At 72.7% G+C, this 56,955-nt stretch carries 49 protein-coding genes, 1 tRNA gene and 1 pseudogene (1 of these 51 only partly in view); 18 read left to right on the top strand and 33 right to left on the bottom strand.

Translation table 11 applies throughout. The features are described 5' to 3' along the window. Both SCA03_RS26870 and SCA03_RS26865 read left to right on the top strand, forming a co-directional pair. Positions 1-374: the end of an MFS transporter gene (locus tag SCA03_RS26870; protein WP_030877732.1), read on the top strand. 1,129 nt of this gene lie to the left of the window's left edge; 374 of the gene's 1,503 nt are visible here — the last part of the coding sequence; its start codon lies off the left edge, out of view; the stop codon is at positions 372-374. A 103-nt stretch (positions 375-477) separates the two neighbouring features. Further along, positions 478-559: transfer RNA gene (locus SCA03_RS26865), tRNA-Leu, on the top strand. Positions 560-715: 156 nt separating this feature from the next. Here SCA03_RS26865 and SCA03_RS26860 read toward each other — a convergent pair. The 4 genes from SCA03_RS26860 to SCA03_RS26845 form a co-directional block, all read right to left on the bottom strand. After that, positions 716-3,856 (bottom strand): non-ribosomal peptide synthetase, encoded by a 3,141-nt coding sequence (locus SCA03_RS26860; protein ID WP_141275709.1) that lies wholly within the window; start codon positions 3,854-3,856, stop codon positions 716-718. Positions 3,857-3,962: 106 nt separating this feature from the next. After that, positions 3,963-4,406: a pyridoxamine 5'-phosphate oxidase family protein gene (locus SCA03_RS26855; RefSeq protein WP_030877728.1), complete on the bottom strand. Its 444-nt coding sequence runs from the start codon at positions 4,404-4,406 to the stop codon at positions 3,963-3,965. Positions 4,407-4,763: 357 nt separating this feature from the next. Then, positions 4,764-5,522 carry an LOG family protein gene (locus tag SCA03_RS26850; RefSeq protein WP_086817582.1) on the bottom strand — a complete coding sequence of 253 codons (759 nt, stop codon included), beginning with the start codon at positions 5,520-5,522 and terminating at the stop codon, positions 4,764-4,766. A gap of 60 nt (positions 5,523-5,582) precedes the next feature. Continuing rightward, on the bottom strand, positions 5,583-7,169 hold the full coding sequence (locus SCA03_RS26845; RefSeq protein ID WP_086817580.1) for an adenylosuccinate synthase: 1,587 nt from the start codon (positions 7,167-7,169) through the stop codon (positions 5,583-5,585). Positions 7,170-7,572: 403 nt separating this feature from the next. On the opposite strand from SCA03_RS26845, the gene SCA03_RS26835 reads away from it, so the two are divergent. Beyond that, on the top strand, positions 7,573-8,658 hold the full coding sequence (locus tag SCA03_RS26835) for a lyase family protein (protein WP_230988931.1): 1,086 nt from the start codon (positions 7,573-7,575) through the stop codon (positions 8,656-8,658). 171 nt (positions 8,659-8,829) lie between these two features. Continuing rightward, positions 8,830-9,666, top strand: a complete 837-nt coding sequence (locus tag SCA03_RS26830; protein ID WP_051846282.1) for a methyltransferase domain-containing protein — start codon at positions 8,830-8,832, stop codon at positions 9,664-9,666. 127 nt (positions 9,667-9,793) lie between these two features. Here SCA03_RS26830 and SCA03_RS26825 read toward each other — a convergent pair whose 3' ends face one another. Then, the gene (locus SCA03_RS26825) at positions 9,794-11,014 is read right to left on the bottom strand and encodes a cytochrome P450 (RefSeq protein WP_051846281.1); all 1,221 of its coding nucleotides are present in this window, start codon (positions 11,012-11,014) and stop codon (positions 9,794-9,796) included. A gap of 290 nt (positions 11,015-11,304) precedes the next feature. Here SCA03_RS26825 and SCA03_RS26820 point away from each other — a divergent pair, with 290 nt between their 5' ends. Continuing rightward, complete coding sequence (locus SCA03_RS26820; protein ID WP_030889511.1) at positions 11,305-12,150, top strand: class I SAM-dependent methyltransferase; 846 nt, start codon at positions 11,305-11,307, stop codon at positions 12,148-12,150. 53 nt (positions 12,151-12,203) lie between these two features. On the opposite strand, the gene SCA03_RS26815 is transcribed toward SCA03_RS26820, so the two are convergent. The 5 genes from SCA03_RS26815 to SCA03_RS26795 all read right to left on the bottom strand — a co-directional run bounded on the left by SCA03_RS26815 (position 12,204) and on the right by SCA03_RS26795 (position 16,348). Beyond that, on the bottom strand, positions 12,204-13,733 hold the full coding sequence (locus SCA03_RS26815; protein WP_086817474.1) for a tyrosinase family protein: 1,530 nt from the start codon (positions 13,731-13,733) through the stop codon (positions 12,204-12,206). A 178-nt stretch (positions 13,734-13,911) separates the two neighbouring features. Beyond that, positions 13,912-14,526, bottom strand: coding sequence for an RdgB/HAM1 family non-canonical purine NTP pyrophosphatase (gene rdgB, locus SCA03_RS26810; protein ID WP_030889508.1), 615 nt, complete (start codon positions 14,524-14,526; stop codon positions 13,912-13,914). A 49-nt stretch (positions 14,527-14,575) separates the two neighbouring features. After that, a complete protein-coding gene (locus tag SCA03_RS26805) occupies positions 14,576-14,974 on the bottom strand; it encodes a hypothetical protein (protein WP_030877704.1) in 399 nt (132 codons plus the stop codon). A 204-nt stretch (positions 14,975-15,178) separates the two neighbouring features. Continuing rightward, positions 15,179-15,901 carry a ribonuclease PH gene (gene rph, locus SCA03_RS26800; RefSeq protein ID WP_030877699.1) on the bottom strand — a complete coding sequence of 241 codons (723 nt, stop codon included), beginning with the start codon at positions 15,899-15,901 and terminating at the stop codon, positions 15,179-15,181. Positions 15,902-16,066: 165 nt separating this feature from the next. Continuing rightward, entirely contained in the window at positions 16,067-16,348 is a 282-nt protein-coding gene (locus SCA03_RS26795) for a PTS sugar transporter subunit IIB (protein WP_078872884.1), read from the bottom strand. Positions 16,349-16,556: 208 nt separating this feature from the next. Here SCA03_RS26795 and SCA03_RS26790 point away from each other — a divergent pair, with 208 nt between their 5' ends. After that, positions 16,557-17,861 (top strand): PTS transporter subunit EIIC, encoded by a 1,305-nt coding sequence (locus SCA03_RS26790; RefSeq protein ID WP_030877694.1) that lies wholly within the window; start codon positions 16,557-16,559, stop codon positions 17,859-17,861. Between the two features lie 273 nt (positions 17,862-18,134). Continuing rightward, positions 18,135-19,376, top strand: coding sequence for a PTS transporter subunit EIIC (locus tag SCA03_RS26785; protein WP_030889505.1), 1,242 nt, complete (start codon positions 18,135-18,137; stop codon positions 19,374-19,376). Positions 19,377-19,523: 147 nt separating this feature from the next. Here SCA03_RS26785 and SCA03_RS26780 read toward each other — a convergent pair whose 3' ends face one another. After that, on the bottom strand, positions 19,524-20,285 hold the full coding sequence (locus tag SCA03_RS26780) for an MBL fold metallo-hydrolase (RefSeq protein ID WP_030877688.1): 762 nt from the start codon (positions 20,283-20,285) through the stop codon (positions 19,524-19,526). 301 nt (positions 20,286-20,586) lie between these two features. Between SCA03_RS26780 and SCA03_RS36510 the strand changes: the two genes are divergently transcribed. Further along, positions 20,587-21,042 (top strand): hypothetical protein, encoded by a 456-nt coding sequence (locus SCA03_RS36510; protein WP_051846279.1) that lies wholly within the window; start codon positions 20,587-20,589, stop codon positions 21,040-21,042. A 125-nt stretch (positions 21,043-21,167) separates the two neighbouring features. Here SCA03_RS36510 and SCA03_RS26770 read toward each other — a convergent pair whose 3' ends face one another. The 7 genes from SCA03_RS26770 to clpS all read right to left on the bottom strand — a co-directional run bounded on the left by SCA03_RS26770 (position 21,168) and on the right by clpS (position 26,046). Continuing rightward, entirely contained in the window at positions 21,168-22,118 is a 951-nt protein-coding gene (locus SCA03_RS26770) for a PLP-dependent cysteine synthase family protein (RefSeq protein WP_030877683.1), read from the bottom strand. Then, positions 22,118-22,420: a MoaD/ThiS family protein gene (locus SCA03_RS26765; protein ID WP_030877680.1), complete on the bottom strand. Its 303-nt coding sequence runs from the start codon at positions 22,418-22,420 to the stop codon at positions 22,118-22,120. The genes SCA03_RS26770 and SCA03_RS26765 overlap by 1 nt, the downstream gene beginning before the upstream one ends. 208 nt (positions 22,421-22,628) lie before the next feature. Beyond that, positions 22,629-22,760 carry a putative leader peptide gene (locus tag SCA03_RS35580; protein ID WP_312001031.1) on the bottom strand — a complete coding sequence of 44 codons (132 nt, stop codon included), beginning with the start codon at positions 22,758-22,760 and terminating at the stop codon, positions 22,629-22,631. Positions 22,761-22,864: 104 nt separating this feature from the next. Next, a complete protein-coding gene (locus SCA03_RS26755) occupies positions 22,865-23,290 on the bottom strand; it encodes a M67 family metallopeptidase (RefSeq protein ID WP_030877670.1) in 426 nt (141 codons plus the stop codon). Positions 23,291-23,391: 101 nt separating this feature from the next. Then, complete coding sequence (locus SCA03_RS26750) at positions 23,392-24,822, bottom strand: amino acid permease (protein ID WP_037850415.1); 1,431 nt, start codon at positions 24,820-24,822, stop codon at positions 23,392-23,394. A gap of 271 nt (positions 24,823-25,093) precedes the next feature. Beyond that, positions 25,094-25,744, bottom strand: coding sequence for a DUF2017 domain-containing protein (locus SCA03_RS26745; RefSeq protein ID WP_030877664.1), 651 nt, complete (start codon positions 25,742-25,744; stop codon positions 25,094-25,096). Beyond that, entirely contained in the window at positions 25,744-26,046 is a 303-nt protein-coding gene (gene clpS, locus SCA03_RS26740; protein ID WP_030877662.1) for an ATP-dependent Clp protease adapter ClpS, read from the bottom strand. Before clpS ends, SCA03_RS26745 begins: the two co-directional genes overlap by 1 nt. 123 nt (positions 26,047-26,169) lie before the next feature. Between clpS and SCA03_RS26735 the strand changes: the two genes are divergently transcribed. Further along, a complete protein-coding gene (locus SCA03_RS26735; RefSeq protein WP_230988930.1) occupies positions 26,170-27,534 on the top strand; it encodes a nicotinate phosphoribosyltransferase in 1,365 nt (454 codons plus the stop codon). 154 nt (positions 27,535-27,688) lie between these two features. Next, the gene (locus SCA03_RS26730) at positions 27,689-28,282 is read left to right on the top strand and encodes an isochorismatase family protein (RefSeq protein ID WP_030877657.1); all 594 of its coding nucleotides are present in this window, start codon (positions 27,689-27,691) and stop codon (positions 28,280-28,282) included. Between the two features lie 179 nt (positions 28,283-28,461). Here the strand turns inward: SCA03_RS26730 and SCA03_RS36505 are convergent, their stop codons facing one another. Continuing rightward, positions 28,462-28,728, bottom strand: a complete 267-nt coding sequence (locus tag SCA03_RS36505; protein ID WP_230988933.1) for a hypothetical protein — start codon at positions 28,726-28,728, stop codon at positions 28,462-28,464. Positions 28,729-29,547: 819 nt separating this feature from the next. Here SCA03_RS36505 and SCA03_RS26720 point away from each other — a divergent pair. Further along, positions 29,548-29,970 carry a hypothetical protein gene (locus SCA03_RS26720; RefSeq protein ID WP_308698331.1) on the top strand — a complete coding sequence of 141 codons (423 nt, stop codon included), beginning with the start codon at positions 29,548-29,550 and terminating at the stop codon, positions 29,968-29,970. A gap of 140 nt (positions 29,971-30,110) precedes the next feature. Here SCA03_RS26720 and SCA03_RS26715 read toward each other — a convergent pair whose 3' ends face one another. Both SCA03_RS26715 and SCA03_RS36870 read right to left on the bottom strand, forming a co-directional pair. Continuing rightward, positions 30,111-30,758, bottom strand: a complete 648-nt coding sequence (locus tag SCA03_RS26715) for an RDD family protein (RefSeq protein WP_086817865.1) — start codon at positions 30,756-30,758, stop codon at positions 30,111-30,113. A gap of 104 nt (positions 30,759-30,862) precedes the next feature. Further along, a complete protein-coding gene (locus SCA03_RS36870) occupies positions 30,863-32,806 on the bottom strand; it encodes an RDD family protein (protein WP_141275707.1) in 1,944 nt (647 codons plus the stop codon). A 472-nt stretch (positions 32,807-33,278) separates the two neighbouring features. Here SCA03_RS36870 and SCA03_RS26705 point away from each other — a divergent pair, with 472 nt between their 5' ends. Together SCA03_RS26705 and SCA03_RS26700 are read left to right on the top strand one after the other, a co-directional pair. Continuing rightward, positions 33,279-33,824 carry an SsgA family sporulation/cell division regulator gene (locus SCA03_RS26705; protein WP_078874159.1) on the top strand — a complete coding sequence of 182 codons (546 nt, stop codon included), beginning with the start codon at positions 33,279-33,281 and terminating at the stop codon, positions 33,822-33,824. A gap of 93 nt (positions 33,825-33,917) precedes the next feature. Beyond that, positions 33,918-34,316: a hypothetical protein gene (locus SCA03_RS26700; RefSeq protein ID WP_051846277.1), complete on the top strand. Its 399-nt coding sequence runs from the start codon at positions 33,918-33,920 to the stop codon at positions 34,314-34,316. A gap of 131 nt (positions 34,317-34,447) precedes the next feature. Here SCA03_RS26700 and SCA03_RS26695 read toward each other — a convergent pair whose 3' ends face one another. Beyond that, positions 34,448-35,815 (bottom strand): FAD-binding oxidoreductase, encoded by a 1,368-nt coding sequence (locus SCA03_RS26695; protein ID WP_086815133.1) that lies wholly within the window; start codon positions 35,813-35,815, stop codon positions 34,448-34,450. Positions 35,816-36,005: 190 nt separating this feature from the next. After that, on the bottom strand, positions 36,006-37,151 hold the full coding sequence (gene hppD / locus SCA03_RS26690; protein ID WP_030889477.1) for a 4-hydroxyphenylpyruvate dioxygenase: 1,146 nt from the start codon (positions 37,149-37,151) through the stop codon (positions 36,006-36,008). A 155-nt stretch (positions 37,152-37,306) separates the two neighbouring features. Here hppD and SCA03_RS26685 point away from each other — a divergent pair, with 155 nt between their 5' ends. Further along, positions 37,307-37,783, top strand: coding sequence for an Lrp/AsnC family transcriptional regulator (locus SCA03_RS26685; RefSeq protein WP_030889474.1), 477 nt, complete (start codon positions 37,307-37,309; stop codon positions 37,781-37,783). A gap of 448 nt (positions 37,784-38,231) precedes the next feature. Here the strand turns inward: SCA03_RS26685 and SCA03_RS26680 are convergent, their stop codons facing one another. The 7 genes from SCA03_RS26680 to SCA03_RS26650 form a co-directional block, all read right to left on the bottom strand. Continuing rightward, entirely contained in the window at positions 38,232-39,032 is an 801-nt protein-coding gene (locus SCA03_RS26680) for a S16 family serine protease (protein ID WP_030889471.1), read from the bottom strand. A 117-nt stretch (positions 39,033-39,149) separates the two neighbouring features. Beyond that, the gene (locus SCA03_RS26675) at positions 39,150-39,800 is read right to left on the bottom strand and encodes an IclR family transcriptional regulator (protein ID WP_030889468.1); all 651 of its coding nucleotides are present in this window, start codon (positions 39,798-39,800) and stop codon (positions 39,150-39,152) included. Between the two features lie 320 nt (positions 39,801-40,120). Next, positions 40,121-41,923 carry a DEAD/DEAH box helicase gene (locus SCA03_RS26670; RefSeq protein WP_030889465.1) on the bottom strand — a complete coding sequence of 601 codons (1,803 nt, stop codon included), beginning with the start codon at positions 41,921-41,923 and terminating at the stop codon, positions 40,121-40,123. 209 nt (positions 41,924-42,132) lie between these two features. Beyond that, positions 42,133-43,323: a YeiH family protein gene (locus SCA03_RS26665; protein WP_086814619.1), complete on the bottom strand. Its 1,191-nt coding sequence runs from the start codon at positions 43,321-43,323 to the stop codon at positions 42,133-42,135. After that, on the bottom strand, positions 43,323-43,892 hold the full coding sequence (locus SCA03_RS26660; RefSeq protein WP_030889459.1) for a cysteine dioxygenase family protein: 570 nt from the start codon (positions 43,890-43,892) through the stop codon (positions 43,323-43,325). Before SCA03_RS26660 ends, SCA03_RS26665 begins: the two co-directional genes overlap by 1 nt. Before the next feature lie 121 nt (positions 43,893-44,013). Further along, the gene (locus tag SCA03_RS26655; protein WP_030889456.1) at positions 44,014-44,919 is read right to left on the bottom strand and encodes a LysR family transcriptional regulator; all 906 of its coding nucleotides are present in this window, start codon (positions 44,917-44,919) and stop codon (positions 44,014-44,016) included. Between the two features lie 95 nt (positions 44,920-45,014). Then, a complete protein-coding gene (locus SCA03_RS26650) occupies positions 45,015-46,586 on the bottom strand; it encodes an MFS transporter (protein WP_086814618.1) in 1,572 nt (523 codons plus the stop codon). A 197-nt stretch (positions 46,587-46,783) separates the two neighbouring features. Here SCA03_RS26650 and SCA03_RS26645 point away from each other — a divergent pair, with 197 nt between their 5' ends. Genes SCA03_RS26645 through SCA03_RS26630 form a run of 4 tightly spaced genes read left to right on the top strand, consistent with a single transcriptional unit; the run spans position 46,784 to position 52,582 of the window. Then, the gene (locus SCA03_RS26645) at positions 46,784-47,155 is read left to right on the top strand and encodes an SseB family protein (RefSeq protein WP_051846276.1); all 372 of its coding nucleotides are present in this window, start codon (positions 46,784-46,786) and stop codon (positions 47,153-47,155) included. Then, on the top strand, positions 47,152-47,736 hold the full coding sequence (locus SCA03_RS26640; protein ID WP_030889447.1) for a hypothetical protein: 585 nt from the start codon (positions 47,152-47,154) through the stop codon (positions 47,734-47,736). The genes SCA03_RS26645 and SCA03_RS26640 overlap by 4 nt, the downstream gene beginning before the upstream one ends. Next, a complete protein-coding gene (locus SCA03_RS26635) occupies positions 47,733-52,217 on the top strand; it encodes a DUF6531 domain-containing protein (protein WP_086814617.1) in 4,485 nt (1,494 codons plus the stop codon). Before SCA03_RS26640 ends, SCA03_RS26635 begins: the two co-directional genes overlap by 4 nt. Next, a complete protein-coding gene (locus tag SCA03_RS26630; RefSeq protein WP_086814616.1) occupies positions 52,214-52,582 on the top strand; it encodes a DUF6086 family protein in 369 nt (122 codons plus the stop codon). The genes SCA03_RS26635 and SCA03_RS26630 overlap by 4 nt, the downstream gene beginning before the upstream one ends. Positions 52,583-52,659: 77 nt before the next feature. On the opposite strand, the gene SCA03_RS26625 is transcribed toward SCA03_RS26630, so the two are convergent. The 3 genes and pseudogenes from SCA03_RS26625 to SCA03_RS26615 all read right to left on the bottom strand — a co-directional run. Further along, positions 52,660-53,409 carry a sulfite exporter TauE/SafE family protein gene (locus SCA03_RS26625; protein ID WP_030891499.1) on the bottom strand — a complete coding sequence of 250 codons (750 nt, stop codon included), beginning with the start codon at positions 53,407-53,409 and terminating at the stop codon, positions 52,660-52,662. 106 nt (positions 53,410-53,515) lie between these two features. Beyond that, positions 53,516-55,258 (bottom strand): SpoIIE family protein phosphatase, encoded by a 1,743-nt coding sequence (locus SCA03_RS26620; RefSeq protein ID WP_230988929.1) that lies wholly within the window; start codon positions 55,256-55,258, stop codon positions 53,516-53,518. A 292-nt stretch (positions 55,259-55,550) separates the two neighbouring features. Next, positions 55,551-56,678 (bottom strand): annotated as a pseudogene (locus SCA03_RS26615) (N-acetylmuramoyl-L-alanine amidase); the annotation flags it as partial. Positions 56,679-56,955 lie beyond the last annotated feature (277 nt).

Raw genomic sequence — 56,955 nt, 5'->3', positions numbered from 1 at the left:
GCTTCGTCGCCGTCCTGATCGGGCTGCTGGTGCTGGGCGCCTGCCTGGTCTGTCTGCTGGGCACCATGTCCGCGACGCTTCCCGCGCTGTTCCCGACGGATGTGCGCTACGGCTCGCTGTCCATCGGCTACAACGTCGCCACCGCGCTCTTCGGCGGGACGGCGCCCGGGGTGATGACGTACCTGGTCGACAGCACCGGCGACAAGCTGGCACCGGCGTACTACGCGTCCGGCGCCGCGGTGCTCGGCATCGTCGCCGTGCTGTGCATGAAGGAGACGGCGCAGCAGCCGCTGGAGGGGTCGCCGCCGTCGGTCGCCACCGACGAGGAGGCCCGCGCGCTCGCCCGCGCACAGACGAACGAACCGACCTTCTGACCCCCGCCGACCTGCCCCGGCCCCGCCCCGGCGCGGCGGGAACGTCCGCGGATACCGCACCTCGCCCCTGCCGGGCGCCGGACGCGCAGTACGATACGACCGCGCGCGAGTGCCGGAATTGGTAGACGGGACGGCTTTAGGTGCCGGTGTCTTCGGACGTGGGGGTTCGAGTCCCCCCTCGCGCACCGTCGTTCCGCCCTTCCCGGCCGGCGCCCGTACCGCCAGCCGCCCCGCACGTCGACGCGCACTGCCGTGGCGGCCGGGCGCCCGGTCCGTCCGGACCGCCCCCACGGGGCCGGCGGGCCGGGCGCGGCTCGTCTCAGCAGTGCCTCTCCCTCATCTCAGCAGTCCTTCTCCTTCGGCTCGGTGGTGGATTCCGGGGGCGGGAGGTAGCCGGAGGTGACCAGGTGGTGGAGGTAGCGGTCGAGGAGCGGGGTGTCGACGGGCGGGCAGTGCAGTCCGCTGTCGAGCAGGGCGGCCTCCGTGTTGTGCCGGGTGAGCTGCGGGAAGACGTCCTGGAGGTACATCTCCTTGACCGAGATGTCCGTCTTGCGGCCGCGGTCGACGCACAGCGAGACGAAGGGCGCGGTGGCGCTGGTGGGGTTGCGGGACACGTGCCGGACCAGCTCGTCCACCCACTCCCCGTACGGCAGCCGCTGGAACCGGTACCCGGCGGCCTCCATCCGGTCCAGGACGTCGCCGAACAGGGCCGGGCGGGGATTGGTGAGGTGGTAGGTGCGTCCGTCGGCGGGGTGCCGGGTGGCGATGTGGACGATGGCGGCGGCGAGATGGTCGACGGGGACGAAGTCCATGGGCAGCGCGATGTCGGGGGCCACGCCCGTCTCGGCGACCATCTTGAACAGCGAGCAGATGGCGGTCTCGGTGTTGCAGGCGCCGGTGCGGCTGTCGCCGGTGATCTCGTAGGGCCGGTGGACGACGGTCGGCAGGCCCGCCCGGGAGGCGTTGGCCAGGAGTTGTTCGGCGACCCACTTGCTCTCGGCGTACCCCATGGTGAGCCGGTCGGCGTGGGCGAGCGGCTCGTCCTCCTGCACGGTGCGCACCCCGGCGGTGCCGAAGCCGGCGAGGACGGCGACGGTCGACAGGAAGTGCACCGGCACCCGCCGGGGCGCGGCCAGGTCGATGATCTCGCGGGTGCCGCGGACGTTCGCGTCGCGCAGGGCGCCGTACGGGTAGAGGAAGTTGACCTGGGCCGCGCTGTGCAGGATGAGGTCGAGGCTGCGGCCGAGCCGGTGCGCGTGGTCCGGTGAGAGGCCCAGCCCGGGCGCGGTGAGGTCGTAGGGGAAGGGGACGACGCGGCCGGGCGCGGCCAGTTCGGGGTCGAGCCCGTAGCGGTCGAGGGCGCCCCGGATGCGGCGGCGGGCGTGCTCGGTGTCGCGGGCGCGCACGGGGCAGTGGACGCGGGCCCGGGTGGTGCGCAGCAGCCGCTCCAGCAGGAAGGCGCCGACGAAGCCGCTGGCGCCGGTGACCAGGACCTCGCGCGGGTCGTGCGGGCAGGGCTCAGGGCCGGTGCGGGCGGGCAGGGTGAGGCCGGGGTCGGCTTCCAGCGCGAAGTCGACGTCCGTCGCGGGGCTTCCGGCGACGGCGCCCTCGCGGGCCTCGCGGACCGCCCGGGTGAAGGCGGTGAGGGTGGGTTCGGCCATCAGCGCGCGGATGAATCCGGTGCCGTGCGCCGCGTCCAGACCGAGGACGGCGAGGGTGCGGTTGACGGTCTCGGCGGCGAGGAGCGAGTCGCCGCCCAGTTCGAAGAAGTCGTCGCCGGAGGCCGGCCGCACCCGCAGCACCGTCTCCCACACCTGGGCCAGCAGCCGGACGAGTTCGTCCTCCGGCTCGTCCGGCTGCGCGTGCGCCGGGTCGGCGGGGGCGCGGGCGGCGGGGACGGCGGCCGACTGCTGTGCGGCGCGGGCGCGCAGCGCGGCCCGGTCGATCTTGCCGCCGGCCGTCACGGGGAAGCTGTCCAGCACGGTCAGCCGGGGGACGGTCTGGGCGGGCAGCCACTGGGCGCAGTACCTGCGCACCTGTTCGGGGGCCGGGGGGCGGCCGGGTTTGGCCGGGGTGATGTAGCCGAGCAGCGCGCTGCCGTCCGGCGCGGGGTCGACGACGGCCTCGCCGACGTCCGGGTGGGCCCGCAGCCGGGCCTCGACCTCGTCGGGCTCGACCCGGTGGCCGCGGATCTTCGTCTGCCGGTCCATCCGGCCCAGGTACTCCAGCGTGCCGTCGTTCCGGCGTACCGCGCGGTCCCCGGTGCGGTAGACCCGGGCGCCGGGGGCCGCCGGTACCTGGACGAAGCGTTCGGCGGTGCGGCGGGCGTCGCCGAGGTAGCCGAGGGCCAGCCCGTCGCCGCCGACGGCCAGTTCGCCCGGCTCGTCGTCGGCGGCCTCGGTGCCGTCGGGCCGCAGGATGTGGCAGGTGGAGGCGCCGAACGGCCGTCCGATCGGCACACCGGCCGCCTCGGCGGGCAGCTCACGCACCCGGTGGAAGGTGGAGACGACGCTGTTCTCCGTGGGGCCGTAGAAGTTGACGACGGTGGTCGAGGGGCAGGACCGCATCACGACACGGGTCAGATCCGGGTCGAGGGCCTCGCCGCCGGAGGAGAGGAACCGCAGTCCGCTGAGCGCTCCCGGGGACGAGCGCGCCATGTGGTGGAAGACCCCGGCCGTCAGATAGGCGACGGTGACCCCGCGCAGACGCTGGGCGAGCGCGGGCGGCGAGAGCAGTTCCTCGCGGTCGGCGATCTCCAGCCGGGCGCCGCCCAGCAGGGCGTTCCAGATCTCGATGGTGGACGCGTCCGAGGAGAGCGCGTAGCCGTGCAGGACGACGTCCTGCGGTCCCGGCGGCGGGAGTTCGGGTTCGGAGAGCGCCAGCCGCACGATGCCGCGGTGCGGGATGGCGACGGGTTTGGGGCGTCCGCTGGAGCCGGAGGTGAACATGACGTAGGCGCGGTCCAGCGGCCCGCCGGGGACGGGCAGGGCGCCGGGGGCGGCGTCGGCTCCGGGCGGCTCGTCGGTACGGGCCGCCGGCACCGCCGCCTCCACCGGGGCCAGTTCGACGCGGGCCTTGAGCCCGCGGACGCGGCAGACGCTGCCGGGCAGGACGACCACGGTGCGGGCGTCGGCGTCCTCGGCCATCGCCCGCAGCCGGGCAGGCGGCAGATCGTCGTCCAGCGGTACGTAGCAGCCGCCGGCCTTGAGGACGCCGAGGAAGGCGACGAGCGCCTCCAGGGACCGCCGGCCGCACACCGCGACGGGTGTGCCGCGGACCACCCCGGCGCGCACCAGGCGGGCCGCCAACCGGTCGGATTCCAGGCGGAGTTGCGCATAGCTCAGCTCACGGTCGTGGTGTCGGGCTGCGGGGGCGGCTCCGAGGCGCGCGGCGCTCTCGTCGAAGAGCTCGTGCAGCCGCCGTTCACGGGCCGTCCCGTAGGCCGGGGCGACCGGTGCGAGGGGCACCGTTTCGGACGTCATGGACACTGGGCGGTCACCTTTCTGGCGCAACAGGGGTGCGGCTGTCTCGTACGGCCGCGGGCAGGCGCGTGAGTCGACCCGGGGCGGACGGCGGGACCGGGCGGGGTCAGGAGAACTCGGCTGCGAAGGAGGCGAAGTCGGCGGAGCGCCAGCGCTGCGGACGCATCCGGAAGGTGACGTCCTCGTGGAGCTGGTTCTCGGTGGCCTTGAGATAGGCCGCGGCCTCCTGCTCCGGTAGGTACCGGTGCGCGATCGCCGTCCTGCTCGCCTCGTCGAGGGGGTCGAGCGCGGCGGTCACGGGTCCTTCGACGCTGACGTACCGGTACGGCGGACGCTCGTCCTGCACACACAGGCTGAAGCGGCCGGCCGCGCGGATCAGCCGGCCCTTGAGCGATTCCCGGCCCGTCTGCACGACCACGTCGCCGCCGGGCTCGTAGGCGTACCAGACGGGCGCCAGCAGGGGAGCCGCGGCGGTGTCGCGGGCGTCCGTGACGCCCAGGACGCCGATGTGCACATCGGCGAGGAAACGTTCGCGCTCGGCGCGTGACATGACGGGGAGCACCAGCAACCTCCAGGGAACGCTGTTCTGTTGGACTTCACACGACGACATGCGAGGCGTCGGGGCCCGGCGCCGGATATCGGGGACAACACGGCATCGTTGCGAACATGTCAGGGCGTGCTGCCCGGTTCGGCGGGCTTCGATGCGGCCGCGGCGCCGATGCCACCCGTGCGGGGAGCCGCAGCGGGTCATTTCCTTCCTTCGGGTAAGCGCACACCGGTCCGCACACGACGCGTCACGGGGGCGCAGACCGCGCGCGGCCCGCCCGGACGGTGCGCCCGGCGCCTCGCGACAGCCCGGGCGCACGGGGCGGGCGGCCGTCCGGCGGCGCCCCGACTGACCTCCGCCTCAGCCCTGTTCGGGCGCGAGGACGGACGGACCGGCGGCGGCGGACGGGCCCGCCGGGGCGGACGGGGTCGGCGGTGCCGCCTGGGACGGCGGGTTCGTCGAGGCCGTCCGGCCCTGCGCCGTGGGGTCGCCGGACGCGGCGTGCAGGGCCTCCTCGACCGTGCGGGTACGCCGCACCAGGAGGCGCTCGGCCGGGGAGACGAAGCCCTCGTCGCGTGCGTGGTCGAGCATGCGCGCCAGCGGCTCGAAGAAGCCGTCGTCGTCCAGCAGCACAAGGGGCTTGGCGTGCATGCCCAGTTGGGCCCAGGCCGCCGCCTCGAACAGTTCCTCCAGGGTTCCGTAACCGCCGGGCAGCGCGAGGAAGGCGTCGCCGAGCGTGTGCATGAGCGCCTTGCGCTGGTGCATCGACTCGACGATCCGCAGCTCGGTCAGGTCCTTGCGGCCGAACTCCCGGTCCATCAGCTCCTGCGGGATGACGCCGACGACCTCGCCGCCCTCGGCGAGCGCCGCGTCCGACAGCGCCCCCATCACCCCGACGCCGCCCGCGCCGTAGACGATCCTGATGCCCTGCCGGGCGCAGGCGCGGCCCAGTTCGGACGCCAGCCGGACGGGCCCGGGCCGGACTCCCGGGCTGGCGCCGCAGAACACACACAGCGTGCGCACGGCCCCCGGCCGCGCTCCGGTTTTCCGCGCTGTTCTCTCCGTGCCCGGGTCGCCCCGGCCGTCGTGCGGCGGGCCGGCACTGTGCGGTACGGACATGTCGGTTCCTTTCGTCGTGGGTACGGTCGGGCGGCCGGGCGGGGCCGACGGCCGCGCGGATCAGCCGGCCGGGGTGCGGCCGGGCCGGGCCGGCAGCGCGCCGGCGGGGCCGCGGCGCCCGCCCGGGTGTGCCGGCCCGTCGGGCCGGTGCGGCGGGCTCATGAGGCGGGCGAGCCCGCTGCCGGGGGCGAGGACGAGGTCCCGCTGGGCCGGGCCGACGCCCGCCGCGGCCACCTCCACGCCCAGGTAGTCGGTGATGTACCGCAGGAAGTCGCGTGCCTGGGCGGGCAGTTCCTCCCAGCGGCGCACGTTCCGGGTCGGCCGCCGCCAGCCCGGCAGCCAGGCGTACACGGGTTCGCACTGCGCCAGGTAGGCGTTGTCCGGCCGGAACTCGCCGTGGCCGCCGCCCGCCGGCCGGTAGCTGACGCACACCCCGATGTGCTCGAAGTCGTCCAGCACATCGAGCTTGGTCACGACGACGCCGGTGTAGCGGTTGAGGCCGACGGCCCAGCGTGCGTGCACCAGATCCAGCCAGCCGCAGCGGCGGGAACGTCCGGTCGTGGTGCCGAACTCCTCGCCGGAGCTGCGCAGCCGCTCCCCCAGCGCGCTGCCGTCCTCGGTGACGAACGGGCCGTTGCCGACCATCGTCTGGTACGCCTTCAGCACCCCCACCCGGTGGCCGACGCGCGCCCCGTCCAGCCCGGAACCGCTGGTGACCGAGTAGAAGGCCGTCGGCGACGTCGTCACATACGGGTACACCCCGTGCTCGATGTCCAGCATCGGCCCCTGGGCACCCTCCAGCACCACGGAGTAGCCCGCGTCCACCGCGGCGTCCAGCAGCGCCACCGAATCGCCCGCCAGCGACAGGACCAGCTCGCGGTGCCGGTCCAGCCAGGCCAGCTCCGCCTCGGTGCGGTCCGCCGGCAGCCCGAAGAACCGCACGTTCTGCTCGATGCGGCGCCGCAGCAGATCCGGGTCGCGCAGATCGCCCACCCGGACGCCGATCCGGTTGGTCTTGCTGACGTTGGCCGGGCCGATGCCGCGCCGGGTGGTGCCGATGGCGTCGGCACTGCCCCGCTCCCGCTCCTGCCGCCCGTCGACCTCGCGGTGCAGCGGCAGCACCAGGTGCGCACGGTCGCTGACCACCAGCCGCCGCCGCAACGAGGGGATCACCGCGTCGAGTTCGGCCACCTCGCGGGCGAGCGTCTCGGGGTTCACCAGCACGCCGTTGCCGATGACGCCCAGCACGTGCGGATGCCGGACGCCGGAGGGCAGCAGATGGCTCTTGACCGTGCGGCTGCGCCCCTCGGCGTCGTCGAACACCGTCGTGTGCCCCGCGTTGTCGCCGCCCTGCACCCGCGCCGTGATCTGGTGGAAGGCCGCCAGCCGGTCCGCCATGGCGCCCTTGCCGCCGTCGCCCTGCTGGAGATCCCCGACCCAGGTGACGTGCCCCTGCTGCGGAGGCGGCCCCGCCACCGCCACCAGCGGCGCGAGCAGCCGCTCACGCCGCTCCCTGCGCGCCTCCCGCACGGCGGGCCACACCGCACGCGGGCCCGCGTCGGGCACGGCGGCGTCGGCCGGCGGTGAGCTGGGCGACGGGACGGACGCGGACGCGGCGGGCGTCGCGGACGTCTGCTGCTCGGGCATGGGGCCTCCACGGGTCCGGATGGATCTCCACGGGCACTGCGGACGCGCCGGGACGTGGACCCGTACCGGCGCGGGCCGCGGGCCGGCGGTGGGGGCACCGGCCTGCCGGATGACGGCTGCCGGACGGCAGCCGACGGCGACGGCGCGATCGGGGGCGCGCCAGCAGGAGTCTGTGCACCGGACGCAGCAACTACGCCCGGACGAGCGTTCATTCGCCCGTCCGAAGGGCGCGCGGGCCGTACACCAGGGCACGGGAGCCCCGGCCGGGCACACCGACCGCCGCGTGCCTCCGTCTCACCCGCGGGAGTGGATACCGCGCCGCCGCCACGGGGAAGGCACCTCGGCGCACGCGCAGCGCAACCAGGGCTCACGGACGCACGGACCCCCTCCGGAGGCGACGCCGATGACCGACTCCCCGCTCGCACAGCGCGGTTCACCCGTCCCCACGCCCCGCTCGGACGCACCACCGGAGAGCCCTGCCGGGCCGCACCGGCCCCGCACACCGCCGCCGGCGCCGCCACCGGGCGCACCCCTGCTGCCCCCGCCCGTCCCGGACGGTGAAGCCCCCGACGACGCCCCCGGCCTGCCGGGCCCGCCGGTCCTCCCCGACCTGCCGGCCTGCGAGTACGCCTCCCCGGAGCTGGCGCGGGTATGGCATCCGCGCACCCAGGTGGTGCTGGAGCGGCGGCTGTGGCTGGCGGTGCTGCGCGCCCAGCACGCCGAGGGGCTGCGGGTGCCGGCCGGGGTCCTCGCCGACTACGCCCGGGTCGTCGACCGGGTCGACCTCGATGCGATCCGCCGCAGGGAACACGGCACCCGGCACGATCTCAAGGCGCGCATCGAGGAGTTCAACGCGCTCGCGGGGCACGAGCACATCCACAAGGGGCTCACCTCCTGCGACATCACCGACAACATCGCGCAGACCCGGGTACGGATGTCCCTGGACCATCTGCGCGCCCGGGCCCGCCGGTTGGCCGGCCGGACGGACGACGCCGCTCGCGCCCGCGCGCTGCACACGGCGGCCGCCCGGCTGGACGCGCTGCTCGGCAGATATCCGCTGCGCGGCATCAAGGGCCCGGTCGGCACCGCCCAGGACATGCTCGATCTGCTCGGCGGCGACCACGAGGCGCTCGCCCGGGTCGAACAGCACGTCGCGGCGCACCTCGGCTTCGCCCGGGTCCTCACCGGCGTCGGCCAGCTTTATCCCCGTACGCTCGACCACGACGTCGCGGGCACGCTCGGGGAGTTCGCCCGGCTGGCCGCCCGGGGCGCCGCCGATACCGAGGTACCGCGGCTGCGCGCGCTCGGGGTGCTGCTGCGCGGTTACGCCGCCATGGCCGCGCAGTTGGCGGGCGAGCAGTGGAACGAGGGCGATGTGTCCTGCTCGGTGGTCCGCCGGATCGCCCTGCCCGGGGCGTGCTGTGCCGCGGACGCGGTTCTGGGCGTCCTCGACGGACCGTCCGCCGACGGCGAGGTCCCGCGCCCCTGAGCGGTGCCGCCCCTCCACGCTTCGCCGGAACGTGTGGTTTGAACGCCCGCACCGGCTTCCCCCTCGCCTGACAGGGCAGCGTCAAATCGACGAAGCTGACTGAACAGCATCAAGCCGGGCCCGACGGGACGGTGCACAGCCCGGATCCCGTGGTCGCCGGGGGAGGCAGACATGGCGAACAGGCAGGCGGGGGACGAGAAAGAGTGCCACCACGGCCCCACGGAACACACCGGAGACACCGGAGGCACCGGAGACACCGGGGTCGCGGGAGAGACGGGCGAGGCCGGGCACCCCGCCCCGGCGGAGCACGGCAGGCCACGCTTCGGTGTCCCCTACGACTCCGCGACCATGCAGGCCGTGGCCGCGGGCACCTTCTCGCTGCTGGGGGAGGTCTGGGACATCCTCCCCGGCGTCTTCCTGCCCTCACTCACCCACGCCACCGCCTTCTTCACCCGCCGGCTCCCCTACCCGGAGGGCGGCGCGTTCCTGGAGCTGGGCTGCGGCGCGGGCGTCACCGCCGTCCACGCGGCCAAGGCCGGCTGTGCGCGGGTGCTCGCGGCGGACGCCGACCCGCAGGCCACCGCCACCGCACGCCGCAACGCCGCACGCCACGGCGCGCACCGGCTCCGGACCGCCACGGGCGACGCGTTCGACGCCGTCGGCCCTCACGACGGCCCCTTCGACCTGATCTTCTGGAACCTGCCCTACTTCAGCGTTCCGGCCGGTTCCTCCTGGGCCCGGAAGGGCGCCCGGTCCCTGGTGGACGTGGACCTGCACTGCCTGCGTGCCTGCATCGGCGGAGCCCGGGACCATCTGGCCCCGCGCGGCCGGCTCTTCCTCGGCCTCGGCGACGTCTCGGACCTGACGGCCCTGACGACCCTCGCCGAGGCGCACGGCTTCCGCCCCCGGCTCGTCGCCCGCGGACAGGGCGCGCCGGGGACGAACCTCGACGCGTCACTCGAACACCTCCTGTACGAACTGGACGACCTCCGCACCGCCGCGCGCTAGCCGGGCCGCCCCCGGGGACATCCGCCCCGGGCGCTGCCGGGCCCACCGGGACGGCGCGGGCGGCGAGTCGGCCACCCGGCGGGGCACGGCCCGGTCCGCTCCCGGAAGGGGGCCGGGCCCGTCGCCGTCACGCCCTCGTCGCCGCGCCGCCGCCCGGGCCCGTCCCACGGGCGTACGCGGGCAGCGCACGCGGCATGGTGATGGCGTGGTCGGGATGCCATGCGACGGTGTCGAGCGGGATCGCCGGGCGCAGCTCCTCGATCTCCTCGGCGAGCGTCCGCAGGCCCACCACGGCCTGGAGGACGGCGAGTCCGCGGCCCGGGCAGCGGTGCCTGCCGTCGCCGAAGCGCAGATGCGCGCCGGTCGGCCGGTCGATGTCCAGCCGGTCCGGCTCGGGGAAGACGCGCGGATCGTGGTTGGCGCCGTCGGTGGACACCAGGACCAGCTCCCCGCGCCGCACCCGCACCCCGCCGACGGTGACGTCCTCGCGGGCGATGCGCGGCAGCCCGTCGCCGAGGAAGACGCCCCAGCGCAGCACCTCGTCCACGGCGCCCGGCACCGCGCCCGGCTCCTCGCGCAGACGCCGCAGCAGTCCGGGGCAGCGCATCAGCGCCAGCGCCGTGAGCGCCAGCGTGGTGGCGGGGTTCCCGTACTGGGAGATGAGCAGGAAGAAGAACAGCTCGGCGAGCTGTTCGTCGCTCGTGGCCCCCTTCTCGTCGGCGTGCGCGATCAGTTCGCCCAGCAGGCCGGTGCGCTCCTCGCGCAACCGCGGCAACTGCTCGTACACGTAACGGAATCCGGGCTCCCCGGCCTCGAACACCGCGGTGTCGCTGCCCGCCCCGATCCGGAAGGTGCCCAGCAGGGACGCGTCGTCCGGCGCCCCCTCGGCCGGCAGCCCCAGCAGTTCGAAGGTCAGGGCCCGGGTGAGCGGCAGCACGAGGCCCGTCATCAGATCGGCCGGCTGCTCCCGTGCGAGGAAGGAGCGCACGGCGTCCCGGGAGAGCTGCTCGATCCGCTTCTCGGGCAGATGCTGCTGCCCGGCGCCGATCCCCCGGTGCAGGGTCGCCAGCATCCCGGCGCGACGGAAGCAGTTGAGCGTGTCGGTGGCGAACTCCGGTGGTACGAGCGGGTCCTGCTGGGGCGAGGCCGGGTCGGAGGTCATGCCGAGGCTGAAGCGGCGGTCCCGCAGCACCGAGCGCACTTCCTCGTATCCGGCCACGAGCCAGGCCGGTGTGCCGGTGTTCGTCAGCACCTTGCGTACCGGGCAGTGCGCCACGGTCTCGGCCAGTTCCGGGGCGATCCGGTCGCCCCGGAAGGAGAAGGGATAGTGCGCCGGCTGCTGGGACACGGGCGGTTCCTTCCGTCGTGGGACTGGCAGCCGATCCCTGCCCGCGTCCGGGCCCGCACCTTCCGTAAACCACCGGTACGAGCGGGCGGTTCACACGGCGCGCGCGACCTCCGCGCACGCCGCACTCCCGCGTCACCTCTTCCGGTGATGCGTGCCCGGGGCGCCGTTTCCGCGTGCGGACGGCGAGCAGCCTGACGGTGTCCGGCCGCCGGGGCGCGGCACCCGAGCCGCGCCGGCTGTTCCGCCCGACAAAGCTCCGGAAGGCCCGAGAAAGCCCCGGAAAGGGTGCCATGCCTGAAGCAGACGACATGCTGGAGATCAACCGGACCTACTGGGACGCCGCAGCCGAGGTGCACGGCAACGGCGACGACAAGACCTACGACCTCGCCGGCCTGCTCGCCGGGCAGGACACGCTGACCGCCGTGGAGGACGCGGTCCTGCGCGAGGCCACGCCCTCGGTGGCCGGCCTCGACGTCCTCCATGTGCAGTGCCACATCGGCTTCGAGACGATCTCCCTGGCCCGCCGCGGTGCCACCGTCACCGGCGTCGACCTCTCCCCCGCCTCGCTGCGCAAGGCCGAGAAGCTCGCCACGCGCTGCGGGGTGCGCCCCTCCTTCGTGGAGGCCGACGCCAACGCCCTGCCCGAGGAGCTGTGGGGCCGCTTCGACCTGGCCTACGCCTCGATCGGCGTGCTGCACTTCGCCCCGGATCCGACGGTGTGGATGCGCTCGGTCGCCCGCTGTCTGCGCCCCGGCGGCCGGCTCGTGCTGGTCGAATACCACGCGCTGCCCAACATGTTCGAGGAGTTCGACCCGGCGCGGGCCTGGTGCGCCTACGACGACGCCGGGCCGCACGACTGGGACGGCCCCGAGACGGGATACGCCGATCCGGCGCAGGCCCCGGCGGCGACGCGCGTGGTCTTCTGCCGGCACGGCGTCGGCGCGGTGGCGACGGCGGCCTGCCGTGCCGGGCTGCGGCTGCTGTCCGTGGGCGAGCACACGGACAACGACCGGCCCGGCGAGTACGGCAGCTTCCAGGAGGCCGACGGCAGGTGGCGCAGCAGGATCGGCGGCCAGCCCGTCCCGCTCCTGTTCAGCATCGTGGCCCGCCGGGACCCGGACCCCGGGCCGGGCTGACGGCCCGGGGTCGCGGCGGTGCCGGACGACGGTGCCGCGCGACGGCGCGGCCGTCAGGTGACGGCGAACGTGACGCGGGAGAAGCGCGGCCGGGCGTCCCGGTGGAGCCGGCCCGGGCCGGGGACGATCCGCACGTCGGGTACGCCGCCGGCCCAGTCGCCCGCGTCACGGACGGCCCGCAGCGTCTCGGTGACATCGAAGCGGAGGGTGTGGCCGTCGCCGTGGTGCACACCGAGCTGCTCGCCGACGGCGCCGAAGAAGACCAGGTCCGCCACGAACGCGGGGCCCGACGGGTCGGTGGACTCGGCGCGCCCGGTGTCGTGCCCGACGAAGAGCCGGTAGACGCGGCAGGGCGGCTCCTCGGCGCGGACCCCGTGCACGGTGAGGACGACCGAGCCGCGCTCCAACGCCGACTCCAGCGCGTCCTCCCGGCCGCTCCGCGCGACGCAGCGGACGGTCGACGGGGCGTCGTCGAGGCGCAGCTCGCCGTCGGCCGAGGCGACCACGTCCGCGTCGGCGGGCCTGGCGGGCAGCGGAACGGCGCCGCCGGCGGCCTCGCCCGTGCCGGTGCCGTCGTCGAGGCTGTCGTAGGTGTAGGCGTCCCGCGGGAACGCGAACACCGGCCCGGTGAGGTCGTGTTGGACGCCCTTCTCGTCCCGGAAGCGGAACGGCAGGCCCGGGCCCTCGTAGCCCTTGTGCGGGGGACGGACCTCGGGCCACTCCCAGCCGGGCGGCAGGGTGTGCCCCCGGGAGAGCCACGCGTACCACATACGGTCGATGTTGGCGTGGTGCAGCCAGAACACCGGATCCTGCGCGGAGCGGGAGATCTTCCCCATGAGCCCGCCGACGCCGTCGTGCACCAGCCCGTGCGGCCACTTCTCCAGCGTCGGGGAGAAGCCGGGGCGCGGATCGGCGTCGGCCTCGTCCCAGCCGAAGTGGGGGAAGCGCATCGCCTTGTCGGGCGAGACCTGGTCCCAGGCCAGCGGCTCCTCGTCCCGGCAGCGGCCGGTCGGCACGCCCGGCGTGAGGTAGAGGGGGTTCTCCTCGTGCCCGCCGGGCAGCTGCTTCTGCCGGAAGGCCGCGGGCACCCGGCGCCAGGGGGCCGCCGCCTCCTCGCCGCCCGGCTCGACGTGTGCGTAATTCCAGTACGGCAGCGCCCAGTTCGCCTGCTCCGGCCGCCGCAGCTCGACGACGATGACGTGCCGGACGATCCGCTCGAACCAGTACAGGTACCAGCGGTGCCATGGCAGGAAGTAGGGGCTGTTGTGCGGGCACTGGCGCCACTCGGTCGGATCGCCGGAGGCGGGCTGGTCCTTGCCGTGCGTGTACGCCTGGAAGAGCCAGGAGTTCCACTCCTCGGGCTTGCGCTTCTTCATCCAGCCGACGGCCTTCGCGTACCAGTACAGGGCCGGGTCCCAGGCACCGGTCCGCGGGTCGACGAGCTTCGCCACGTCGCGCCGCACGAAGCCGGGGCCCTGACGGGTCCGGGTGCCGGACGCCGCGGCGACGGCCGGGAACGGGCCCGCGCCCAGCGCCGCCGCGCCGGCTCCCGCGAGCAGAACGGAACGTCTGGAGACGCTCATACGCTTCGGTCCTTCTGTGTGGGGGGGTCGGTGTGCGCCGCATCGCGCACCGGCCAGCCATAACCGGCCGGACGTTCCCCCACGGCCCGTGGGCCCGTGTTCACCCGGACGCCGCCACGCGGCGGGCGACGGGCCCACAGGTTCCGACGGGGCGAGCAGCCCGCCCCGGGCCCAACCCTCAGCCGTGGCCGAGGAGTTCGCGCACGGCGGGAACGAGCGCGCGGAACGCCTTGCCGCGGTGGCTGATGGCGTTCTTCTCCTCCGCGCTCAGCTCGGCGCAGGTACGGCTCTCCCCGTCGGGCTGGAGCACCGGGTCGTAGCCGAAGCCGCCGCTGCCGGCGGGCTCGTGCCGCAGCGTGCCGCGCAGCTGCCCGTTGACGACGCGCTCCGTGCCGTCCGGCAGGGCCAGCGCCGCGGCGCACTCGAAGTGCGCGGCGCGGTGCGCCGTGTCGATGTCGGACAGCTGGGCCAGCAGCAGATCGAGGTTGGCCGCGTCGTCGCCGTGCCGGCCGGCCCAGCGGGCGGAGAAGATGCCCGGCGCGCCACCGAGCACGTTGACGCACAGGCCCGAGTCGTCGGCCACGGCGGGCAGGCCCGTGGCGGAGGCCAGCGCGTGCGCCTTCAGCAGGGCGTTCTCGGCGAAGGTCACCCCCGTCTCCTTGACGTCGAGGATGTCCGGGTAGGCATCGGCCCCCACCAGGTCGAGGTCGAGCCCGGCGTCCGCGAGGATCGCCTTCAGCTCGGTGACCTTGTGGGCGTTACGGGTGGCGAGGATGAGGCGCTTGGTGGTCATGGGCACCGATTATCCCGCCGCGCTCCGCGCCGCTCGCGCCACCCGTGGCTCAGCCGGGTGTGCACACGGCGGTCAGCTCGTCGGCCGCCTTGCCGACCGGGGCCGTGCTCGGCACCCGGCCGTCCTCCACATCCGAGCGGACGCTCTCGACGGCGTCGCCGAGCCTGTTCACGGCCTTGCCGACATCCGCGTCGTCCGTCTCGTCCCGGATCTTGTCCAGGTTCTTGTCGATCGTGTTGAGCGACTCGCGCGCCTGCGCGGGGTCGTCCGCCGCCTCGGAGGCGGCCTGCTGGAGATCGTCGGCCGCCTCGGCGACCGTGGCGGCGGTACTGGCGCAGTCGAGCGCCTTGTTCGCCGCGTCCACGGCATCTCCCGCGCCGCAGCCGGCGAGGACGGGCACGGCGAGCGCGGCGGCGGCGAACGCGGCCACGGTGTTCCTGCGAAGCACGGCTCCCCCTCCCCCGGGGAATCCCCGGGCCCCCAAGCTGGTCGGGCCGCACGGTTCGACACGTGCGGCCCGCACCAGTGAAGACGCGTAAAGCACGCGCAAAGTTTCCCTCGCGCGGAGATTCCGCCCGAAAAGCCTGTGACCTGGGCGGATCGCCCCGGGCGAAACGGACTCCGCGGGACCGGAAGGACTCCGGGGCGGGGCTCAGCCCAGGGCCGCGCGCTGCGCCCCGTCGAGCTGGGCGCAGCCGGCGACGGCGAGATCGAGCAGGCCGTTCAGCTCGTCCCGGGCGAACGGCTCGCCCTCGGCGGTGCCCTGCACCTCGACGAAGCGGCCGTCGCCGGTGCACACGACGTTCATGTCGGTCTCGGCACGGACGTCCTCCTCGTAGCACAGGTCGAGCATCGGCGTCCCACCGACGATCCCGACGCTGACCGCCGCCACCGTTCCGGTCAGCGGCTGCGCCTTGGCCCTGACGAGCTTCTTGCTCTGCGCCCAGCCGACGGCGTCGGCGAGCGCGACGTACGCGCCGGTGATCGCCGCCGTGCGGGTGCCGCCGTCGGCCTGGAGGACGTCGCAGTCGAGGACGACGGTGTTCTCCCCCAGCGCCTTGGTGTCCACCACGGCACGCAGCGAGCGGCCGATGAGACGGGAGATCTCATGGGTGCGCCCGCCGATCCGGCCGCGGACGGACTCGCGGTCACCGCGCGTATTGGTCGAGCGCGGCAGCATCGCGTACTCGGCCGTCACCCAGCCCTCCCCGCTGCCCTTGCGCCACCGGGGCACCCCCTCGGTGAAGCTGGCCGTGCACAGCACCCGGGTGTCGCCGAAGGAGACCAGGACCGAGCCCTCCGCGTGCTTGCTCCAGCCACGTTCGATGGTCACGGGGCGCAGCTGATCGGCCGTTCGGCCGTCGATACGAGACATGGGCCCGAGCCTATCCGCGCCCCGCCGGGCAGCAGAACGCGGTGACCTCGGGGGCCCGCCCGGCCGGGCGGACGTACGAAAGCCGCCCGTACGGCACCCCGCTCGGGGCGGCGCGCGCAGGGCGGCTTCCTTCCGCGGGCCGGTGGCCCGGAGCGGCTCAGCCGCTCACATCATGTCTTCGATCTCGGCGGCGATCGGGTCGGCGTCGGTGCCGATGACGACCTGGATCGCGGAGCCCATCTTCACGACGCCGTGCGCGCCCGCGGCCTTGAGGGCTGCCTCGTCGACGAGAGAGGCATCGCTGACCTCGGTCCGCAGACGCGTGATGCAGCCCTCGACCTCCTCGATGTTGTCGAGCCCGCCGAGTCCGGCGACGATCTTCTCAGCCTTGCTGGCCATGTGCTTCTCCTGTGTTTCCGGCCCCGGTGGACGCTGGGCGCTTTTCACGTTAGCCCACGATCAGCCCACCTGTGCGGGCGTCGGTCCGCTGTCTGACGAATGATGGCGGTTACCTGGCGTCGCGGAGCCGTCACACGAACCCCGCCCCGCTACAGGTCTACACCAGTATGCGTCAACCGTTCGAAAACGGGGGTCGCAGGGGCCGACTGCGGCATGCAGGCAGCCGCGCAGGCGGAGAAGCGAACGGAGGGATGCTTTGAGCGCACACGCTGCGGCCGGTGGGGGGCGGAACCGGGCCTCCGCCTTCTTCCAGGGGCTCCAGAAGATGGGCCGCAGCCTCCAGCTGCCCATCGCCGTACTGCCGGCCGCCGGCATCCTCAACCGGCTCGGCCAGCCCGATGTGTTCGGCGACGAGGGGCTCGGCTGGACCGATGTCGCCAAGGTCTTCGAGGGTGCCGGCAGTGCCCTGCTGGACTCCGCGCTCGGGCTGCCCCTGCTGTTCTGCGTGGGCGTGGCCATCGGCATGGCCCGCAAGGCGGACGGCTCGACGGCGCTGGCGGCGCTGGCCGGTTTCCTCGTCTACTACAACATCCTCCAGCAGTTCCCGGACTGCCCCGCGGGCTCCTCCTTCGACCAGGAGATGGGTGCCTGCCTGGACCGGGACGGCAAGGCCCTGGGCCCGGCCACGTACCAGAATCCGGGGGTGTTCGGCGGCATCGTCATGGGCCTGCTGTCGGCCTGGTTCTGGCAGCGGTTCCACCGGGTGAAGCTGGTGGACTGGCTCGGCTTCTTCAACGGGCGCCGCCTGGTGCCGATCCTGATGGCCTTCGTCGCGCTGGTCTTCGCCGTCCTGTGCCAGTGGGTGTGGCCGCCGGTCGGTGACGCGCTCACCAGCTTCTCCAAGTGGATGACGGATCTGGGCGCCTGGGGCTCGGGCATCTTCGGCCTGGCGAACCGCGCGCTGATCCCGATCGGTATGCACCAGTTCCTGAACACCTTCATGTGGTTCCAGTTCGGGGACTTCAAGAAGCCGGGCGGCGAAGTCGTGCACGGCGACATCAACCGCTTCCTGGCGGGCGACCCGACCGCGGGCCAGTTCCTCTCCGGCTTCTTCCCGATCATGATGTTCGCGCTCCCGGCGGCGGCGCTGGCGATCACACACGCGGCCCGGCCGGAGAGACGCAAGGTCGTCGGCGGTCTGATGCTCTCGACGGCGCTGACGTCCTTCGTCACCGGCGTCACCGAACCCATCGAGTTCTCGTTCCTGTTCGTCGCCCCGCTGCTGTACGTGATCCATGTGGTCCTCACCGGTGTCTCCATGGCGGTGACCTGGGCGCTGGGTGTGCACGACGGTTTCAGCTTCTCCGCCGGTCTGATCGACTACGTCATCAACTGGAGCCTGGCGACCAAGCCCTGGATGATCATTCCGATCGGGCTCTGTTTCGCCGTCGTCTACTACGTGATCTTCCGCGTCGTGATCGCGAAATTCGATCTCAGGACCCCGGGACGCGAACCGGAGGAACTGGCCGAGGAGATCGAGGACGAGAACACCCGGGGCTGAGCCGTGCCGGGCCCGCGCCCGGCACGGCTTCCCGGACCGGATCCGAACGAAAGACCCTCGAACCGCCCCGGTTCGAGGGTCTTTTGATATCCGTTCGTGATACGACACGGCGGCTTCGATAACAGTCACGCACCGGTCGTACATGGGCTTGGAAGAAGCGATTCCGTGCATCGGTGCGCTCGTGCTACTAATGGTCTAAACCACTACAGGACTGGACCACTGAGCGGGCCGCCTCCTGCGTGCAGTGCCCGCTTCACCTGGAGGACTTTTCCCATGAGCACGGACACCGCTGCTCCCGCGAAGAAGCGGGGCTCCGGCCTGTTCCAAGGGCTGCAGAAGGTCGGCCGCAGCCTGCAGTTGCCGATCGCCGTCCTGCCCGCCGCGGGCATTCTCAACCGGCTCGGCCAGCCGGACGTCTTCGGCGACAAGGGCCTGAAGTGGCACGACGTCGCCGCGGCCTTCGCCGGCGCCGGCGGCGCCATCTTCGACAACCTGCCACTGCTGTTCTGCATCGGCGTCGCCATCGGATTCGCCAAGAAGTCCGACGGCTCGACCGCGCTCGCCGCGCTGGTCGGCTTCCTCGTCTACAAGAACGTCCTGGAGGCGTTCCCCGTCGAGGAGGCCGTGATCAAGGCGGGTGAGGACACACCCGCCGTCTACAACGACCCCGGCGTGCTGGGCGGCGTGATCATGGGCCTGCTCGCCGCGGTCGTCTGGCAACGCTTCCACCGCACGAAGCTCGTCGACTGGCTCGGCTTCTTCAACGGCCGTCGCCTGGTGCCGATCCTGATGGCCTTCGTCGGCCTCGTCGTCGGCGTCATCTTCACCCTCATATGGGGCCCCATCGGCGACGCCATCACCGCGTTCGGCGAGTGGATGACCGGGCTCGGCGCCGCCGGCGCCGGCATCTTCGGCGCCATCAACCGTGCGCTGATCCCCGTCGGCATGCACCAGTTCCTCAACACCGTCGCCTGGTTCCAGCTCGGTGACTTCACGGACGAGGCCGGCAAGGTCGTGCACGGCGACATCGCCCGGTTCTTCGCCGGCGACCCCAGCGCCGGCCAGTTCATGTCCGGCTTCTTCCCGATCATGATGTTCGGTCTGCCGGCCGCCGCCATCGCCATCGCGCACTGCGCACGGCCGGAGCGGCGCAAGGCCGTGATGGGCATGATGGTCTCGCTCGCGGCGACCTCCTTCGTCACCGGCGTCACCGAACCCATCGAGTTCTCCTTCATGTTCATCGCGCCGGTGCTGTACGTGGTGCACGCCGTCCTCACCGCGATCTCGATGGCGGTGACCTGGATGCTCGGCGTCCACGACGGATTCAGCTTCTCGGCGGGATTCATCGACTACGCGATCAACTGGAGCCTGGCGGAGAGGCCATGGATGATCATCCCGATCGGGCTCTGTTTCGCCGCGATCTACTACGTGCTGTTCCGCTTCCTGATCGTCAAGCTCGACATCAAGACCCCCGGCCGTGAGCCGGAGGAAGAGGTCGAGGACATCACGAAGTAAGAGCTCCGCCCGCCCGTCGCCCCACCCTCCGCCCCATGTGTGGAGGGTGGGGCTTCGTGCTGGTGCGCCGTGTCGGCGCTTCGTGTGCAGGGCGGGGCTCTGTGCCGGTCGGGCAGGCCGTAGCCGGGGCGGGCGCGGGGCCGGGGGTCAGATCTCGTGGACGGCGCCGGGGCGGGCCAGCTCCACCGGGCCGTCGAACACGGCTTTGGCGTCACGCAGGTTGATCTGCGGATCCGTCCACGGCGGTACATGGGTGAGCACGAGCCGGGAGGCGCCGGCGCGCTGTGCGGCCTCGCCGGCCTCGCGGCCGTTGAGATGCAGACCCGGGATCTGTTCCTTGCCGTCGGTGAAGGACGCCTCGCACAGGAAGACGTCGGCGTCCCGCGCGGCGCGCTCCAGCGCCGCGGACGGGCCGGTGTCGCCGGAGTAGGTGAGGACGCTGCCGCTGTCGACGTGCTCGACACGGAAGGCGTACGCCTCGACCGGGTGGTCGACCAGCTCGCTGCGCACCAGGAACGGCCCCGCCTCGAAGGTGCCGCCGGGCGTGAGGTCGCGGAAGTCGAACACCTCGCTCATCGAGGAGTCGGAGGGCGTGTCCGCGTACGCCGTGGTGAGGCGCTGCTCGGTTCCGGCGGGCCCGTGGACCGGCATCGGTGCGCAACGGCCGCCCTCGTGGCGGTAGTAGCGGGCGACGAAGTAGCCGCACATGTCGATGCAGTGGTCGGCGTGCAGATGGCTCAGCGCGATGGCGTCGAGGTCGTACAGGCCCGTGTGCCGCTGGAGCTCACCGAGCGCGCCGTTGCCCATGTCGAGCAGCAGTCGGTAGCCGTCGGCCTCGACGAGGTAGCTGGAACAGGCCGACTCCGTGGAAGGAAACGATCCGGAACAGCCGACGACGGTGAGCTTCATGGAGCGGGAACCTCCGTTGACGGCCTGCGGGTGTGGCCCCGTCCGGTGGACGAGGGAGCGCTGAAGAGCGAATGCAAGGGGATTTACGAGCGTAAGCCGCGTGGGTCCGGGTGACTCCTCGGTAGGCCGCTGGTGTGGGCGGAATCACCAGCCCGGGGTAGCGTCGGCCCGCGGGATTGCACGGGAGTTCCGCCGCTCCCCGCGGGACGTCCGCGGGGCGGGGGCGGACGGTACGCGGACGACGCGAACGGTACGCAGAACGACGCGGACGACGCAGACGGCGACGCGGAGGCGGGCACGGATGGAGACCTCGTGGTGGCTGGCGCTGGGCGCCGTGGTGCTGCTCGCGTTCGTCGCGGCGGTGGCGGACGGCAACGCGGGCCGCGGCCGGCTGCTGCCGTGGCGGCGGGCCGTCCGGCTGCGTCAGGCGGCGGAGGGCGGGGCCGGCCCGGTGCCGGGTACGGACGGTGCCCCGCTGCCGCGCCCCGGGGAGATCTGGCGCACACATGTACCGGACGGCTCGCAGCGGCCGTTCCTGGTGCTGGCGGTGCGCAGCGACGGAGTGCGGCTGGCGCCGCTGACGCCGGAGCCGCCGGACCCGGCCGCCGTGCCGGTGGTGCCCCGCGAGGCGCCGGACGGGCCGGCCTATCTGCCGGCGGACGGCAGGGTCGTCGAGGCCGGCCTCGCCCGGCTGTTGCGGTGCACGGACGAGGTGGACGCGGACACCTGGGAGCGGGTCCGGCACCTCGCCGAGTAGCGGCGGACCGGCGGCCGAAACCGGCGAACTGCCCGAGCGCCCACGCCGGTTGAGGGCCGACGGCGCGTGGGGCAGGGCCGCGCCGCCGGCCCGTCAGGCCGTCACACGGTCGGACGGTCGCGCCGTCAGGCCCACAGCTGGCCCTGCACGGCGGCTATCGCCTCCTCGGTGGTCCGCGCGGTGTACAGGCCGGTGGACAGATACTTCCAGCCGCCGTCGGCGACGACGAAGACGATGTCGGCGCTCTCCCCGGCCTTCTGCGCCTTGCGGCCGACGCCGATCGCCGCGTGCAGGGCGGCGCCCGTCGAGACACCCGCGAAGATGCCTTCCTCGGCGAGGAGTTCACGGGTGCGGGTCACCGCGTCCTCGGAGCCCACCGAGAACCGGGTGGTGAGCACCGACTCGTCGTACAGCTCGGGCACGAAGCCCTCGTCGAGGTTGCGCAGCCCGTACACCAGGTCGTCGTAGCGCGGTTCGGCCGCGACGATGCGGATGCCGGGGCGGTGCTCGCGCAGATAGCGCCCGGCGCCCATCAGCGTCCCGGTGGTGCCCAGGCCGGCGACGAAGTGGGTGACGGACGGCAGATCGGCCAGGATCTCCGGGCCGGTGCCGGCGTAGTGCGCGCCCGCGTTGTCCGGATTGCCGTACTGGTAGAGCATCACCCAGTCCGGGTGTTCCTCGGCGAGCTCCTTGGCGACCCGTACCGCGGTGTTGGAGCCGCCGGCCGCCGGGGAGGAGATGATCTCCGCGCCCCACATGGCGAGCAGTTGACGCCGCTCCTCGCTGGTGTTCTCCGGCATGACGCAGACGATGCGGTAGCCCTTGAGCTTGGCCGCCATCGCCAGCGAGATGCCGGTGTTGCCCGAGGTGGGCTCCAGGATGGTGCAGCCGGGCGTCAACCGGCCGTCCTTCTCGGCCTGTTCGACCATGTGCAGCGCCGGACGGTCCTTGACGGAGCCGGTGGGGTTGCGGTCCTCCAGCTTGGCCCAGATCCGCACCTCGTCGGAGAGGGACAGTCTGGGCAGCCGGACCAGCGGGGTGTTGCCGACCGCGGCGAGCGGTGAGTCGTACCGCATCAGCGCCCGGCCATGGGCACGGCGGGGAGCGCGCCGCCGGCGACGGCCGGCAGGATCGTGACGCTGTCGCCGTCGGACAGCTTCGTGGAGATGCCCTCCAGGAAGCGGACGTCCTCGTCGTTGAGGTAGACGTTCACGAAGCGGCGCAGCCCGCCGTCCTCGACGAGGCGGTCCTGGATGCCGGCGTGCCGGCTCTCCAGATCGGCGAACAGCTCACCGATGGTCGCGCCCGTGCCCTCGACGGCCTTCTCGCCGTCGGTGTACGTGCGAAGGATGGTCGGAATGCGGACCTCGATGGCCATGAGAGTGCTCCTGTCGTCAGGACGGGTCGGCTGTGCGGATGCTGTGCGGCGGTACGGCGGGACGCCCGGCCGGACCGTGCGGCGGCCGTGCCGGGCGCACCGCGGCGTGGCGGAAACGGGGGGCAGACGGGGGACGGGGCGGCACCGGCCCGGGACGCGGTGGACGCGCGGGCCGGAGCGGGCGCCGGCCGGACCACCGGCCGGAGGGTCAGACAGCGGTGCCGGCGGCCGGGCGCCGACAGATGGCGCTGGCGAGGCGGCACAGATCGACGTGCAGGCGCGCCACGAGCAGCAGCGTGCCCGGGGCCTTTCCTGAAGCGCTCACGTCGTGGACAACCATGGGCTCATCGTAACGATTCCCGAGGCGGTATTCGGATGCCGATTCCAGGATGCGGACCATTCCGTCTCACTCCGAGGGATCGCCGGGATACGGGACCGCGATCCTCAGGGCGCGGCGACGACGGAGACCTCTTCCTCGGTCACCTCACCGTCCACGATGCGGAACGAGCGGAAGGAGAACGGGCCTTCCTCGTTGCCGCACTCGGCGGTGGAGACGAGGACGTAGTGCGCACCGGGCTCGTTGGCGTAGGTGATGTCCGTACGCGACGGGTACGCCTCGGTCGCGGTGTGCGAGTGGTAGATCACGACGGGTTCCTCGTCGCGGTCGTCCATCTCCCGGTAGAGCTTGAGCAGATCGGCGGAGTCGAACTCGTAGAAGGTCGGCGAACGCGCCGCGTTGAGCATCGGGATGAAGCGCTCGGGACGGCCGCTGCCGGCCGGGCCCGCGACCACGCCGCACGCCTCGTCGGGGTGGTCCTGACGGGCATGGGCGACGATCTTGTCGTGCAGCTCCTGTGTGATGGTCAGCATGCTCGCAAGAATATGCGGACGTACGGACGCCGGAAGGGGCCCTCCCGAGCGGCCGTCCCGGACGGCACCGGCGGCCGTACGGGACCGCGTCGGCGGCCGTCTCAGACGGTGTCGGCCGGCAGTTCCTGCGCCGCCGGCTGCTCCGGGGCCAGGGCCTTCGCCGCCCGGGAGGCCCGCGCCCAGCACAGCCAGCCGGCCACCAGCAGCACGGCCCAGATGCCGCCGATGTACAGCGAGACCCGGGCCACCGGATCCATCGCCGTCAGCACCAGGACGAACAGCAGGAAGGCGACGGCGACCCAGCTGAAGACGCTGCCGCCGGGTGCCGGGAACGAGGAGGCCGGCAGCGTGCCGAGCCGGACGGCGCGGCGGTAGCGGATGTGGCAGCCCAGGATCGTCAGCCAGGTCCAGATCGCGCAGACCGTGGAGACGGACGTCACATACTCGAACGCCTGGTCAGGGATGAGGTAGTTGATCACGACGCCGAGGGACATCACCACGGCGGAGAAGGTGATGCCCGTCGCCGGCGACTTGCGCGAGTTCAGCCGCGCGAAGAAGCCCGGCGCCTCGCCGTTGGCCGCCAGCGCCCGCAGCATCCGGCCCGTGGAGTAGATACCGGAGTTGCACGAGGAGAGCGCGGCGGTGAGCACCACGAAGTTGACGATCGAGGCGCCCAGCGGAATACCGATCACCTCGAAGCCCTTCACGAACGGGCTGGTCCCTGCGGAGAATTCGGTCCACCGGACCACGGAGAGAATCACCGTGAGCGCGCCCACGTAGAAGACGATGATGCGCCACGGCAGGGTGTTGATGGCCTTCGGCAGCGTCGTCTTCGGGTCCTTCGACTCACCCGCCGTGATACCGACCAGCTCGACCGCGATATAGGCGAACATCACGCCCTGGAGCGTCATCAGGCTGGAGCCGATCCCGGTGGGGAAGAAACCCCGGTGCGCCCAGAGATTGGTGAACGAGGCACCGTCCCCGGCCTGCGAGAAACCGAGTGTGACGACCCCGAGGCCGATGACGATCATGCCGATGATCGCGGTGACCTTGACCATCGAGAACCAGAACTCGACCTCGCCGAAAACCTTCACCGAGATCAGGTTGGCGCCGAACAGCACCACCAGGAAGAACAGTGCGCTGCACCACTGCGGAACGGCCGGGAACCAGAAATGGATATAGATGGCTGCCGCCGTCAGTTCGGACATGCACACCGCGATCCACAACAGCCAGTACGTCCAGCCCGTGACATAGCCGAAGAACGGGCCGAAGAAGTCACGGGCGTATTCCGCGAAACTGCCCGAGACCGGCCGGTGCATCAGCAGTTCGCCCAGGGCGCGCATGATGAAGAAGATGATGACGCCGGCGAGGGCGTACATCAGGAGAATGCTCGGTCCCGCCTTGGCGATGTTCGCGCCGGCGCCCATGAAGAGGCCGACACCGATCGCACCGCCGATGGCGATCATCTGTACCTGCCGACTGCCCAGCCCCCGCTGGTAGCCCTCGTCGGCCGCGACCCGCTCAGAGCTCATGGTCCCTCCGTGCCTTTCGCCTACCGGCCCCTCGGGATGAAGTGGCGTGCGGCGAACGTCTATCACGCGCGGGCGTGCGCCCTCCGCTCCCCCAGCGCCGGACGGGCTGAAAATCAGCCAGTCCGACGCTCGGCCGGGGCAGGCGAGCCGGGCCCGGCCGGGCGTGGCAGAGCTGAGCAGAGCAGGGCAGGGCAGGCGCGACAGCAGGGCAGCAGAGCAGAACGGACCGGGCCGGGTCGGCTCAGGTCAGGGCAGGGCAGGTCAGGGCAGGTCAGGGCAGGAGCGTCTCGATGAGGGTTTCCTGGAGGCCGCCGAGCCACAGGTAGGCCATCACCATCGGCTTGCGCGGGTCCGAGTCCGGCAGGCTGTACAGCTCGCTGCCGTCGTCCTCGTCGGTGACCTCCAGCCGCGTGCCGATGGCCAGCCGGAGGTCGTTGAGCGCCCCGAGCCACTGGCGTGCGTCGTCGGCCGTGAGCGTAAGCACGGCGCCCTGCTCGCCGGGGGTGAGGGAGTCCAGGGCCCGGACGACGGCCAGCCCGTCCTCCCGTTTGCGGGCCCGCAGATCGTTCTCGGTGTAGCGGCGGAACTCGGCGGAGGCGGCGCGGGCCTCCTCGGCCGCGGCCGGGTCCTCGGGCTCGGCGCCGGGCCCGGGCCCGTAGGCGTCCGGGAAGAGCCGGGCCAGCGCGGGGTCGGCGGGGGGCTCGGTGGGGCCGTCGTCGAAGGGCGGCCAGGCCACGTCCTCCAGGCCGCCGGGCAGGTCCTCACCGCTGTCGGTGGTGCCGGTGGGCGCGGGCTCGGGCCCGGTGCCGGGGCCGATCAGTTCGAGGAGCTGTACGGCGAGGCTGCGCAGGATGGAGATCTCGACCTCGTCCAGCGCGATGGCGGCGCCGCCGTCCCCGGTCGGTTCGAAGTGTCCGGCCATCAGCGGTCCTGCTGGAGGGTCGCCCACAGGCCGTAGCTGTGCATGGCCTGCACATCGCGCTCCATCTCCTCGCGGCTGCCGCTGGAGACGATGGCGCGCCCCTTGTGGTGCACGTCGAGCATCAGCTTCTTCGCCTTCTCCTTCGAATAGCCGAAGTACGCCTGGAACACGTAGGTCACGTAGCTCATGAGGTTGACGGGATCGTTGTGCACGACAGTGACCCAGGGGACGTCGGGTTCCGGAACCTCGACGTGCTCCTCGCTGATCTCCGGGCGTTCGATCTCGCTGGGGGCGACACTCACGCCTCCATGCTGCCACCCGGCACCGAGGCACGCGCAAACGAGCCTCCCCAGGGCGTATATCGTCAGGCTGACGAGATCGGGGTACGCTCGCAGCGACGGAACGACACACGAGGTGAACCACCAGTGCTGGAATCCCCCGGGGCACCGCCCCCGCACGACTCCCGGCAGGCGGACACGGGACTTCCGGTCTCCGTGCCGTCCACCGCGCTCTTCACGGACCAGTACGAGCTGACGATGCTCCAGGCCGCGCTCCACGCAGGCACAGCCGAGCGCCGCTCCAGCTTCGAGGTCTTCACCCGCCGCCTCCCCGAGGGCCGCCGCTACGGCGTGGTCGCGGGCACCGGCCGGGTGCTGGACGCCGTGGAGAACTTCCGCTTCGACGAGCAGATGCTCGGCTTCCTGCGCGAGCAGCACGTCGTGGACGAGCGGACGCTGGAGTGGCTGGCCGGGTACCGCTTCCGGGGCGACATCCGCGGCTACCCCGAGGGCGAGGTGTACTTCCCCGGCTCGCCCGTCCTGCGCGTCGAGGGCACCTTCGCGGAGTGCGTCCTGCTGGAGACGGTGATCCTCTCGATCCTCAACCACGACTCGGCGGTCGCCGCCGCCGCCTCGCGGATGGCCGTGGCCGCCGGGGACCGTCCGCTGATCGAGATGGGCGCGCGGCGCACCCACGAGCTGGCGGCCGTCGCCGCCTCCCGCGCCGCGTACATCGGCGGCTTCGCCACCACCTCCGACCTGGCGGCCGGTTTCCGGTACGGCATCCCCACCGTCGGCACGAGCGCCCACTCCTTCACGCTGCTGCACGACTCCGAGCGGGACGCCTTCACCGCGCAGGTCGACTCCCTCGGCAGCGGGACGACGCTCCTGGTGGACACCTACGACGTCGCCGAGGCCGTGCGCACGGCGGTGGAGATCGCCGGGCCCGGCCTGGGCGCCGTCCGTATCGACTCCGGCGATCTGCTGCTGCTCGCCCACCGGGTACGCCAGCAGCTCGACGATCTCGGCGCGCACGGCACGAAGATCGTCGTCACCAGCGATCTGGACGAGTACGCGATCGCCTCGCTGGCCGCTGCGCCGGTGGACGCGTACGGCGTGGGCACCCAGCTGGTGACCGGCAGCGGTCACCCGACGTGCTCGATGGTCTACAAGCTGGTGGCGCGTGCCGAGGCGGACGAGCCGGACGCGCCGATGCGGCCGGTCGCCAAGCGGTCGATGGGCGGCAAGAGCTCGGCGGGCGGCGCCAAGTGGGCGGCGCGGACGCTGGACGCATCCGGTGTCGCCGAGGCGGAGGTCGTCGGCAGCGGCGAGGTGCCGTCCGAGCTGGCGGACCGGCTGTTGCAGGTGGAGCTGGTCAAGGGCGGCGAGGTGGTCGGCCGGGAGCCGCTGGAGGCCGCGCGGGAGCGGCACCGGGCGGCCGTCGCGGGGCTGCCGATGTCGGCGATGCAGCTGTCGCGGGGCGAGCCCGTACTGCCGGTGGAGCACCGGTGAGCCCTCGCCTCACGGTGCGTTTCCGCAGGTCGGAGGCGGGCGGCGGGCCCGTTCCCCGGGAGCACTGCCGCCCGCGTGCCCGAGTGTCTAGTCTCATAGGTGACGGCCCCCAGCCTTGGCCGCCCGCCCCTCATCCAGCCGAAAGGTGTGCACCATGCACCGGGCACTGATCGTCGTCGACGTGCAGAACGACTTCTGCGAGGGCGGCAGCCTCGCGGTCGCGGGCGGCGCCGACGTGGCCGCCGCGATCACCGAACTGGTCGGGGACGCGTCCGCCGGCTACCGCCATGTCGTCGCGACACGGGACGCGCACATCGACCCCGGCGCCCACTTCTCGGACGAGCCCGACTTCGTCCGCTCCTGGCCGCCGCACTGCGTCGCGGGCACGGAGGGTGTGGGCTTCCATCCGAACTTCGCGCCCGCCGTCGCCTCCGGCGCCATCGAGGCCGTCTTCGACAAGGGCGCCTACTCGGACGGCTACAGCGGCTTCGAGGGCGCCGACGAGAACGGCGCCACGCTGGCCGGCTGGCTGCGCGACCGCGGTGTGACGGAGGTCGACGTCGTCGGTCTGGCCACCGACCACTGCGTCCGCGTGACGGCGCTGGACGCGGCCCGGGAGGGCTTCCGTACGCAGGTGCTGCTCGATCTGACGGCCGGGGTCGACCCGGACAGCGTCGCGCGCGCTCTGGACGAGCTGCGGGACGCGGGCGTCGAGCTGCTCGGCAAGCCGGTGGTCGCCGCCGGTTAGGGTCCCGGCGTCCCTCGCCCGGGCCCGCCCCTGGCGAGCCCGGGACGCGGCCTCGCGGACTTGCTCAGGCCCCGTGGGAGCGGCTGTGTGCCGCCTCCGCGGGGCCGTCGCATGTCCGGGGCCGGGCCCGGGCGGGCAGGGCCGGGGGCCGGGCCTCGGGCGGTCCGGGCCGGGCGCGGTCAGGCCGGGCTGGTTCTGAGCAGCGATGCGATGGGGTGCCAGGACTCGCGGTCGTCCTCGGGGACGGCGCGCCAGACCAGGCCCTCCGGGTGGTGCAGCACGGCGGTGGCCTCGTCCGCCGTGGGCGGTTCGGCGTTGCCGCGCAGATAGATCGCGCGCAGGCCCAGATTGCGCAGCCTGGTCAGGGCGCGGGCCCGGTTGCGGGCGTGGACGAGCACGCGGACCCGCGGCTCGTCCCCGGGTCTGCGGGGCGCGGCCGACCGCACCGTGTGCGGCTCGTCGGCGTGTGCCGACCAGCGGGTGGCGGGCAGCAGGGCCGGGGCGCCGGACGAGGCGGAGCGCCGGGCTCCGCGCGCTCCCACGGGCGGGGCCGCGGCCGGGTTCGGGCCGCCCTGTGCGCGCGGGACGGGCAGGGTGAGCGCGACGATCACGCTGCCGTCCGGCAGCCTGACGAATCCGCCTCCAGACATGATCACCATCTCCCCCGTGAGGCTCGTTGCGGGTGGTCTTCCGGGGCCCCGTCCGACGGGGCCCCACCAGGCATCTAAACGCGATCCGACGCCGATCGCCAGGGGGTAACGGGTGATCATGTTTTGACCTGCAACGATGCAAACAAATTCATCCCTGGGTTGCACAACCTCCAACCCCCTGTGATCTGAGCCACTTTCAGGAGTTCCCGGATCGCCCTCACCGAGCGTATGGGATCAGCGCGACCGTCCTATTTGTTCCCTTTATCCGGGTATTTTCGGGGTGATCGCCGTGCGTGATCTTCTGGTTGAGCATTCAATCAAACCGCGGCCCCTCCGGCCCCGCGCGACGGCCCGGCACGGCCCGGACCCGTCAACGGTGTGCCCAACTCCCCATCAGATAGCGGATGCGAACAACTGATGCGCCCCCGCGCGCGGGCCGGACACTCCGGATCCGCGCGGCTCGCACAAGAGGCCCTCGGCGCCCCGGAGTTGAGGCGGACCGGGCGATGTGCGTCAGTGCGCCCCCTGTGCACCGAAGCCGTGGGACGGGTCACGCTTGGCGTGCTTTCCGCCCGGGCATTCCGGACCGTAGAGTCGTTCGAAGGCGCTCTGTTCGTGGTGGTCGTCCCCCGGCCGTCCGGCAGTCGCCCGGCCCAACACGCCGCGCGCAACGACCCGTTCGTCATCCACACCGTGACCGACACCCCCGAGGACGGATCCGCCATGCCGCGTCCGAACCCAGCCCAGTTCGTCTACGGATCGGCCACCGTCGTCGTCTCGGCCCTCGCCGTTCTGCTGTTGACCGGGGCGCGTTCGGGCCCCGCCGTCGCGCTGACCGCGCTCGGCTCGCTCGCACTCGGCCTCGGCGTGGCACTCGCCGTCCCCGTGCTGCGCGCACGGCGCGCCCGGCGCACGGCAGTTGGGCGCAGCACCGTCGTCTCCGGCTCCCTGCCCGCGGCGCAGACCGGAGCGCCCGGCGCACAGCAGGCCGCCCGGACGCCGTCCACCGAGCCGGCGGGCATCGGCAGCCGCCACTGAGCCCGGGCCGGTCCGCCGCCGTCCCGGCCGTCCGGCCCGTACCAACCGCCCAGCAGCCCGGCAGCCCGGCCGCCCGACCGACCGGCCGCCCGACCGGACGACTGGCCAGGCCCGTCAACTGCCGCCGCGCCGCGGCCCGTTCAGTCGACCGCCACCACCACCGTGCGGGCCGCCTTGTCGTGCAGGCACTGCCGGTACGGCTGGTCCCAGGTGCAGAAGAGGACGTTCACCAGCCAGAACAGGAAGCCCAGACAGGGCACCAGCGCGGGCAGCGAATAGACCGCGGCGCGGAACCAGCCCGGGGTGCCCACGGGTACGGCACCGTTCTGGAGCATGGCCACCCGGATCCGCATCAGCTTCTTGCCGACCGTCTGGCCCGACATGGTGAGCATCAGGCCCTCGTAGATCAGATAGACGAGGGTGTAGACGCCCTGCTGCGCATAGGTGTCACCGCGCGCGTCGTGGTAGCCGCCCTGCGCGAGGCCGACGACGACGGTGACCGGGATGCCGATGAGCAACGCGTCGATGATCCGCGCGAGCAGCCGTTTGCCGCGCGAGGCGAGCGGCGGCATCCCGGCGAGCGGATCGGTGCCGTAGGGCGAGCCGTACGGGCCGCCCTGGTAGCCGCCCCCGCCGTAGGGCGTCTGCGGGCCGCCCGCCTCCGGCGGGGGCGGCGGTGGAGGCGGCGGGTTGCCGTAGGGCGAACCGCCGTTCCCCTGGGGGCGCTGCTGCCCGCCCGGCTCGTCCGGCTTCCGGAACGGGTCGTTCCCCGGCTGCTCCGTGCTCATGGCCCGAGTCGAACGCCCCTGCGGCCGGGCCGCATCCCCGGCGGGGCGTTCGGGGGACGGCCCCGCTGCCGAACGCCCCGCCGGGGCTCAGCCGCGCGGAGCCGTCACAGCCGGATCTCGCCCGCGCCGCCCCTGGCCACGAAGGTGCCGACGAGCTTGTCGTGCCAGCACTGCCGCCACGGGCGGTCGAAGACGCACCACACGAGGTTGACGACACCGACGACCAGCACGCCCAGCACCCCGTAGACCAGCCAGCGCACGGCGGACGCGCCGAGACCCGGGGTGTCCTGCCCCTCGACGCGGGCCACCGAGAGGCCGAAGAGCCGCTTGCCCAGGGTGCGGCCCCAACGGGCGGTCGGCAGCACCTCGTAGACGAAGCCGAACACCAGCAGCGCCGCCAGCACGAGCGCGAGATAGCCGCCCGTCGTCCCGTCCAGCAGCCACACCTGCCGCGTCTCGCCGGCCTGTTCGACGGCGTGCACCTTGGCGTCGATGTGGTCGGTGACCTTGCCGACGAACGGGAAGGCGACGGCGGCACCCACCGCCAGCGTGAGGACGAGGTCCACCAGGCGGGCGGCGAACCGCCTGCCCAGCCCGGCCGGGCGCAGCTGCTGCCGCGCCTGCGCGAACGGGTCGGCCGCCGGCGGACGCCACGGGGTGACGGTCTCCGGGGCCCCCGGCTGCGGGTGCGACTGGGGCTGCGCGGGCAGCCCGCCGGGGGCGGCGGGCGGGAGCGGGCCGTAGGGCGGGACGCCGTGCGCGGTCGGCGCCTCCGGCTGCCCGGCCGCGGGGGCGCCGGGCGCGGACTGCGGTGCGGCGGGGGGCTGCTGGGCGGGGAGGGGCGCGGACTGCGGATCGGCCGGTACCGCGGCCCGGGTCGTGGGAGCAGCCGGAGCCTGCGGCGCCTCCGCACGGCCGGCCCAGGCCGTCGCCGGATCCTGCGCCTGCACGGGCCGTTGCTGCACGGCGGGCGGGGCAGCGGCGGCGGGCGCCGGCTGTCCTTCGGCCGCCCGCGGGGACTGTGCCGGGAGGTCGGCGCGGGGCGCGGAGCCGCCCTGACCCGGCGCCTGGGGCGGCACCTGTCCCGGCGCTCGGCCCGGCGCCTGGCCCGGAACCTGGGGCGCGCCGGGAGCATCCGCGGCACCGGAACCGGCCGGAGCACCCGGAGTTCCGGGCGTGCCGGGGGCGCCGGAGGTGGCCAGGTCGCCCGGGGCGCCGGCGGTGCCGGGGTCGCCGGCGGTGCCGGGAAGGGGCGGCTCGGAGCCCGGCGGGCGCTGCTGCGGGGGTGTGACGGGGCGCAGCCTGCTGGTGGCCGGGGAGTCCGCCGCCGGGGCGGCTGCCGGGTGTGCCGGGCCCGCGGCGGGTGCGTCGCCTGCCTCGGCCGGTCCGGCACGCAGCACCTCGGAACGGCGGAGGCCCACCGTCCGCTCCCGCCCTCCGGGCGCGGGCGCGTCCGGCACCGGCGGCGCGCCCTCGGACGCGGCGCCCTCGGACGGGGCGTGCGCGGACGGGGCGTGCGCGGACGGGGCGTTCGACGGACCGGGCTGCTGGGCCGGGACCCGGCCACCGCTCCCCGCGCGGGGGTCGGCGGCGGACGGCGCCGGGCCGGACCCGGAGTGCGGGGAGTCCGCCTCGGCGCCCGGCGCCGGTGCGGTGGGCTCGGGCGCTCCGGCGGCCGGGGCGGACGCGTCGGGCCCGCCGGACGCGTCGGCGGTTGCGCCGGGCGCGGCCTCGGGGCGCTCGTACGCGCTCTCCAGGCCGTCCACCTCGTCGAGGAAGACGGGGCCCGTCTCGTCGGAGGAGGTGCGCGCGCCCGCCCCCGGCACGGCCGCCGGTGCCGTCGGCGGTGTCGCGGACGGCGCGGCAGGGGCCGACGGCGAGGACGCGACGGGCGGCGGTGCGGGCATGGGTTCGCCCTCGCGCGGCTCGGGCCGACTCGTGCCGGGCACCCACGCCGAACCGTTCCAGTAGCGGATGTACCCGGGAATGGACGGATCCGGGTAATACCCTGAACGGGGTACCTCACCGTGCGTACCGGAGGGTCCCAATGCCCCCAACTCCCATCATGAGCGACACACTTGACCGGCCCGCTGTCCCGCGGTCCTGCGGTTTTCCGCCTGCGGAGCGACGGATACCGCCGCCTGTCCCAGGAGGACATTAACGAAGAAGCGGCGCCCGTAAGGAAGCCGACGGCGGCACGGGCCGTCTCGCAACGGGCCTCGTGCGCCCCTTCACCCACGTCGCGGCGGGCCCTCGTGCACACCTTCCGACGGACCGCGACCGGCAGACGCGCGCCTCTCCTCTCCCCTCCTCTCCCCTCCTCTCGTGTTCTCTCGCGTTCTCGCGTGTCCGCTGCTGCGAGGCCGCCGCGCGCCCGGCCGGTCCGGACATCCACGAAAAAAATCCCCGAACCCGTGTAAGGAACCGCGCTCAGCGCTCTCTCCCCCGGTGTGCGCCGCTCCGGCGGCGCGACCGTACGCGACGACCGCGCGCCGAGGGCGCGCAGAAAGGGCGGAGAGCATGCAGACCGTTGTCGAACGGGACCTGGAGATGAGGCTCGTCCTCTCCACGGAGCGCAGCGTTCCGGTGCCGGCCCGGCTCATCTACCGCTCCGACGACCCCTACGCCGTCCACATCACCTTCCACATCGGTTCCGCCTCGCCCGTCCACTGGACGTTCGCGCGGGAGCTGTTCGTCGAGGGCGTCTTCCGGCCGTGCGGGCACGGGGACGTGCGGGTGTGGCCGACCCGGGTGGACGGCCGGAACGTGGTCTGTACGGCGCTCAGCTCGCCGGACGGGGACGCGCTGCTGGAGGCGCCGTCCTCGGCGGTGTCGGCCTGGCTGGAGCGGACCCTGCGGGTGGTGCCGCCCGGCGGGGAGGCCGAAGCGCTCGGGCTGGACGAGAAGTTGCACGCGCTGCTGAACACCGTGCCGGACGGCTCCGGGCCCGAGGAGACGGACGCCTCCGGGGCCGCCCCGCTCTCCGGGCCGACGCTGCCCGACCGGGCAGAAGCGGGCGGCCGGGGAGCGTGGCCGGGCGATGAAGACGGGGAGCACGCCTCGTGAAAGACCGGGCGAAGCCTCGCCCTCCCACACGTGAGGCGGAAAAAATGGCGGTATTACCCCGACGCGGAACGGAAATACATCATCATCTCCCGCATGCCCCAGCAAGAACCATGTGACATCGGCGCCCCCAGGGGACCCGCCGGCGGCGGCGCCCGTCCGGGGCCGGGGACCTCCCCCGGCCCCGCGACCGGGCCGGACCCCGGCGGGTGCGGGCAGCCCGCCCCGACGGACCCGGAGACCGAACAGGCGGTACGGCTGCGCGTGGGCCGCCGGCTGCACGAGCTGTCCGTCCGGCTCGACGCCCCTTCCTACGCGCTGCTGCTGAAGATGCTGCGCGGGATCAACGCGGCCTTCGCGAGCCCCGACGGCGCCGTGGAGCTGGAGCTGACGGCGCACGAACAGGCCCTGTGCACCGACGAGTTGCGCGACGAGCTGCTCGCGCTCCTGGAGCTGTCGCACCTGCCGCACTCGTCGGTCCGCCTGGGCGGGTGAGCGGCGGGCACGGGCAGGTGCGGCCCCGCCACAGCGGCGCCGGGCCGGACGCCACGGGGCCCCGGAGGAACGCGGCAGAACGCGGCAGAACGCAGCAGAACCCAGCAGAACCCAGCAGGACGCGGCGGGCCTCAGAAGACCTTGCCCGGGTTGAGGATGCCCTCCGGGTCGAAGACCTGCTTGATCCCGCGGTGCAGGCCGAGCGCCAGCGGCCCCAGCTCCTCGGCGAGCCACGCCTTCTTGAGCACGCCCACACCGTGCTCACCGGTGATCGTGCCGCCCAGCTCCAGGCCGAGCGCCATGATCTCGTCGAAGGACGCGTGCGCCCGGCGGGACTCGTCCTCGTCGGAGGCGTCGAAGCAGACGGTCGGATGGGTGTTGCCGTCGCCCGCGTGCGCGCACACGCCGATCGTCAGCCCGTGTTTCTCGGCGATCGCCGCCGTGCCCCGCAGCATCTCGGCCAGCCGGCTGCGCGGCACACACACGTCGTCGATCATCGTGGTGCCCTTGACCTGGTCGAGGGCGACGAGCGCCGACCGGCGTGCCTGGAGGAGCAGTTCGGACTCGGCCGCGTTCTCCGCCGGCACCACCTGGCTCGCACCGGCCGCCTCGCACAGCTCCCCGACGGCGCGCAGCGGACCCGACGGCTCCGGGGTGTCGAACGCGGCCAGCAGCAGGGCCTGCGTCGACTCCGGCAGGCCCATCTTCGTCATGTCGTTGACGGCCCGCACCGTCGTGGTGTCCATCAGCTCCAGCAGGGCCGGTGTGTGCCCGGCCTCCATGATCCGGCAGACCGCGTCGCACGCCGCGTCCGTCGACGGGAACTCGGCGGCCAGCGCCAGCTGTTGCGGCGGCTCGGCCTTCAGCGCGAGGGTGGCGCGCACGACGACGCCCAGGCTCCCCTCCGAGCCGACGAACAGCCGGGTCAGGTCGTAGCCGGCGACGCCCTTCGCGGTGCGCCGGCCGGTGGAGAGCAACCGGCCGTCCGCCAGGACGACATCGAGCCCCAGCACGTACTCGGCCGTCACGCCGTACTTCACACAGCACAGCCCGCCGGAGGCGGTACCGATGTTCCCGCCGATCGTGCACTCCTCCCAACTGGAGGGGTCCGGCGGGTAGAAGAGGCCCTGCTCGTTCACGGCACGCGAGAGCGTCGCGTTGACCACCCCGGGTTCGACGACCGCCACCCGGTCCACCGGGTTGATCTCCAGAATCCGGTTCATCCGGACGAGCGAGAGAACGAGACAGCCGTCGATGGCGTTCGCCGCGCCCGACAGCCCCGTCCGGGCGCCCTGCGGGACGACCGGCACCCGGAAAGCGTGCGCGGTACGCAGGGTGTGCTGCACCTCCTCGACCGTGCGCGGCAGCACGACGGCGGCGGGGGCGCCGGCCGGACAGAAGCCGGCCATGTCGTGGGCGTAGGTACGCAGGACGTCGGGATCCGTCAGCACGCCGTCCTCGGGGAGCCCCTCCCCCAGGCGTTCGATCAGCTCGCTCATGGGGTCAGCCTGGCACCCGGTGGAGACGGGGAGAAGACGCTGAACAGTGCGGATTCCCCGCGGGGTGGCGCCCCCCCCGCACGGCGGCGTGCCCGCGGCGGCGCCGGGTCGGCGGCGGCAGCGTGCCCGAGGGCGGCAGCGTGCCCCGCGACGCCGACGGCGCCACGGGACACGCGGGACGAGCCGGGTCTCACAGGTTGCCGCGGCGCTCCTGCTCCCGCTCGATGGCCTCGAACAGGGCCTTGAAGTTGCCCTTGCCGAAGCCCATGGAGCCGTGCCGCTCGATCATCTCGAAGAAGACCGTCGGCCGGTCCTGCACCGGCTTGGTGAAGATCTGGAGCAGATAGCCGTCCTCGTCCCGGTCGACGAGGATCTTCAGCTCGCGCAGCGTCTCGACCGGCACCCGGGTCTCGCCCGCCCACTCGCCGAGCGTGTCGTAGTAGGCGTCCGGGGTGTCGAGGAACTCGACGCCCGCGGCGCGCATACCGCGCACCGTCGCGACGATGTCGTTCGTGGCCAGCGCGATGTGCTGCACACCCGCGCCGCCGTAGAACTCCAGATACTCGTCGATCTGCGACTTCTTCTTCGCGACGGCCGGCTCGTTGATCGGGAACTTCACCTTGCGGGTGCCGTCGGCGACGACCTTCGACATCAGCGCGGAGTACTCGGTGGCGATGTCGTCACCGACGAACTCCTTCATGTTGGTGAAGCCCATGACCTTGTTGTAGAACTCCACCCACTCGTTCATCCGGCCGAGTTCGACGTTGCCGACACAGTGGTCGACGGCCTGGAAGAACCGCTTCTCCGGCGGCGCGACGATCGGCCGCGCCGGCACGAACCCCGGCAGATACGCGCCCTCGTAGCCGGAGCGCTCCACCAGCGTGTGCCGGGTCTCCCCGTAGGTGGCGATCACGGCCCGGACCACCACACCGTGCTCGTCCTTCGTCTCGTAGGGCTCCTCGATGCCCCGGGCGCCGTGCTCGACGGCGTACGCGTAGGCGGCGCGCGCGTCGGGCACCTCGATCGCCAGATCGATCACGCCGTCGCCGTGCGCGGCCACATGGTCGGCCAGGAAACGGCCCCAGTCGGTGGTGGGCCGGATGACGGAGGTGAAGACGAACCGGGCGCCGCCCGATTCCAGGACGTAACTCGCCGTCTCGCGGCTGCCGTTCTCCGGTCCGGAGTAGGCGACGGCCCTCATCCCGAAAGCGGTCGAGTAGTAGTGCGCCGCCTGCTTGGCGTTGCCGACGGCGAAGACGATCGCGTCCATCCCGTTGACCGGGAAGGGGTCTGCCTGCCGGGCGGTCCGCGGGGTCGAGTGCGCTGTCTCAGTCATGGCGGCAGGCTGCCGCCGAACCACAAGGTGCGCAATAGTTTGCGTTTTCACTGGACAACATGACCAGCAGAACCCGCACTTGGGAGGGCGATATGCACAACGTGTGCAGCGGTGAGCGGTGATGCTCCCCTCAACGCCCCGGAAAGGAGAGGCACATGGGAATCGACCGGCTCGACGGACGGCTGCTCGAACTCCTCGCCGAGGAGCCGCGGATCGGAGTGCTGGAGGCCTCGCGGCGGCTCGGGGTCGCGCGGGGCACCGCCCAGTCCCGGCTCGACCGGCTCAAGTCGGGCGGGGTCATCCGCGGATTCGGGCCCGACGTCGATCCCGCGGCGCTCGGGTATCCCGTCACCGCGTTCGCCACGCTGGAGATCCGGCAGGGGCAGGGGCCCGGGGTCCGGGCGCACCTCGCCGGGGTGCCCGAGGTGCTCGAACTGCACACCACCACCGGGAGTGGGGACATGCTCTGTCGGCTCGTTGCCCGGTCGAACGCGGATCTTCAGCGGGTGATCGACCGGGTGGTCGGTATCGACGGCATCGTGCGGGCTTCCACTGCCATCGTCATGGAGAATCCTGTGCCTTTGCGGATCGTGCCGTTGGTGCGGCAGGCGGCGGGGGAAGGGCTTCCCTGAGGGCTCGGCCCGTGCGGCCGGGGCTCGTTGTACGCCTCGCCCCTTCCCGCCCAGGGGGTCTCCCAGAGGGGGCGGAGCCCCTTGCAGCCCCCCGACGCCCGGCCGGCGAGGCCAACGGGGAGAGGGGTGAAGCCCCAGGTGCGTAGGGGGGGGGCGGGGGTACGTGGTGCACCTCGCCCCGGTGGGGGGGCTGCGCTTGCCCTCCCCCAAGCTCTTCGAGCAGGGGGTACCCCCAGCGCCCTCGGCGCAGACTGCCCAAGCTGGGTGGGAAAGGGGGCGGGCGCTGCCCGAGCTGGGTGGGAAAGGGGGCGGGCGCTGCCCGAGCTGGGTGGGAAAGGGGGGCGCGCTGCCCGGGCTGGGTGGGAAAGAGGGCGCGGAGTGCCCGAGCTCGGGTTGGAGAAGGGGCGCGCAGGGGCGGAGCGGGTGTGTTGAGGGAGGTGTGGTGGGTTCAGCAGTGGGGGAGGGTGGTGCCCTTGCGGAGGTGGGTCAGGGCGGTGAGGGCGTCGGACAGGGAGGTGACCGGGACGACGCGGAGACCGGCGGGCGCCTCCCCCGCCTCCCCGCACTGCTCGGCGGGCAGCAGAAAGACCCGCGCCCCGTCCCGCCGCGCGGCCTGCATCTTGAGCGGCACCCCGCCCACCGCACCGACGGCCCCCTTCTCGTCGATGGTGCCGGTCCCGGCGATCGTGTGGCCGCCGGTGAGGGAGCCGCCGCTGCCGTCCCCGTCGAGCTTGTCGATGATGCCGAGGGAGAAGAACAGCCCGGCGCTGGGCCCGCCGACGTCGCCGAGTCGCAGCGAGATCTTCACGTCGTCCGGTGACCGGTGGAGCTGCCGCAGCGCGGCGGTGACGGCCTTGTCCTGGGAGTCCTTCATCTCCGCCGCGATCCGCTTCTCGGCGTCCCGGGTGTCCCCGCCGCCGGGGTAGACGGCGTCGCGCGGCATGACGGCGCGGTCCCGCGCGAACCACGCCTGCACGACGTCGCCGACGCGCACCGTCGCCTGCGGCTGGGTGGCCGCGATCGTCACCGACAGCAGCTTCCCGTCGTCCTTGTGTGCCTTCGCGCCGGACAGCGAGATGACGGGTTTGCCGCCCTGCTTGCCGAGCACGTCCGCGGTCTCGCCGGGCTGCGCGAGGGAGTACGGCAGCGGCACCAGCAGCACCAGTGCGAGCAGCAGGACGACCGGGGTCGCACAGAGCACGAGGCGGCGGCGCCGGGACATCCGGGGGCGTGGCGTGGTCTCGGACATTCCCGCAATCTATCCAGTGCCCCGGCGGCCGCACGAATTGCCCGCCCGCGGGGAAGCGTGCCCGGCCGGGCGCCCGCGCCCTGCCGAGGCCGTGCCCGCCGGCCCGGAGGCTTCCGCTCAGCGCAGCGCCTCGGCCACTTCCTTCGCGGCGCGCACCACCCGCTCGCCGACCCCCTCGGGCACGGCGTCGGCGAGCATGACCACGCCGACGCTGCCCTCGACGCCGCCGACCTCCAGCACGGGCGCGGCCGCCCCGCTGGCACCGGCCTCCAACTCACCGTGGGTGAGCACGAATCCGGGCTCGCCGCCGTCGGTGAGCTGTTCGGCGCGGGCGGAGAGGATGGCACGGCCGGCCGCCCCCCGGTCCAGCGGATGCCGGAAGCCGGTGCGGTAGGCGACGTGGTAGTCGGTCCAGCTCGGCTCGACGACGGCGACGGCCAGCGCCTCCGACCCGTCGACCAGGGTCAGATGGGCCGTCGCCCCCACGTCCTCGGCGAGGGCCCGCAGCGCGGGCAGCGCCGCCTCGCGCACGAGGGGGTGCACCTGTCTGCCCAGCCGCAGCACCCCGAGCCCGACCCGGGCCCGGCCGCCCAGGTCGCGCCGGACGAGGGCGTGCTGTTCCAGCGTGGCGAGCAGGCGGTAGACGACCGTGCGGTTGACGCCGAGTCTGGTGGACAGTTCCGTGACGGTCAGGCCGTGGTCGGTGTCGGCCAGTAATTTCAGGACGCGCAGTCCCCGGTCGAGCGTCTGCGAAGTCTCCGCGGTCACGACGCCCCCTCCCTCGGTGAGTGACGGCAGCCGGCCGGACGCGGGGCCCGCGGCATCTCGCCCGCCGCCGCCGCGAGGCGTGTGAACGGGAAACTTAGCGAGGAGTACCGCTGACCGGAAGAGCTTGTCCAGAATCCGGTCCACGGACGCCCGTTTCACCGGAAACCTCCGGGAAACCTCCAGGGAACGCCCAGGGAACGTCCGGTTGATCTCCCGCTGATCTCCCCCTTCCCCTGGGCTCCCGGCCGTCCTCCCGTCGCTCTCCCCGGAAACGCACGGTGCGGGGCGAGGGTGTGACGATTCGGCGAAGGTGTGGCGGTTCAGCGCATCCGGGTTGCCCACTCGCGGACCTTGGCGATCCGGGCCTCGATCTGCCCCGCCGTCGCCTCCGCGCTCGGCGGGCCCCCGCACGCCCGGCGCAGCTCGTTGTGGATCACGCCGTGCGGCTTGCCGCTCTGGTGCACGTACGCACCCACCAGCGTGTTGAGCTGCTTGCGCTTCTCCAGCAGTTCCTTGTGCGTGACGACGGGGCGCCGCTCGGCCGGTACCTCCAGCAGATCGGCCTCGTCGTCGGGCTTCTTCCTGCTGTGCGCGATCTGCCGGGCCTGCCGCTTCTGGAGCAGCAGTTGCACCTGGTCGGGCTCCAGCAGGCCGGGGATGCCGAGGTAGTCCTGTTCCTCCTCGCTGCCCGGGTGCGCCTGCATACCGAACTCGGCGCCGTCGTACATGACCCGGTCGAAGACGGCGTCGGACTCCAGCGCCTCGAACGGCAGTTGGTCGCCGGTGTCCGCGTCCTCCTCGGACTGCTCCTGCTCGGCCTCCTTGAGCAGGTCCGCCTCCTCGGCGTACGGGTCGTCCTCCGTCTCCTTCTTCGGCTTGTCGAGGACGTGGTCGCGCTCGACCTCCATCTCGTTGGCGAAGCCGAGCAGGGTGGGGATCGTCGGCAGGAAGACGGAGGCGGTCTCGCCGCGCCGCCGGGAGCGGACGAAGCGGCCGATGGCCTGGGCGAAGAACAGCGGTGTGGAGACCGTCGTCGCGTACACGCCGACGGCCAGCCGCGGCACGTCGACGCCCTCGGACACCATGCGGACGGCGACCATCCAGCGGTCGTCGCCGTGCCGGAAGTCCTCGATGCGCTGGGAGGCGCCCGCGTCGTCGGAGAGGACGACGGTGGGCCCGGTGCCGGTGATCTCCCGCAGCAGCTTGGCGTAGGCGCGGGCCTGGTCCTGGTCGGAGGCGATGACGAGGCCGCCCGCGTCGGGCACGGCCTTGCGGACCTCGGTGAGCCGGTGGTCGGCGGCGCGCAGCACCGAGGGCATCCACTCGCCGCGCGGGTCCAGCGCGGTGCGCCACGCCTGCGAGATGGCGTCCTTGGTCATCGGCTCGCCGAGCCGGGCCTCGATCTCGTCGCCCGCCTTGGTGCGCCAGCGCATGTTGCCGCTGTAGGAGAGGAAGATGACGGGCCGCACGACGCCGTTGGCGAGGGCGTCGCCGTAGCCGTAGGTGTAGTCGGCGACGGAGCGGCGCACGCCCTCGGCGTCCTCGGCGTACTCCACGAACGGGATCGGGTTGGTGTCCGAGCGGAACGGGGTGCCGGTCAGCGCGAGGCGCCGGGTGGCCGGTTCGAACGCCTCCAGACACGCCTCGCCCCAGGAGCGGCTGTCGCCGGCGTGGTGGATCTCGTCGAGGATGACCAGGGTCTTGCGCTGCTCGACGCGGTTGCGGTGCAGCATCGGGCGCACGCCCACGCCCGCGTAGGTGAGCGCGACCCCGTGGTACTCCTTGCTCAACGGCCCCGCGCTGTAGTCCGGGTCGAGCTTGATCCCGACCCGTGCGGCGGCCTCGGCCCACTGCTTCTTGAGGTGCTCGGTCGGCGCGACGACGGTCACCTGCTGGACGACGTGGTGGTGGAGCAGCCAGGACGCCAGCGTCAGCGCGAACGTCGTCTTACCGGCGCCGGGCGTCGCGACGGCCAGGAAGTCGCGCGGCTGCCGCTCCAGATACGCGTCCATCGCCGCCTGCTGCCAGGCGCGCAGCTTGTTCGCCGTGCCCCAGGGGGCGCGGCCGGGGAAGGCGGGCGACAGGTGGGTGTTGTTGCTGGGGGTGGTGGGAGTGGTAGTCACGGTCTCCGATACCGGTCGGTTGCGTGGGACGGCCCGGACTGCCGGGGACGGCGCCAGGTCTGCGCAACGCGCCAGCCTACCCGCGCCCCGCGCCCGCCTCGTCCGGCCCCCGGAATCCCCCGCACACCCGCCGCCCCGGCCCGGTCTCCCCGGCCCACACGCCGCCGCCCCCGCCCGGGCCGGGCGGGGGCGGACCGGCCGGCCCGGGTTCAGGTGGTGAGCAGGACGCCGCCGTACGAGACGCCGGCGATCACCACCCAGGAGGCCAGGCCGAGCGTCGCCACCCGGCCGCCGGTGCGCGCCAGCGACGGCAGATGGACGGCGCTGCCGAGCCCGAACAGGGCCGCGGCCAGCAGGATCTCCTGGACCTGGCCCGCGCCGTCCAGCACGGCGGTGGGCAGCAGCCCCGTCGTCCGTACCGCGACCATCGCGAGGAACCCGAGGACGAACAGCGGTACGAGCGGCGGCCGCTTCCCCTCGGCGCCCGCACCTGCCGCGCCCTCAGCACCCACCGCGCCCTCAGCGCCCTCAGCGCCCGGTGCGCCGCCTTCCGCGCCCCCGGCGCCCTCCGCCGCCTGCGTCGCCGCCCGTGCGGCGGCCGCCTTCGCCGCCGCTCGCCGGCGCCGGCCCGCCACGACGACGGCGGCGACCAGCGGGGCCAGCAGCATCACCCGCATCAGCTTGACCAGCACGGCCTGGCCGAGCGCGTCCGGACCGGCCGTCTGCGCGGTGGCGACGACCTGGCCCACGTCGTGCACCCCGGCACCGACCCAGCGGCCGAACTGCGTCGCGTCCAGCCCGAGCGGGCCCTGGAGCAGCGGCAGTACGGCGATGGCGAGCGTCCCGCACAGGGTGACGAGGGCCACCGAGGTGGCGGTGTCCTCCTCGTCGCCCTCGTAGCCGTCGCGCACCTCGCTGACGGCGCCGATCGCGGAGGCACCGCAGATCGAGTAGCCGGTGGCGATCAGCAGCGGCTGGTCGCCGCGCAGCCCCAGCCTGCGGCCCAGCCACACCGTGCCGAAGAAGGTCGCGGTGACCACGACGGCCACCATCGCCACCGTCGCCCAGCCGAGCCCCAGCACGTCCCGCAGCCCCAGCTTCAGCCCGAGCAGGACGATGCCCAGCCGCATCAGCCGCTTCCCTGCGAGGGTCAGCCCCCGCCGCCCGGGGCCGCGCACCAGCCCGCGCAGTCCGGGCAGATGGGCGGCGAGGATGCCCAGCACGACGGCGGCCGTGAGCATCGGCACGGCCGGTACCAGCAGATGCACACCGGAGGCCACGGCGACCCCGAGCGCCGCCATGGCCAGCCCGGGCAGCCGGCTGGGGGCGCGCGGGGGCGTGCCGCCGGTGGCGGGCGCCGACGGCTCACGCGTGCCGGCGCGGTCCCCGAGCAGCGCCATCAGGCGTCGGCCGGCAGCTCGTAGACCCGGCGGACGCTGCTGCCCAGCCGGGATATGTCGGCGCCGTAGATGTGGATCGAGACCGCGAGGGACTCGCCGCCGTTCCACACCCGGTGGATGTCCCCGGGCGGCGCGAACCCGCACACCGAGCCCAGCGGGTTGACCACGTCCTCCGTCGCGACCAGCCGGGCGCTGTCCCCGGCCGCCTCGGCGGGCAGCAGCCGGTAGCGGCGCTCGTGCTCCTCGCCCTCGTGGACGCCCGTCACACACCAGGAGACGTGGTCGTGCACGGGAGTGCGCTGGCCGGGCAGCCACACCAGCGCGACGAGGGAGAAGCTGCCGTCCTGCTCGGCGTGCAGCAGGTGCTGCCGGTAGCGCTCCGGGTCCGGTTCGCGCTGGGCCGCGGTCAGCAGGTCGGCGGCTCCCAGGTGCGGGGCGAGCTTCTCCCCGACGAGGTAGGCGGTGACGTCCGGCGGCAGCCCGCGGCCGACCGCCTCGCGCACCTCGCCGACGAGGGTGCGCAGCCGTTCGGTCGCACGGACGGTGGGCGTATCGGTGGTAGCAGCCATAGGGGGAGCGTGACCCCGGCCACGTATCACGTCCAACGACGGTTTGTTGGGCCACTCCTCACAACCGCTTATGGATCGGGCCCGCCCCGTCCACCCCGGCGGGCCGCGGCCCGGCGGGCGCTCAGCAGCCGACCCGCCGCTCGGCCGCCGCGCGCAGCTCGTCCAGGACGAGGGACGTCGCCGGTATCTCCAGATGCTCGCGCAGCACGTACGCCGACACCTGGCGCCGGGACGCCGGGTCGAGCGCCCGGCCCGTGACCTTCTGGTGGACGAGGAACGACAGGACGAGCCCCGGCATCATCGCGATGCCCAGGCCCTCCGCGACGAGGCTCTGCACCACCAGGTTGTCGTCCGTCGTGAAGGCGATGTCCGGAGCGAAGCCCAACTCGGCGCACTCGTGCAGGAAGTTGGCCCGGCAGCGCAGACAGCCGGCGATCCACCGCTCGCCGGCCAGCTCAGCGAGCTTGACCGCGCGCCGCCGCGCCATCGGATGCCCCGTCGGCAGCAGCACCGTGAGCTGGTCCTCCAGCAGCGGGATCTCCACCAGCTCCTCGGGCACCTGTTCGTGCAGGCCGGGGTAGGTGAAGGCCAGCGTGATGTCGCACTCGCCCCGCACCACCCGGCGCAGCGACTCCGGCGGCTCCCCCTCCTGCAACTCGACCCTTATGCCCGGGTGCGCCGCCCCGAGCCGGGCCAGCGCCTCCGGGACGAGCGTCGCCGCCGCGCTGGGGAAGGCGCACACGCTGACCTTTCCCGCCCGCAGCCGGGTCAGCGAGGCCATCTGCTGCTGCGCGGTGCTGATGCTGTCCAGGATCGTCTCCGCGTGCCGCGACAGCGTCTCCCCGGCCTCCGTCAGCCGCATGCTGCGCCCGGCCCGGACGAACAGCGGCGTGCCCACCGCGCGCTCCAGCGCCTTCATCTGCTGGGTGATCGCGGGCTGGGTGTACCCGAGGGCGCGGGCTGCCGCGGAGTACGAGCCGCTCCGCACCACCTCGTGGAAGGTCCGGATGTGCCGGGAGTCGAACATGACAGCACCATAAGCGGATTTTGGGTTGCGCCAACCCGCCCCCGAGCAGCGCTTTTGGATCTTCGTCCGGGGCGGACGGCCGGACACCGGCCGACTCAGGCCGCCGACGGCTCCTTCGGGCGCAGCCGTCCCGCCACCAGCACGCCCCCGAGCGCGACGACGGCCGAGACGGCGTACACCGCGACGAACGCGCTCGGCTGCCCGCCGTCCGCACCCTGCGCGGTGTGGCCCGCCCCGACGGTCACCGAGCCGCCGCCCAGCGAGGTGAACACCGCTCCGGTCGCCGCCAGCAGCAGCACGTTCGACAAGCCGTCGCACAGCTGGAGCGCGGCGGAGTTGCGGCCCGTCTCCTCGGGCGCCGACAGCTGGAGCAGCAGCACGCTCAGCGAGGAGATCACCAGCCCCATGCCGAAACAGCCGACCGCCATACCGGCGGCGAGCGTCCACACCGGCACCGAGGGCACCAGCACCACCGGCGCGTACACGAGCGAGAAGGTGACGAACACCATGCCGAACCGGGCCAGCGACTGCCGCCGGTCGTCCATACCCGGACGGGACTGCACAAAGGAGCCGAGCGCCCAACTGGCCCCGCCCGCCGCGAGCGTGAGCCCCGCCATCGTCACCGACAGCCCCCGCTGGGTGACGAGCATGAGCGGGACGAAGCTCTCGGCGACGATGTACGAACCGGCCGCCATACCGCGCAGCAGCACCACCGTCGGCAGTCCGCGCGCCGCCCGCAGCGTGCCCCGCGGCAGCAGCGCCCGCACCGACGGCACGAGCAGGGCCAGCCCGGCCGCGGCCGGCACCAGCGCCACCAGCCGCAGATCCTGGCTGGCGTACTGGAGCAGCCCGGCGCCCACGGCCACGGCGATCGCCAGCCGGATCCGCCGCCGGTCCTCCTCGGCGCTCTCGGCGCTGCGCTCCCCCGCGCCCGGGGGCGGCCCGGACGCCTTGCGCCGCAGCGGCGGCAGCATCACCACGAGCGGCAGCACCACCAGCACCGGTATCCCCAGGAACACCCAGCGCCAGCCGAGCTGTTGGGTGACGGTCCCCGAGATCAGCGGCCCGACGACCGACGGCACCACCCACGAGGCCGCGAACGCCGCCAGCACCTTCGGCCGCACCGACGCGGGAAACGCCCGGCTCACCGTGACGTACAGCGAGACGATCACCAGCCCGCCGCCGATGCCCTGCACCGCACGGCCCAGCACGAAGATCCACATGGAGACCGCCGTCCCGGACAGCACCAGCCCGCCGGCGAACGCCCCGATCCCCGTCATCAGCGGCGGCAGCGGGCCCCGCCGGTCGCACCACTGCCCGGAGACGACCATGCCCACCACCGACGTCGTGAAGAACGCCGAGAACGCGTACGGGTAGAGCCCGATCCCGTTCAACTCGTCGGCCGCCACCGGCATCGCCGTCCCCACCGCGGTCGCCTCGAACGCGATCAGCAGCACGACGGAGACGATCCCCAGCGTCAGCGCCCGGTGCGGCCGGCTCAGCGCCGTCTCCTTCCGCGCCCCGCCGGCACCGTCGGCCGCCTGCGCCTCGACCGCCGCCCGCGCTTTCGCCTCCGGGCCGGCCGCACCGTCCCCTGCCCCGCGCGGCTCCGGCCCCGCACCTGCCGTCCGGGCCCCGCCCGTATCACCCTCGTCGAAAGCACCCATGCGCCCAACGTAAGAGCCCGGCCCCCCTCGCACCACCTACGCAGTACGGACCTCCCTGGGCCGCTGGTCCTAGACATCCGCACCACCCCCGCTCACCGGCCGAATCCGCGGCCGCACAGCCGGTCACCGACCGGCTGTGCGAGGATGCGCGACGGGCGACCACCGACACGCACAGCGACCAACTCGGGGGGCGGACAATGCGGTTGCGCGACCTCGTGCGCACCGAGGCGGCGGCAGAGACACCGCACGCGGAACGACTGGCAGCAGCGCAGGCGGTCCGCGTGTACTTCCAGCGCCCCGAACGGCCGGGTTTCCTGGTCTCCGAAACCGAAGACGGCCCCGTCGTCCCGGTGTTCAGCTCGCTGGAGGGTTTGGCACGCTTCGCAGGAGCATGCGCCTGGGCTTCCACGACCGTCGGCGACCTGACGCAGCTGCTGCCGCTGGGGGTACGTGCGCTGGTGGACCCCCTGGAACCGCACGCCTTTCTCCTGGGGAACGCGGCTGCCCGTGACACGACGGAAGATCGGACACCAACGGAAGCCACGCCGCCGCGAGGAGAGACCGAGTGAGCGACATCGGACAGCAGGGCGGAACGGGGGAGTGGAAGCCCGGGGACGGCTACAAGATTCAGATCTCTTCGGTACGCAAGATCTTGAAACCTCTGGAGGAGTCCGTCGTCGCAGCGCGGAAGATCAAGGACGACTGGAAGCCGATGGCGGAGAACATCAACACCTCCGCCACGATCGACATCGTCTCCTCGGCCAAAGGCATGCTCTCCTCGTGGGGGTACGGCATGGGGAGGGTCGCCGAACACACGGACACCGTGGTGAAGACCCTCCATCAGGTGCTCGTCGCCTACATGATGGCCGACCTGCTGGGGATCAAGAACTTCGAGCCGACGGCCGACAACATGGCGAAGCTGCCCTTCGGCGAAGCCGGGATCAAGGCATGGCAACAGGGCAGCCGACCCCACTTCGACCCCGCGCCGGACATCTACCAGGAACCCTGGATGGACGACGACGGGTCCGAGAGCCCCAAAGAAGCCGGCGGCGCCGGGCCCGGGAACTGGCAGGACGTCCCTCGGAACCCGCGCCAGCGCTACGACGGCGGTTGGGAGACCGACGGCGGTGACAAGGTGCCGATGGCATGACTTCCAAGGACGCGACGCAGGGCAACATAGGCGGTGGCCAGGTCGAACGCATACCGCCGAACGCCGAGCCCGAGGACGTCATCATCGGCAAGCCGTCCGACATCGACGACCTGGTCGTCAAACTCCGCGCCTACGCCGGCGCTTTCGAGGACGGCAAGGCACAGCTGGACGTCCTCGCCACGAAGAACTGGACCGGCGCCGGTTCGGACAGCTTCGAGCACGCCCTCGCGAAGCTTCCGAAGGAACTGGATTCGGCGAAGGCTTGGTTCGAAGCAGCAGCCAACGCCCTCGATGCGTACGCGGACAAGCTCCGCTCCGTCCACAAACGGGTCAAGCCGATCATCGCGGACGCGGACGCGGCCCGGGCGACCTCGAAACGGCACTGGAAAGAAGTCGGCGAATACAACGAGGCTGTCGACCGCAGGGACGATCCTCTGCCGGACCGGCCCCCGGACGACGATCCGGGGATCGCCGCGCTGGAGGACTGCTACCGCCGTCTGGACAGGTTGGAGACGGAGCTCCAAGGGGTCGTCGATGCCGCCAAGGGCAAACTCGACAAGGCAGCGAAGAAAGCGCCCGATCAGCCCCCGGGGCTCAAGGGCGCAGATGCGGTGAAAAAGCACGGTCAGGACTTCCTCCTGGGGATGGGTGACTCCGCCCTGGAGACCTTCAAGAACGCCGAGTTCTTCATCGAGGACGGGCCGGGCGGGGCCGGGCTCCAGTTGGCGAACATGGCGGACGGCGCGGCGTATGCGGTCCAGCACCCGAAGGAGTTCGCCAAGGCCGTCAGCAATTGGGAGGAATGGCAGCGCAACCCGGCCCGAGCCGGGGGCCATCTCACCGCGGACATGCTGCTCGCGCTGGCGATGGGACCGGCGGGTGCCGGGCGCCGCGGCCTGACTCGAGGCATGTCACCCGGAAAACGGCTAGCGGCCCGCGAGAAGGCGTTGCGCCGGGACGGGAGCGCGCGCAAACGCGGAGACACTTCGGACGGCCCGCACCGGGAGGACGGTCAGAAGACCAAGGAAGGCGAACCGGTCGATGTCGCGACCGGGGAAATGGTCATGGCGGCGACGGATGTGAGCCTGCCCGGCTCTCTCCCGCTCGTCCTGGACCGCCACTACGTCTCCGGGCACCCATGCGGTGGCTGGTTCGGCCCCACCTGGGCGGCGACGCTCGATCAGCGTCTCGAACTCGACGAGGCCGGGGCCGTCTTCGTCGGGCACGACGGCATCGTGCTGACCTACCCCGTCCCCGAGCCCGGCGTCGCCACGCTCCCCACCGCGGGCCCTCGCTGGCCACTGCTGTGGGACGGCACCCCTGAGAGCACCGTCACCCTCACCATCCCGGACAAGAACCGCGCCCTGCACTTCGCGCCGCTCCCGGTGAGCGGACGCGAACTGGCCCTCGCCGCGATCACGGACCGCACCGGCGAGGGTGACCGCATCGAAGTCAGTTACGACAACGCAGGCGCTCCCGTCGCCATCAGCCACTCCGGCGGTTATCACATCGCCATCGACACCGACGCGGCCTTGCACCGGATCACCGCCCTGCGTCTCCTCCACGGGGAGAACCACGAGCGCAGCACCCGGCTCGTCTCCTACGGCTACGACGACTCGGGCAATCTGACGGAAGTCCTCAACTCCACCGGTCTGCCGCTACGGTTCAGCTACGACGACGAGCACCGCATCACCAGCTGGACCGACCGCAACGGCACCTCGTACGCGTACGTGTACGACCACCGGGGGCGCGTGCTGCGAGGAATCGGCCCCCAGGGAGCCCTGTCCGGCCGCTTCCACTACGACCCGGCCGGCCGCACGACCTCCTACACGGACTCCCAGGGCAACACCACCACCTACGTCTTCAACGAAGCATGCCAACTCGTCGAGAAGACGGATCCGCTCGGCAACACCACCCGCACCGTCTGGGACGAGGCCGGGCGCAACCCCGTGTCCGTCACCGATCCGCTCGGCCACACGACGCGCTACCGGTACGACAGCGAAGAAAACCTCGCAGCCGTCGAGCGGCCGGACGGCACGGTCATCGAGGCAATCCACGACGCCCGGGGCCTGCCCGTGGAGATCCGTGATCCGGCCGGTGGCACATGGCGCCACACTTACGACGGCCGCGGCGCCCGCACCTCGACCACCGACCCGACCGGTGCGACGACGCACTACACCTACGGACCCGGTGGTCACCTCACCGCCGTCACCGATCCACTCGGCAACACGACGACGGTCACCACCGACGCGGCGGGCCTCCCGATCGCGCTCACCGACGCTCTCGGCGCCACCACCCTCGTACGCCGTGGCCCGCACGGCCGAATCACCGCCGTCACCGACCCGTTGGGCAACACCACCCGCCAGGGCTGGACCATCGAGGGCAAGCCGGCCTGGCGGGAACACCCGGACGGTGCCCGCGAGGAGTGGAAGTGGGACGGCGAAGGCAACCTCGTCTCGCACACGGACGAGGCTGGTAACACCACGCGCTACTCCCCCACCTACTTCGACCTCGTCGCCACCCGGACCGACCCGGACGGTGCCCATTACACCTTCGACTACGACACCGAATTACGGCTCATATCGGTCACCAACCCCCAAGGGAAACACTGGCGTTACGACTACGACGCGGCAGGCCGTCTCGTCTCCGAGACCGACTTCACCGGCGCGACCCGCACCTACACGCTCGACGCCGCAGGCCGCCTCACGGCCCGAACCAACGCTCTCGGCGAAACGCTCCGGTACAGCTACGACGCGATGGGCCGCCCGGTCACCCAGGTCGACGAGTCCACAGGCGAGGCGACGGCCTACACCTACGACGCCAACGGTGAGCTCGTCCACGCAGCCGGCGCCGGCACCGAGCTGTCCCTGGAAAGGGACCCGGCGGGCCGGCTGACCAAGGAAACCGTCAACGGCGCGACGACCACATTCGGCTACGACGCGGCAGGCAACCGCGTTCGCCGCACCACCCCGTCCGGTCTGACGTCCACGTGGACACACGATGCGACCGGCCGCCCGGTCACGCTCACCACGGCATGGACCGGCTCCTCGGACGTGGACTCCCACAGCCTCGCCTTCACCTATGACGCAGCCGGCCGGGAGACCCGCCGCAGTGTCGGAGACCTCGGCCTCACCCGGTCCTGGGACGCCCGAGCCCGTCTCAGGTCGGAGACCGCCACGACCGTGACCGGTGATCTCCTCCAACACCGCTCCTACGCTTACCGTCCCGACGGCTACGTCACAGAGATCCGCGAACTCACCTCCGGGACCCGCAACTTCTCGCTCGACTCACAGGGCAGAGTCACCGCTGTCCAGGCGCACGGCTGGACCGAGAAGTACGCCTACGACACCGTCGGAAACCAGACCCACGCCACCGCCCCGGCCCATCCAGACCCCGGGGACCGCCACTACGAGGGCACCCTTCTCCGCGCGTCCGGCCGCACGAGCTACAGCTACGACGCGGCCGGGCGCCTCACCCGCCGCACCCGGAAACTCCTCAACGGGCAGACCCGCACCTGGACCTACACCTGGAACGCCCAGGACCAACTGACCCGTGCGACGAATCCCCGGGGAGAGGTGTGGACGTACACCTACGACCCCCTCGGCCGTCGCACGGCCAAAACGGGTCCAACCGACGCCGACCTCCTCACCTTCGCCTGGGACGGAACCCGCCTCGCCGAACAGTCCTCCCCCAACGGCTCCACCACCTGGGACTACGCCCCGGGCACACACCGCCCCCTCACCCAGACCGACCGCGAACTCGGTGTGACGCGCTTCCACGCTGTCCTCACGGACCTCACGGGCACCCCCACCGAACTCCTCACCCCGGCCGGCGAGGTGACCTGGCGACACCGCACAACCCTCTGGGGCACCCCACTCCCGAGCCCACCGAATCCCACAACCACCAGCTGCCCCCTCCGCTTCCCCGGCCAGTACGCGGACCAGGAAACGGGTCTCAACTACAACTTCTCCCGCTACTACGATCCGGAGACGGGGCGGTACCTGTCGGCGGACCCGTTGGGGCTGTCTCCCGGGCCCCATCCGTACGGCTATGTGGGAAATCCTCTCGGTCGAGTCGATGTCCTCGGGAGGGAAGGTTGTCCCGCGGACGGGAAGTCAAACCGGGACCGTCCTCCTGTTGAGGGAGACACCAACTACATTGTGGACAACCCGGCGAATCCAGCGGACACCATCACGGATATCGATCGCATCGAAAACGGAACCCTGTGGGAGGAGAAGAGCGCAACAGGACAGAATCCGAACATGAAGATCGACCCTTGGGTGAACAAGCATGTCTTCAAGAAACTTGACGCCTACGTACGTGCCAGGTCACACCTTCCGGGCTGGGAAAACGCCCCCATTGGACTCAGCTTCGTCGAACCCGGGGCAACGCCGACCTTCCGACGCGCAGTAGAATCAGCGGTCGCAGCATGGCAGCAAAACAATCCCGGCGTAGAAGTACGAATAAGGTGGGCAGATTGAGTTGCTACTTCAACGTCTCCGGGACGGACGTCTGGAACCCGTCGAACTCCGTCGCCGAACTCTATGTGGGGCAGGTTCATGGGATCGCCGGGCTGTTCGGCGGGGAATCCGGTGTCGGCGACATCGTGGACGACGAATGCGCAATCACCCTCGGCGAGTTCGCCGGGTTCACAGAGGAGCTGTGCAGGAGATATCTGGGAAGCAATAATCCCGCGCTCCGGTCACTGGAGAAGGGAGCGGTGCTGATCTCGGTGGCTCTGCTGGAACGCGCAGGGGGCCACGGCGGGCGGGAAAGCGTGAGCGCCGTGTGGGAGCAGCACAGGGACGAGTTGCTCTGCCTGCTGGGCAGCATGCCGGAGGGCTGACCGGTACCACTGAGGCGGACTGCCGCGCCGGGAAGCCGGATGAGCACGCCGCGCAAGGCGACGGCTCCAGAAAAGGCTCACTCCGTCACCAAGCGGACGATGGCCAGGGCGCCGATGAGGACGATGACGGTGCGGAGGGCGGTCGGGGGGAGTCTGCGGCCGATCTTGGCGCCGAGGAGGCCGCCCAGGGTGGAGCTGGCGGCGATGAGGCCGACGACGGGCCAGCTGATCGGGGCGACGAAGGCGTAGATGAGGCCCGCCACCAGGTTGACGATGGCGCTGAGCAGGTTCTTGAAGCCGTTGAGCCGCTGGAGCGGATCGGACAGCATCAGGCCCATCACGCCGACGAGCATGATGCCCTGCGCGGCCGTGAAGTAGCCGCCGTAGATGCCGATGAGGAAGATCAGGGCGTAGAGCAGCGGCCCCGAACGGGCGGTGCCGTCCCGGGACTTCAGGCGTTTGGCGACGAACGGCTGGACGACGACGAGGACGAGCGAGAGGCCGACGAGCACGGGCACGATGGCCTCGAACGCGTCGTGCGGCAGCGACAGCAGCAGCACCGTCCCGCCGATGGCGCCGAAGAACGAGGCGATGCCGTAGCGGACGAGACGGCCGCGCTGGCCGGTGAGTTCGTGGCGGTAGCCCCACGCGCCGGTGAAGGAGCCGGTGATGAGGCCGATGGCGTTGGAGGTCGTCGCCGTGACGGGCGGATAGCCGAGGGCGACGAGCACCGGGAAGGTCACCAGAGTTCCCGAGCCCACCACGGTGTTGATCGTCCCGGCCCACAGTCCCGCGAACGCGATCAGCGCGCACTCCCACCACTCCATGGGCAGGACCCTACGGGTTGGTTGCCAGGTACACGATCCGCGTTCGTTCCGCGGAACGGGCCGCGCACGGCTGTGCGTACGGGCCGCCGGGCGGAGGCGGGGCGGGTCACCGGGAGGTGGCGCGGACCAGCAGGAGGGCGACGTCGTCCTCGTTGTCGGAGGGGCGGGCCCGGGCCAGCAGATGGTCGGTGAAGGGTCCCAGGGGGCGGTGTGCCAGATAGGCGGCGTGCCGCCGCAGTTCCTCCATACCGTGTTCCAGGGAATGGGCCGGGGACTCGATCAGGCCGTCCGTGTAGAGCAGGAGCGTGGAGCCGGGCGGCATCTCGACGGTGGCGTCGGGCCGGCCCTCCTGGTCCCCGGCGCCCAGGAGCACGTCGTGCCCGTCGTTCAGATAGCGGGCCAGCCCGTCCCGGCTGATCAGCAGCGGCGGCGGGTGGCCGGCGTTCGTCCAGGACAGCTGGCAGGTGCCGTCGTCGGCCACGGTCAGCCGGGCGAGGACGAGGGTGGCCATGGACGGCTCGGCGATGTGCTGTGCCGCCTCGTCGAGCCACTCGACGATCCGGCTGGGCGGGCCCTGCTGCGACCACGTGTAGGCGCGGAGCATGTTGCGCAGCTGTGCCATACCGGCCGCGGCGTCGAGGTCGTGTCCGACGACGTCGCCGACGGCCAGGGCCATGGCGCCGTCGGGCAGGGTGAAGGCGTCGTACCAGTCGCCGCCGACCTGAGAGGCGTCCGGGGCGGCCAGATACCGGGCGGCCATCTCCAGTTCGGGCACCCGGGGCAGCTGGGGCAGCAGATGGTGCTGCATGGTCTCGGCGACCTTGCGCTGCCGCTGGTAGAGGCGGGCGTTGTCCAGGGAGAGCCCCGCCCGCCGTGCGATGTCCTCGACCAGCGTGATGTCGGACGCCGTGAACGGCTCCTGACGTTCGGAACGGCCCAGGGTCAGCGCGCCGAGCACCTTGCGCAGCCGGGGAATCGGGGCGATGACGGCCGAGTGCATGCCCGTGGCCTCGAACAGACGGCGCTGTTCGACGGCGATGCCGGAGTCGGGCGGCCCGGCGTAGGTCTCGGGCCCCGCCAGGGCCGACGCGGCGCCGCGCAGCGCCCGGGAGAGCGGCATCGGGGACTCCTGGGGCACCGGCGGCATGGGCCCCTCCAGGTCCTCCCGGGAGACCACCTCGCCGTCCTCGGCGTGGACGACGGCGTAGCGCCACACCTGGTCGCGCTCGGTGATCACATCGACCACGACCCAGTCGGCGAGGCGGGGTGCCAGGAGGGCCACCAGCCGGCGCACGGCCTCCTCGACCTCCAGCGTCGCGGACAGCTGCGTCGTCGTCTCGGCCAGCAGGGCCAGCCGCTCCCGCTCGGACAGCGGCCTGTGGTGGGGCTCCGGCCCGGCCGGCGGTTCCTCGCCCACGGGGTGGAAGAGCACGATCGTGGTGCCGGCGCCGTCCCCGGTGTCGCAGGGCGTGGCCAGCCAGGCCACCGGGGCCAGCGTGCCGTCGCCGCGCTCCAGCCACGCCTCGTCGCCCTGCGCCGTACGGCCGGCCAGTTCGGCCTCCCGGAAGCGGCACTGGGTGCGCGGCACGGACTCACCGTTGCGGGTGCGGTGCAGCAGATCGTGCGCGTCCTGGCCGAGCAGGTCCGCGGGTGGCCGGCCCAGCAGCTCCTCCGCCCGGTGGTTGACGCCGATGATGCAGCCGCGCTCGTCCGAGACGTAGGCGGCGCTGCCCAGGGAGTCCAGCAGGTTCTCCGCCCCCGGCGAGGCCACCTCGGTGCGGTCGGTGGACCGCCCGCCGCCCGCCTGTACCCCTTCCGTCACCTCGTCCATGTCGTCGGGGCCCCTCATGCCTGCCTCCCGTGCCGCCTCCCGCGCCCGGCGGCGGCCGGCGCCCGGCCGGGGTGGTGTCCTGCCATGCCCTCCGGGGTTCCCCGCGGGGCGGAGGTGACGCGTGGGGCGTACCGGAGCCGGGGCGCGCGCCGCGCGAGGGGCGTGCGTGTGCGGAGGCCGTGCCCGGGTCCCTCCCGGAAGGCCGGACGCCGGATGCCGTGCTCCGGGCTCCGGGCTCCGGGCTCCGGGCTCCGGGCTCCGGGCTCCGGGAGGGACGGTCGTGCGCCGGTCCTCGGCGAGGGCCGGGTCAGCCCTTCACGAGGGCCATGTAGGTGTCCCAGTCCCAGTGCGGGCCGGGGTCGGTGTGGTCGTTACCGGGGGCCTCGCTGTGGCCGATGATGTGCTCACGGTCCTTGGGGATGCCGTGTGCGTCGGCCAGATGACGGGTCAGGGCCGCCGAGGAGCGGTACATGGCGTCCGTGAACCAGGACGGATCGTCGATGTAGCCCTCGTGCTCGATGCCGAGGGAGGAGGCGTTGGCGCTGCGCGCGTGGTAGGCGGTGTCGGCGTCCCGCACCATCTGGGTCACCTCGCCGTCCGAGGAACGGACGACGTAGTGGGCGCTCACCTGCGCCTCCGGGTTCTGGAACCAGCTGATGGACCCCGCGTACGAGCCCTGGGTGACATGGATGACGATCTTGTCCAGCTTCTCCGCCCGGCCCGCGCTGAAGTTGTTGCCGTCCGCCGGGACCCACTTCGCGTCGGGGAAGTCCTCGCTCTTCGTGCCGAGCCCGGCCGCCGAGACCCCGGACCGGTCCGGCCGGAGACTCCCGTGCGCGGACACGGCCACGCGTTCGCCGTCCGGCGTGGTGGCGCGCAGCCCCTTCTTCAGGAAGCGGTACACGGTGTCGGCGTACAGCCGGGCCGTGCCGCCCCGTGCGCCGCTGTACCGGGCGACGGCCGGGTACCAGGCGCCGAGGTCGTCGCGGTCGCCGGCGTCCAGCCCGAGCTTGTCCGCGTGGGCCCGCAGGACGGCTGCGCCGCCGTGGATGTTGGCGTCGGTGTTCCGCCGCAGCCGGGCGACGGATTCGCCGGTGAGCCGTGCGGCCTGTTCGAGCGTGTGCCGGGACGGGTTGCTGACCAGGTGCATGACGCCGTAGCCGTTCGCCTGGCTGGGCTTGCCGGCGTGGCCGTCGAAGTGGGTCTCGCCGTAGCCGACGGCGGCGAGGACGTCGCGCGGGACGTCGTACGCGTCGGCGGCGGACGCCAGGGAGGCGTTCAGCGAGCGGGTGCCGGTGCGGTCCGGCTGTTCCGGGGTGGCGTCGGCGCCCGCGGCCGTGACGAGCAGGGCCGCTGTCGCGGCGAGGACCGTGGCCGCGGCGGTCGCCGTCGTGGCCGTGCGGGGGATTCTGGTGCGGGGGCCGGTGCGGTCGGACATGGGGGCTCCTCGGTGTGGGGGGATGGAGCGGGTCTGCCGTGCCGGTTGGCTGGTTGGCCGGTTACCGTACCGAGGGTGGTGCGGGCATGACAATGGTTTGTCTACGCGCGTCTCCCTGCGTCTCGCTGCCCGCTCTGGGTACCCTCGCCCCTCTGCGTCCTTCTGGTCGGCTTTCGCGCCGTCGTGGTTTCTCGTCTTTGTCCGGGCTTCGCCGCTGTTCCTTTGCTTGGTCTGTGTGTGGCGCGCCTTTTGGTTCGTCTGGTTGGCTCGCTTTTTT

The sequence above is a fragment of the Streptomyces cacaoi genome (assembly GCF_006539165.1).
In the GTDB taxonomy this organism is placed as follows: domain Bacteria; phylum Actinomycetota; class Actinomycetes; order Streptomycetales; family Streptomycetaceae; genus Streptomyces; species Streptomyces cacaoi.
The sequence above is the reverse complement of the archived record's forward strand: the minus strand, read 5'-3'. Positions and strand labels throughout refer to the sequence as shown.

Excerpts from the sequence above, each read along its gene's own strand:
- SCA03_RS26860 (WP_141275709.1), bottom strand. The coding sequence starts at position 3,856 with ATGACGTCCGAAACGGTGCCCCTCGCACCGGTCGCCCCGGCCTACGGG.
- SCA03_RS26855 (WP_030877728.1), bottom strand. The coding sequence starts at position 4,406 with ATGTCACGCGCCGAGCGCGAACGTTTCCTCGCCGATGTGCACATCGGC.
- SCA03_RS26850 (WP_086817582.1), bottom strand. The coding sequence starts at position 5,522 with ATGTCCGTACCGCACAGTGCCGGCCCGCCGCACGACGGCCGGGGCGAC.
- SCA03_RS26845 (WP_086817580.1), bottom strand. The coding sequence starts at position 7,169 with ATGCCCGAGCAGCAGACGTCCGCGACGCCCGCCGCGTCCGCGTCCGTC.
- SCA03_RS26835 (WP_230988931.1), top strand. The coding sequence starts at position 7,573 with ATGACCGACTCCCCGCTCGCACAGCGCGGTTCACCCGTCCCCACGCCC.
- SCA03_RS26830 (WP_051846282.1), top strand. The coding sequence starts at position 8,830 with ATGGCGAACAGGCAGGCGGGGGACGAGAAAGAGTGCCACCACGGCCCC.
- SCA03_RS26820 (WP_030889511.1), top strand. The coding sequence starts at position 11,305 with ATGCCTGAAGCAGACGACATGCTGGAGATCAACCGGACCTACTGGGAC.
- SCA03_RS26815 (WP_086817474.1), bottom strand. The coding sequence starts at position 13,733 with ATGAGCGTCTCCAGACGTTCCGTTCTGCTCGCGGGAGCCGGCGCGGCG.
- rdgB (WP_030889508.1), bottom strand. The coding sequence starts at position 14,526 with ATGACCACCAAGCGCCTCATCCTCGCCACCCGTAACGCCCACAAGGTC.
- rph (WP_030877699.1), bottom strand. The coding sequence starts at position 15,901 with ATGTCTCGTATCGACGGCCGAACGGCCGATCAGCTGCGCCCCGTGACC.
- SCA03_RS26785 (WP_030889505.1), top strand. The coding sequence starts at position 18,135 with ATGAGCACGGACACCGCTGCTCCCGCGAAGAAGCGGGGCTCCGGCCTG.
- SCA03_RS26780 (WP_030877688.1), bottom strand. The coding sequence starts at position 20,285 with ATGAAGCTCACCGTCGTCGGCTGTTCCGGATCGTTTCCTTCCACGGAG.
- SCA03_RS36510 (WP_051846279.1), top strand. The coding sequence starts at position 20,587 with ATGGAGACCTCGTGGTGGCTGGCGCTGGGCGCCGTGGTGCTGCTCGCG.
- SCA03_RS26770 (WP_030877683.1), bottom strand. The coding sequence starts at position 22,118 with ATGCGGTACGACTCACCGCTCGCCGCGGTCGGCAACACCCCGCTGGTC.
- SCA03_RS26765 (WP_030877680.1), bottom strand. The coding sequence starts at position 22,420 with ATGGCCATCGAGGTCCGCATTCCGACCATCCTTCGCACGTACACCGAC.
- SCA03_RS35580 (WP_312001031.1), bottom strand. The coding sequence starts at position 22,760 with ATGGTTGTCCACGACGTGAGCGCTTCAGGAAAGGCCCCGGGCACGCTG.
- SCA03_RS26755 (WP_030877670.1), bottom strand. The coding sequence starts at position 23,290 with ATGCTGACCATCACACAGGAGCTGCACGACAAGATCGTCGCCCATGCC.
- SCA03_RS26750 (WP_037850415.1), bottom strand. The coding sequence starts at position 24,822 with ATGAGCTCTGAGCGGGTCGCGGCCGACGAGGGCTACCAGCGGGGGCTG.
- SCA03_RS26745 (WP_030877664.1), bottom strand. The coding sequence starts at position 25,744 with ATGGCCGGACACTTCGAACCGACCGGGGACGGCGGCGCCGCCATCGCG.
- SCA03_RS26730 (WP_030877657.1), top strand. The coding sequence starts at position 27,689 with ATGCACCGGGCACTGATCGTCGTCGACGTGCAGAACGACTTCTGCGAG.
- SCA03_RS26715 (WP_086817865.1), bottom strand. The coding sequence starts at position 30,758 with ATGAGCACGGAGCAGCCGGGGAACGACCCGTTCCGGAAGCCGGACGAG.
- SCA03_RS26705 (WP_078874159.1), top strand. The coding sequence starts at position 33,279 with ATGCAGACCGTTGTCGAACGGGACCTGGAGATGAGGCTCGTCCTCTCC.
- SCA03_RS26700 (WP_051846277.1), top strand. The coding sequence starts at position 33,918 with ATGCCCCAGCAAGAACCATGTGACATCGGCGCCCCCAGGGGACCCGCC.
- SCA03_RS26695 (WP_086815133.1), bottom strand. The coding sequence starts at position 35,815 with ATGAGCGAGCTGATCGAACGCCTGGGGGAGGGGCTCCCCGAGGACGGC.
- hppD (WP_030889477.1), bottom strand. The coding sequence starts at position 37,151 with ATGACTGAGACAGCGCACTCGACCCCGCGGACCGCCCGGCAGGCAGAC.
- SCA03_RS26685 (WP_030889474.1), top strand. The coding sequence starts at position 37,307 with ATGGGAATCGACCGGCTCGACGGACGGCTGCTCGAACTCCTCGCCGAG.
- SCA03_RS26680 (WP_030889471.1), bottom strand. The coding sequence starts at position 39,032 with ATGTCCGAGACCACGCCACGCCCCCGGATGTCCCGGCGCCGCCGCCTC.
- SCA03_RS26665 (WP_086814619.1), bottom strand. The coding sequence starts at position 43,323 with ATGGCGCTGCTCGGGGACCGCGCCGGCACGCGTGAGCCGTCGGCGCCC.
- SCA03_RS26660 (WP_030889459.1), bottom strand. The coding sequence starts at position 43,892 with ATGGCTGCTACCACCGATACGCCCACCGTCCGTGCGACCGAACGGCTG.
- SCA03_RS26655 (WP_030889456.1), bottom strand. The coding sequence starts at position 44,919 with ATGTTCGACTCCCGGCACATCCGGACCTTCCACGAGGTGGTGCGGAGC.
- SCA03_RS26650 (WP_086814618.1), bottom strand. The coding sequence starts at position 46,586 with ATGGGTGCTTTCGACGAGGGTGATACGGGCGGGGCCCGGACGGCAGGT.
- SCA03_RS26645 (WP_051846276.1), top strand. The coding sequence starts at position 46,784 with ATGCGGTTGCGCGACCTCGTGCGCACCGAGGCGGCGGCAGAGACACCG.
- SCA03_RS26635 (WP_086814617.1), top strand. The coding sequence starts at position 47,733 with ATGACTTCCAAGGACGCGACGCAGGGCAACATAGGCGGTGGCCAGGTC.
- SCA03_RS26625 (WP_030891499.1), bottom strand. The coding sequence starts at position 53,409 with ATGGAGTGGTGGGAGTGCGCGCTGATCGCGTTCGCGGGACTGTGGGCC.
- SCA03_RS26620 (WP_230988929.1), bottom strand. The coding sequence starts at position 55,258 with ATGAGGGGCCCCGACGACATGGACGAGGTGACGGAAGGGGTACAGGCG.